The organism is Rhizobium sp. P2_G9 (assembly GCF_056403475.1).
The window spans coordinates 57,203-114,550 of the sequence record NZ_JBFUFK010000034.1 but is presented as its reverse complement, the minus strand read 5'-3'; the positions used below and the strand labels follow the sequence as shown (position 1 = coordinate 114,550).

The 57,348-nt window shown below is 59.9% G+C and carries 51 protein-coding genes (1 of these 51 running past the window's edge); 30 read left to right on the top strand and 21 right to left on the bottom strand.

The genetic code is table 11. The features are described 5' to 3' along the window. Positions 1-577: the 5' portion of a M10 family metallopeptidase C-terminal domain-containing protein gene (locus AC1DYF_RS25710; RefSeq protein WP_477879775.1), read on the bottom strand. Its footprint begins 251 nt before the window's first position; 577 of the gene's 828 nt are visible here — the first part of the coding sequence; its start codon is at positions 575-577; the stop codon falls past the left edge of the window. 370 nt (positions 578-947) lie between these two features. On the opposite strand from AC1DYF_RS25710, the gene AC1DYF_RS25705 reads away from it, so the two are divergent. Continuing rightward, positions 948-1,550 carry a hypothetical protein gene (locus AC1DYF_RS25705; protein ID WP_477879773.1) on the top strand — a complete coding sequence of 201 codons (603 nt, stop codon included), beginning with the start codon at positions 948-950 and terminating at the stop codon, positions 1,548-1,550. Positions 1,551-1,896: 346 nt separating this feature from the next. On the opposite strand, the gene AC1DYF_RS25700 is transcribed toward AC1DYF_RS25705, so the two are convergent. Beyond that, positions 1,897-2,340, bottom strand: coding sequence for a type II toxin-antitoxin system HicB family antitoxin (locus AC1DYF_RS25700; RefSeq protein WP_477879772.1), 444 nt, complete (start codon positions 2,338-2,340; stop codon positions 1,897-1,899). Positions 2,341-2,414: 74 nt separating this feature from the next. Further along, positions 2,415-2,603 carry a type II toxin-antitoxin system HicA family toxin gene (locus AC1DYF_RS25695; RefSeq protein ID WP_477879770.1) on the bottom strand — a complete coding sequence of 63 codons (189 nt, stop codon included), beginning with the start codon at positions 2,601-2,603 and terminating at the stop codon, positions 2,415-2,417. A 236-nt stretch (positions 2,604-2,839) separates the two neighbouring features. Here AC1DYF_RS25695 and AC1DYF_RS25690 point away from each other — a divergent pair, with 236 nt between their 5' ends. The 8 genes from AC1DYF_RS25690 (at position 2,840) to AC1DYF_RS25655 (ending at position 11,061) form a co-directional block, all read left to right on the top strand. Then, positions 2,840-3,436, top strand: a complete 597-nt coding sequence (locus AC1DYF_RS25690) for a TetR/AcrR family transcriptional regulator (RefSeq protein WP_477879769.1) — start codon at positions 2,840-2,842, stop codon at positions 3,434-3,436. A 120-nt stretch (positions 3,437-3,556) separates the two neighbouring features. After that, complete coding sequence (locus AC1DYF_RS25685; RefSeq protein WP_477879767.1) at positions 3,557-4,303, top strand: ABC transporter ATP-binding protein; 747 nt, start codon at positions 3,557-3,559, stop codon at positions 4,301-4,303. Then, positions 4,300-6,711, top strand: coding sequence for an ABC transporter permease (locus tag AC1DYF_RS25680; protein WP_477879765.1), 2,412 nt, complete (start codon positions 4,300-4,302; stop codon positions 6,709-6,711). The genes AC1DYF_RS25685 and AC1DYF_RS25680 overlap by 4 nt, the downstream gene beginning before the upstream one ends. Positions 6,712-7,124: 413 nt before the next feature. Further along, positions 7,125-7,793 carry an amino acid ABC transporter permease gene (locus AC1DYF_RS25675; RefSeq protein WP_477879764.1) on the top strand — a complete coding sequence of 223 codons (669 nt, stop codon included), beginning with the start codon at positions 7,125-7,127 and terminating at the stop codon, positions 7,791-7,793. A 10-nt stretch (positions 7,794-7,803) separates the two neighbouring features. Further along, the gene (locus AC1DYF_RS25670; RefSeq protein WP_477879762.1) at positions 7,804-8,454 is read left to right on the top strand and encodes an amino acid ABC transporter permease; all 651 of its coding nucleotides are present in this window, start codon (positions 7,804-7,806) and stop codon (positions 8,452-8,454) included. A 98-nt stretch (positions 8,455-8,552) separates the two neighbouring features. Then, positions 8,553-9,332, top strand: coding sequence for a transporter substrate-binding domain-containing protein (locus tag AC1DYF_RS25665; protein WP_477879806.1), 780 nt, complete (start codon positions 8,553-8,555; stop codon positions 9,330-9,332). A 24-nt stretch (positions 9,333-9,356) separates the two neighbouring features. Further along, on the top strand, positions 9,357-10,121 hold the full coding sequence (locus AC1DYF_RS25660) for an amino acid ABC transporter ATP-binding protein (protein ID WP_477879760.1): 765 nt from the start codon (positions 9,357-9,359) through the stop codon (positions 10,119-10,121). 73 nt (positions 10,122-10,194) lie between these two features. Next, on the top strand, positions 10,195-11,061 hold the full coding sequence (locus tag AC1DYF_RS25655; RefSeq protein ID WP_477879758.1) for a shikimate dehydrogenase: 867 nt from the start codon (positions 10,195-10,197) through the stop codon (positions 11,059-11,061). A 235-nt stretch (positions 11,062-11,296) separates the two neighbouring features. On the opposite strand, the gene AC1DYF_RS25650 is transcribed toward AC1DYF_RS25655, so the two are convergent. Further along, on the bottom strand, positions 11,297-11,965 hold the full coding sequence (locus AC1DYF_RS25650) for a TetR/AcrR family transcriptional regulator (protein WP_477879757.1): 669 nt from the start codon (positions 11,963-11,965) through the stop codon (positions 11,297-11,299). 159 nt (positions 11,966-12,124) lie between these two features. On the opposite strand from AC1DYF_RS25650, the gene AC1DYF_RS25645 reads away from it, so the two are divergent. Beyond that, positions 12,125-14,017 (top strand): bifunctional sugar phosphate isomerase/epimerase/4-hydroxyphenylpyruvate dioxygenase family protein, encoded by a 1,893-nt coding sequence (locus AC1DYF_RS25645; RefSeq protein WP_477879805.1) that lies wholly within the window; start codon positions 12,125-12,127, stop codon positions 14,015-14,017. A gap of 822 nt (positions 14,018-14,839) precedes the next feature. Here AC1DYF_RS25645 and AC1DYF_RS25640 read toward each other — a convergent pair. Then, complete coding sequence (locus AC1DYF_RS25640; RefSeq protein ID WP_477879756.1) at positions 14,840-15,730, bottom strand: LysR family transcriptional regulator; 891 nt, start codon at positions 15,728-15,730, stop codon at positions 14,840-14,842. Positions 15,731-15,833: 103 nt separating this feature from the next. Here AC1DYF_RS25640 and AC1DYF_RS25635 point away from each other — a divergent pair, with 103 nt between their 5' ends. Further along, on the top strand, positions 15,834-16,703 hold the full coding sequence (locus AC1DYF_RS25635; protein ID WP_477879754.1) for an SDR family oxidoreductase: 870 nt from the start codon (positions 15,834-15,836) through the stop codon (positions 16,701-16,703). A 33-nt stretch (positions 16,704-16,736) separates the two neighbouring features. On the opposite strand, the gene AC1DYF_RS25630 is transcribed toward AC1DYF_RS25635, so the two are convergent. Beyond that, positions 16,737-17,825 carry a hypothetical protein gene (locus AC1DYF_RS25630; protein ID WP_477879752.1) on the bottom strand — a complete coding sequence of 363 codons (1,089 nt, stop codon included), beginning with the start codon at positions 17,823-17,825 and terminating at the stop codon, positions 16,737-16,739. A gap of 387 nt (positions 17,826-18,212) precedes the next feature. Here AC1DYF_RS25630 and AC1DYF_RS25625 point away from each other — a divergent pair, with 387 nt between their 5' ends. The 7 genes from AC1DYF_RS25625 (at position 18,213) to AC1DYF_RS25595 (ending at position 23,645) form a co-directional block, all read left to right on the top strand. Then, on the top strand, positions 18,213-18,575 hold the full coding sequence (locus tag AC1DYF_RS25625) for a YciI family protein (RefSeq protein WP_477879751.1): 363 nt from the start codon (positions 18,213-18,215) through the stop codon (positions 18,573-18,575). Beyond that, the gene (locus AC1DYF_RS25620) at positions 18,572-19,810 is read left to right on the top strand and encodes an RNA polymerase sigma factor (RefSeq protein ID WP_477879749.1); all 1,239 of its coding nucleotides are present in this window, start codon (positions 18,572-18,574) and stop codon (positions 19,808-19,810) included. Before AC1DYF_RS25625 ends, AC1DYF_RS25620 begins: the two co-directional genes overlap by 4 nt. Positions 19,811-19,889: 79 nt before the next feature. Continuing rightward, entirely contained in the window at positions 19,890-20,261 is a 372-nt protein-coding gene (locus tag AC1DYF_RS25615; RefSeq protein WP_477879748.1) for a VOC family protein, read from the top strand. A gap of 391 nt (positions 20,262-20,652) precedes the next feature. Continuing rightward, positions 20,653-20,910 carry a hypothetical protein gene (locus AC1DYF_RS25610; RefSeq protein ID WP_477879747.1) on the top strand — a complete coding sequence of 86 codons (258 nt, stop codon included), beginning with the start codon at positions 20,653-20,655 and terminating at the stop codon, positions 20,908-20,910. 73 nt (positions 20,911-20,983) lie between these two features. After that, positions 20,984-21,736: a hypothetical protein gene (locus AC1DYF_RS25605; protein WP_477879746.1), complete on the top strand. Its 753-nt coding sequence runs from the start codon at positions 20,984-20,986 to the stop codon at positions 21,734-21,736. Positions 21,737-22,157: 421 nt separating this feature from the next. Further along, positions 22,158-22,946 (top strand): class I SAM-dependent methyltransferase, encoded by a 789-nt coding sequence (locus AC1DYF_RS25600; protein ID WP_477879744.1) that lies wholly within the window; start codon positions 22,158-22,160, stop codon positions 22,944-22,946. Positions 22,947-23,153: 207 nt separating this feature from the next. After that, on the top strand, positions 23,154-23,645 hold the full coding sequence (locus AC1DYF_RS25595; protein WP_477879742.1) for a GNAT family N-acetyltransferase: 492 nt from the start codon (positions 23,154-23,156) through the stop codon (positions 23,643-23,645). 273 nt (positions 23,646-23,918) lie between these two features. On the opposite strand, the gene AC1DYF_RS25590 is transcribed toward AC1DYF_RS25595, so the two are convergent. Next, a complete protein-coding gene (locus AC1DYF_RS25590) occupies positions 23,919-24,941 on the bottom strand; it encodes an ISAs1 family transposase (RefSeq protein WP_477879740.1) in 1,023 nt (340 codons plus the stop codon). On the opposite strand from AC1DYF_RS25590, the gene AC1DYF_RS25585 reads away from it, so the two are divergent. After that, a complete protein-coding gene (locus AC1DYF_RS25585; RefSeq protein WP_477879739.1) occupies positions 24,923-25,663 on the top strand; it encodes a TetR/AcrR family transcriptional regulator in 741 nt (246 codons plus the stop codon). The two genes, AC1DYF_RS25590 and AC1DYF_RS25585, sit on opposite strands and share 19 nt — an antisense overlap. A gap of 739 nt (positions 25,664-26,402) precedes the next feature. On the opposite strand, the gene AC1DYF_RS25580 is transcribed toward AC1DYF_RS25585, so the two are convergent. From AC1DYF_RS25580 to AC1DYF_RS25545, 8 genes are all read right to left on the bottom strand, one after another. Continuing rightward, positions 26,403-26,729, bottom strand: coding sequence for a helix-turn-helix domain-containing protein (locus tag AC1DYF_RS25580; RefSeq protein ID WP_477879738.1), 327 nt, complete (start codon positions 26,727-26,729; stop codon positions 26,403-26,405). Beyond that, the gene (locus tag AC1DYF_RS25575; RefSeq protein WP_477879736.1) at positions 26,726-27,019 is read right to left on the bottom strand and encodes a type II toxin-antitoxin system RelE/ParE family toxin; all 294 of its coding nucleotides are present in this window, start codon (positions 27,017-27,019) and stop codon (positions 26,726-26,728) included. Before AC1DYF_RS25575 ends, AC1DYF_RS25580 begins: the two co-directional genes overlap by 4 nt. A 569-nt stretch (positions 27,020-27,588) precedes the next feature. After that, entirely contained in the window at positions 27,589-29,415 is a 1,827-nt protein-coding gene (locus tag AC1DYF_RS25570) for a WG repeat-containing protein (protein WP_477879735.1), read from the bottom strand. Between the two features lie 337 nt (positions 29,416-29,752). Beyond that, positions 29,753-30,262, bottom strand: a complete 510-nt coding sequence (locus AC1DYF_RS25565) for a PIN domain-containing protein (protein ID WP_477879733.1) — start codon at positions 30,260-30,262, stop codon at positions 29,753-29,755. After that, the gene (locus AC1DYF_RS25560) at positions 30,262-31,014 is read right to left on the bottom strand and encodes a hypothetical protein (protein ID WP_477879731.1); all 753 of its coding nucleotides are present in this window, start codon (positions 31,012-31,014) and stop codon (positions 30,262-30,264) included. The genes AC1DYF_RS25565 and AC1DYF_RS25560 overlap by 1 nt, the downstream gene beginning before the upstream one ends. A gap of 556 nt (positions 31,015-31,570) precedes the next feature. Beyond that, positions 31,571-34,012 carry a calcium-binding protein gene (locus AC1DYF_RS25555; protein WP_477879729.1) on the bottom strand — a complete coding sequence of 814 codons (2,442 nt, stop codon included), beginning with the start codon at positions 34,010-34,012 and terminating at the stop codon, positions 31,571-31,573. Positions 34,013-34,590: 578 nt separating this feature from the next. After that, positions 34,591-34,932, bottom strand: coding sequence for an NIPSNAP family protein (locus AC1DYF_RS25550; protein ID WP_477879727.1), 342 nt, complete (start codon positions 34,930-34,932; stop codon positions 34,591-34,593). Between the two features lie 307 nt (positions 34,933-35,239). Continuing rightward, positions 35,240-36,190, bottom strand: coding sequence for an SGNH/GDSL hydrolase family protein (locus AC1DYF_RS25545; protein ID WP_477879725.1), 951 nt, complete (start codon positions 36,188-36,190; stop codon positions 35,240-35,242). 247 nt (positions 36,191-36,437) lie between these two features. Here AC1DYF_RS25545 and AC1DYF_RS25540 point away from each other — a divergent pair, with 247 nt between their 5' ends. From AC1DYF_RS25540 to AC1DYF_RS25520, 5 genes are all read left to right on the top strand, one after another. Beyond that, positions 36,438-37,694 carry a hypothetical protein gene (locus tag AC1DYF_RS25540; protein ID WP_477879723.1) on the top strand — a complete coding sequence of 419 codons (1,257 nt, stop codon included), beginning with the start codon at positions 36,438-36,440 and terminating at the stop codon, positions 37,692-37,694. 298 nt (positions 37,695-37,992) lie between these two features. Beyond that, complete coding sequence (locus tag AC1DYF_RS25535) at positions 37,993-39,198, top strand: calcium-binding protein (protein WP_477879722.1); 1,206 nt, start codon at positions 37,993-37,995, stop codon at positions 39,196-39,198. Between the two features lie 294 nt (positions 39,199-39,492). After that, positions 39,493-40,062 (top strand): transcription termination/antitermination protein NusG, encoded by a 570-nt coding sequence (nusG, locus tag AC1DYF_RS25530; RefSeq protein WP_477879720.1) that lies wholly within the window; start codon positions 39,493-39,495, stop codon positions 40,060-40,062. Positions 40,063-40,140: 78 nt separating this feature from the next. Continuing rightward, entirely contained in the window at positions 40,141-40,707 is a 567-nt protein-coding gene (locus AC1DYF_RS25525) for a hypothetical protein (protein WP_477879718.1), read from the top strand. 101 nt (positions 40,708-40,808) lie between these two features. Continuing rightward, positions 40,809-41,555, top strand: a complete 747-nt coding sequence (locus tag AC1DYF_RS25520; protein ID WP_477879717.1) for a hypothetical protein — start codon at positions 40,809-40,811, stop codon at positions 41,553-41,555. Between the two features lie 245 nt (positions 41,556-41,800). Here AC1DYF_RS25520 and AC1DYF_RS25515 read toward each other — a convergent pair whose 3' ends face one another. Together AC1DYF_RS25515 and AC1DYF_RS25510 are read right to left on the bottom strand one after the other, a co-directional pair. Further along, positions 41,801-42,124: a type II toxin-antitoxin system HicB family antitoxin gene (locus tag AC1DYF_RS25515; RefSeq protein ID WP_477879715.1), complete on the bottom strand. Its 324-nt coding sequence runs from the start codon at positions 42,122-42,124 to the stop codon at positions 41,801-41,803. Beyond that, complete coding sequence (locus AC1DYF_RS25510; protein ID WP_477879713.1) at positions 42,117-42,374, bottom strand: toxin HicA; 258 nt, start codon at positions 42,372-42,374, stop codon at positions 42,117-42,119. The genes AC1DYF_RS25515 and AC1DYF_RS25510 overlap by 8 nt, the downstream gene beginning before the upstream one ends. A 368-nt stretch (positions 42,375-42,742) precedes the next feature. Here AC1DYF_RS25510 and AC1DYF_RS25505 point away from each other — a divergent pair, with 368 nt between their 5' ends. Beyond that, positions 42,743-43,531, top strand: a complete 789-nt coding sequence (locus AC1DYF_RS25505; protein ID WP_477879712.1) for a YdcF family protein — start codon at positions 42,743-42,745, stop codon at positions 43,529-43,531. Positions 43,532-43,719: 188 nt separating this feature from the next. Next, positions 43,720-44,214 carry a hypothetical protein gene (locus AC1DYF_RS25500; RefSeq protein WP_477879710.1) on the top strand — a complete coding sequence of 165 codons (495 nt, stop codon included), beginning with the start codon at positions 43,720-43,722 and terminating at the stop codon, positions 44,212-44,214. Between the two features lie 55 nt (positions 44,215-44,269). On the opposite strand, the gene AC1DYF_RS25495 is transcribed toward AC1DYF_RS25500, so the two are convergent. The 3 genes from AC1DYF_RS25495 to AC1DYF_RS25485 all read right to left on the bottom strand — a co-directional run bounded on the left by AC1DYF_RS25495 (position 44,270) and on the right by AC1DYF_RS25485 (position 46,241). Continuing rightward, positions 44,270-44,728: a hypothetical protein gene (locus AC1DYF_RS25495; RefSeq protein ID WP_477879708.1), complete on the bottom strand. Its 459-nt coding sequence runs from the start codon at positions 44,726-44,728 to the stop codon at positions 44,270-44,272. 173 nt (positions 44,729-44,901) lie between these two features. Continuing rightward, positions 44,902-45,399, bottom strand: coding sequence for a hypothetical protein (locus tag AC1DYF_RS25490; RefSeq protein WP_477879706.1), 498 nt, complete (start codon positions 45,397-45,399; stop codon positions 44,902-44,904). Positions 45,400-45,737: 338 nt separating this feature from the next. Then, positions 45,738-46,241, bottom strand: coding sequence for a hypothetical protein (locus AC1DYF_RS25485; protein WP_477879704.1), 504 nt, complete (start codon positions 46,239-46,241; stop codon positions 45,738-45,740). A gap of 426 nt (positions 46,242-46,667) precedes the next feature. On the opposite strand from AC1DYF_RS25485, the gene AC1DYF_RS25480 reads away from it, so the two are divergent. The 3 genes from AC1DYF_RS25480 to AC1DYF_RS25470 all read left to right on the top strand — a co-directional run bounded on the left by AC1DYF_RS25480 (position 46,668) and on the right by AC1DYF_RS25470 (position 54,014). Beyond that, entirely contained in the window at positions 46,668-47,306 is a 639-nt protein-coding gene (locus tag AC1DYF_RS25480; protein ID WP_477879703.1) for a response regulator transcription factor, read from the top strand. Positions 47,307-47,491: 185 nt separating this feature from the next. After that, positions 47,492-47,737, top strand: a complete 246-nt coding sequence (locus AC1DYF_RS25475) for a helix-turn-helix domain-containing protein (RefSeq protein ID WP_477879701.1) — start codon at positions 47,492-47,494, stop codon at positions 47,735-47,737. Positions 47,738-48,548: 811 nt separating this feature from the next. Beyond that, positions 48,549-54,014, top strand: a complete 5,466-nt coding sequence (locus tag AC1DYF_RS25470) for a trifunctional serine/threonine-protein kinase/ATP-binding protein/sensor histidine kinase (RefSeq protein ID WP_477879699.1) — start codon at positions 48,549-48,551, stop codon at positions 54,012-54,014. Positions 54,015-54,436: 422 nt separating this feature from the next. Here the strand turns inward: AC1DYF_RS25470 and AC1DYF_RS25465 are convergent, their stop codons facing one another. Beyond that, positions 54,437-56,146, bottom strand: coding sequence for a phospholipase D-like domain-containing protein (locus AC1DYF_RS25465; protein ID WP_477879698.1), 1,710 nt, complete (start codon positions 56,144-56,146; stop codon positions 54,437-54,439). 510 nt (positions 56,147-56,656) lie between these two features. Between AC1DYF_RS25465 and AC1DYF_RS25460 the strand changes: the two genes are divergently transcribed. Further along, positions 56,657-57,175, top strand: a complete 519-nt coding sequence (locus tag AC1DYF_RS25460) for a hypothetical protein (protein ID WP_477879696.1) — start codon at positions 56,657-56,659, stop codon at positions 57,173-57,175. Positions 57,176-57,348: the final 173 nt, after the last annotated feature.

Genomic DNA, 57,348 nt, shown 5'->3' with positions numbered 1-57,348 from the left:
GGCCATGCGTGAAGTCGGTTATATGGTCGGCATTGTCCTTGCCAGTCGCCTCGAAAACGAACTGGTCTTTACCCGCATAACCCGTCAATACGTCGTTGCCGGAACCGCCGTTGAAAATATTTCCGGAGGTGTTTCCGTAGAGTTTGTCATTGCCCGTTCTCCCGTAAAGGTCCAACTGAGCTGCTCCCAACTTCTCAACCTGCGCAAAGAGGCTGTCTGGGGTCAGCGAAGCCAGTGATGGGATATGGACATAGACACTTCCTGGAGCTTCGCTATTGCCCACATACATATCGCCGATGGTCACCAGCTTGCCGTTGACCATCTCCTGGACTTCGGCGTAGCGGACATCGCCGGTGATGTCATTGTGGCCCGTCTTGGTCAGGTTTCCCCAGACCTCGATATGATATTCCCGGCCATTTTCATTATAGCTGATATATCCAGAACCATAGGTTTGCGTTGCTTTGTCGTAGCTGCCAAGGGAAGAGCCGGAGGGCTTGCGGCTCAGGGTTTCCGGAAAAAGAAGTCGCGCGTTGAAGTCAGTCGTATATTCGGCTTCGATAATAACAGAATACGTCATGGTGCCCCCTCGGCAGAACGCGACAAGGTTGCATAGTTTGTTTTTAAAACCCGGTCCACCGGAGTTGCGTGCTGCATTTTGTCGCAGATTGCGGCGATCGCTATTAAGGTTAAACTGGTTGTAGACTAGACAATAGCCTCGCGTTGTGATTTGCTCTCAAGCATTACAAGGAGGAAATTTCCTCGAACTCAAGAATTTTTGCCGGATTTTCGGCCGGTTACTTGTATCTTCTTTCCGGACTGCCAATCATGGTTAAGAAGAAGCCGGGCTGACGACAAGAGGTGCAGATATCGGAGGGGATCGGCATCGTCTGACGGTTTGACGGCAATCGCTCTTGTCGATCGTGTCGCGCAGGCAGGAGGGGGACGCAATGAGTATTCTCGAATGGCTGATTTCGGGGCGGAGGCAGCCCAGTGTTGCGACCAAGGATGATCATTTTGGCGAGGCTTCAGGCTCTGAATCCCATGATCTCTATCCCGTGGCCGACGATTTTGCTTTCCAGCTTCGACGGTATGGCCTGATCCGGGAAGATCAGGTCGAGGCGCTGTCCGAGCGTCTTGCAACAATGGCGACCGGCGGCAAGGGCTATCTGAGCATGGTCGAGTCGATCGTGTCGACCGGCCATCTGCTTCCGTCCGCTCGCCTGAAAGACCTTGGTCTGCCTGCCCGGCTCAAGATCAGCGAGCAGTATCTTGGTTACGTGGCGCCGAACGATGTGGGAAAATCGATCGAGGGGCTCGAATTTGCCATCGCCGTCGCCATGAGCCGGGCCAATCACCTGCATAATCTTCAGCGCATGACAGCGGCCGGAATCACGCATTGCCGTTTCTCCGGCCCGCATGACAAACGCCGAACCGCGTTCGAAGACAGGATGGACGGCAAGCGCATCACAATTCGGCAAGCACGGAAAATCGCAATCGAGCACGATGCGGAGATCAGCCGTAGCGTCTTTCTCGAGGAAGCGAAGTCCTGATCGCACTTTGTTCGGAAACGACGTCAATGTCGGCTGATCGGCACGGACTCGACGTGGTTGTTTGCCAACGGTGCCTTCGTGCCTCCCATCTCGCTGGCGGTATCCCCGACCAACCTGATGGGGATTTGGGTAAACCGAATGCACGATGGGGACATGTCGATCGGCTCGCCTGAGAGGGCGCCGCCAGGCTGCCGCTTGTCCGTAGCGGATCGCGTGGCGTAGCCACTCAGCCATTTGATCGCGTACCATCCCCCGCCGTAAACTCCGATATGCGCGAAATAGGATCTGGCTAAAGAGGCAGCGGCCAATCAGGCTTTTTCGCCACCTTGCCCCATCGTTATTTGAATCAAGCCGCGTCCTTGGAAAACGGAACGTGCAGGCGTAGCGGACTTCCAAGCGCTTTGAACACGTCTTCGATCGATTCCAGGCGTGTCTGGTGGTCCAGCCTGAATATGCGGTCGATCTGTTCGCGATGCGGCCATCCCAGGCGCCGCTGCAGGTCGGCGCGGGTCATGCCTTGAACGCGCATCAGCATATAGGCCCCCGACTTCAGCAGCACCATTGCCGGAACTTCAACGGCCCATTTGCCCAGGTTTTTGTTCTCGTCATGCGGGACTGGAATATCCTCGCCAGCGGCGATACGTGCGGCAATCGCCTCTTCGATCGCACTGCGGCCATTTCTACAGGCCTCTTCAGATGTTTCGCCGAATGATGTCACTTCGGGGAAATCGGGGGAGGTCACAAGCCAAACGCCATCGTCCGACTGCAAAGTCAGCGGATACCATGCCATGTTGCTTAGTCCTTTGTCTTATCGCAGGGTCTTGTCGGAAAACCGTGGGACACTTTTCCACAACCTGCTTGGTGCTATTTCAAGCCAAGGTCTTTTTTGATCTTGTTGACCAAGGCCGTTCCCAGCTCCTTGTTCCCTCCATGGATCGGGAGCTGTGTTTTCTTTCCATTCAAAAGAACCGTCAAATGGCCGCTTCCCCCTCGATGATTTTCGAAGGAGCATCCCTGCTTGGCGAGCCATCGCTTCAGTTCCTGTGCGTTCATAATATATGGCATATTCAACACTTGTGTGGAAGTCAACACAAGTGTGAACTTCTTGTAAGCATTTGTTTTGAGTTGTAAAATAGGAAAAGCAGCTTGTTTTGTTCACGTGGCGTTTGTCGCAGCGGTTCCCAGCCAAGAACATGACGTCGATGTCTATCTTCCCGTTCACCCACCCCCCATTGACATCCAAAAATAAGTGAGTAATCACTTATCTATCGAAGAAACAGGATCACCCCATGGGCCGTAAAAAGATCATCGACGAGCCAACCCTGCTGGAGGCCGCGCGCGGCGTGTTTCTCGAGCAGGGCAATGCCGGCACCACTAAGGAGGTGGCGCGGCGGGCGGGGATTTCGGAGGCGGCGATTTTCAAGCGGTATCCGACCAAGACGGCGCTGTTCGTGGCGGCGTTGATGTCGACCGATATCGATACCGAGGGCCTTGTCGCCAGCGAGATCGACAATCCGCGCGACGCGCTGGTCGAGACGGGCCGGCGGCTGCTCAGGCATTTTCGCACGGTCATTCCGATGGGGCTCAGGCTGATGGAGAATTCGGCCGTGACCATGGACGATCTCGGCAATCATTTCGGCAATGCGCGGGTGGGCGCGGTGGCCGATCGCCTGGCCGATTTTCTCCGGCAGAAGGATGCGGAAGGCGTGCTTACGGTAAAGAATCCGATTGCCGCCGCCCATCTGCTGATTGCCGCGATCCACAGCGTGCCGCTTTACGAACTGATGAAGTTCCATGGCGGCGCCAATCTCGATCATGTCATCGAGGTGTTTGTCGATGCCCTCTGCGCAGGCCTGCCGCCTGGGAAAGGCAGGCCGGATGGGTAGTCACTAAGCCACGTCGCATCCTTTCTCTCAGCCTGTCCTATCCCGAAAGCGTGACCCGCGTTCGGGAGACGGGCGGGGCATGCCCGAATTCCGTCAACAACCAGATCAGGGAAGACTCCGATGCATAGGCATTCCGGACTTGAGCAGTCGCGTCCTCACTTCAGCCCATCTGTCGAAAAGCCGCTTCTGTCGCTGCGCGGCGCCGGCAAGATTTATCAGACGGCGGCGGGGTCGTTTGCCGCGCTTGCAGGCGTGGATCTCGATATCCATCCCGGCGATTTCCTCGCCGTGGTCGGCAAGTCCGGCAGCGGGAAATCGACGCTGGTCAATATCATGACCGGCATCGACACGCCGAGCGGCGGCACCATCGATGCTGGCGGCCGCCACATCCACAGCCTGACGCAGGAACAGCTCGCCATCTGGCGCGGCACGACGGTCGGCGTGGTCTTCCAGTTCTTTCAATTGCTGCCGACGCTGACCATTGCCGAGAACATCATGCTGCCGATGGATTTCTGCAACACGTTTGCGCCGGCCGCGCGCCGGGGCCGTGCCCAAATGCTGCTGGAAAAGCTGGGCATCGGTTCAGAGATCGACAAGCTGCCGGCGGACCTTTCCGGCGGCCAGCAGCAGCGCGCCGCCATTGCCCGGGCGCTTGCCAACGATCCGCCGATCCTGGTGGCGGATGAGCCGACGGGAAATCTCGATTCCAGAACCTCCGACGAGGTGATGGGGCTGTTTGCCGGGCTTGCCGGCGAAGGCCGGGCGGTGGTGATGGTGACGCATGAGCGGGATCTCGGCCGCTATTTCACCCGCGTGATCGAACTTGCCGATGGCAGGATCGTCGGACAGCCGGGAGAGCGGCCATGATCATCCGCACCCGCTGGCTAAAGCTGATCCGCGATTTCGACGCCATCCAGGGTCGGGTGGCGATGGCCGTGGCGGCCATTGCGCTCGGCATCTTCGCCGTCTCGCTGATCGGCACCGCCTATACGATCCTGACGCGGGAAATCGCGCGCAACTATCTCGCCACCAATCCGGCATCGGCGATCGTGGATTTCGGCACGGTCGACGCCAAGGTGATCGCTGACGTCCGCAAGCTCGCCGCGATTTCCGATGTCGAGGCCACGTCGATCGTCACCGCGCGGATCGCCTTGCGCCGGGACGAATGGGTGCCGCTCTTGCTGTTCGTCATCCCGGATTTCAAGGCGATGCGGATCAGCAAGGTCGCGCCCCAGGCCGGCGCCTGGCCGCCGCCGGCCGGCACGATGCTTCTGGAGCGCGAAGCGCTGAAATTCCTTGGCCGCCGGCTGGGCGACAGCGTCGCGGTCGAGATGCCGTCGGGAGAGGCGACATCCCTGGTGATATCCGGGTCGGTGCATGACCCGGCTTTGGCGCCCGCCCGGCAGGAGCAGACGGCCTATGGCTATGTGACGCCGGAGACCTTTGCCGCCATGGGCGGCCAGCCGGCGCCCGAACGGCTGAAGATCACAGTCAAGGACGCCGTTTTTGACCAGGCGAAAGTCGATGCCGCCGTCACCAGCCTGGCAGCGGTCCTGGTCAGCACGGGCGACAAGATCCATGCGATCCAGGTGCCGCCGACCGGCCGGCATCCGCACCAGGGCCAGATGACCGCCGTGCTCAGCCTGTTCCTGATCTTTGCCTTGCTGGCGCTCCTTCTCGCCTCCGTGCTGGTGGCCTCGATCATCGATGAGCTTCTGGCGCAGCAGGTGCGGCAGATCGCCGTGATGAAGGCCATCGGCGCGCGCCGGCGGCAGATTGCCGTTCTTTACCTCACTGGTGTCTCCGTCCTTGCCGGTGTGGCGCTGGCGCTCGGCGTGCCGCTCGGCATCTGGGGCGGGCGCGGCTTTGCCGATGTGATTGCCAAGCTGCTCAATTTCGACATCCAGTCGCATGCCGTTCCGCTCGCCTTCGTTGTGGCCCTGGTCGCCGGCGGCCTGGCCATTCCGCTCGCCTTTGCCGCCATTCCGATCAACCGGGCGGCGCGTCTCACGGTGCGCGAGGCGATATCGGATTTCCGCGTCTCGTCCTTTGCCGGTCGCGACCGGATCGATGGCCTGCTTGCCAGGATCGGCGGCATCGACCGGACGCTGCTTCTGTCGATCCGCAACGCCTTTCGCCAGCGCGGGCGGTTGATGCTGACGCTGGTTCTGCTCGCCTCCGCCGGCGGCATGTTCATGGCCAGCGCCAACGTCCAGGCGGCCTGGACCTATTTCGTCGCGGCGTCCGCGCAGGACCGGCGCTATGATCTCGAACTGCAGTTCAGCCGCTATGCCGGGACTGGCGAGGTCATGCGTCTCGTTGCGGCGCTGCCCGATGTGGCGAAGGCCGAGGCCTGGAACGTGACGGCGGCGGCGATCGCCCGGCCGGACGGGCTGATGGTGGTGCGCACCTATCCCGATGGCGGGCATGCCAGCCTCGATTTTCGCGCCCTGCCCAGCCCGGCGGCACTCGGCCATCTGGTTCTCCTCGCGGGCGCCTTGCCGCGGGTCGATGCGGACGACGCGCTGGTCGTCAACCAGGGCGCCTGGACCCTGCTGGGACGGCCGGCGATCGGCGCGCGCGTGGCGCTGACCGTGGACGGTCGAACGGCGGCCTATCGTATGAGTGCTGTGGTGCGGCAGATCGTGACGCTGCCATCGGCCTATGTTTCGGCTGCGGCCTATGCCCACGTGACGGCTACGGAAAACCGGACCAATGCCATCCGCATCACCGCCCGCGACCATGATGCGGCGTCGGTCAACCGCCTGTCGAAAGCGATCGAGACGGCGCTGGCGGGCGCCGCCATTCCCATCGCCAAATCGATCTCCGCAGCGCGCATGGACAGCGCCGTCGGCGGGCATGTGAAGATCCTGGTCGTGTCGCTGATGTCGATGTCGCTGCTGATGGCGATCGTCGGCCTGCTCGGCCTCGCCTCGGCGCAGGGCATCAGCGTTGCCGAGCGGACGCGCGAATTCGGCATCATGCGCACGATCGGCGGCAGCCATGGCGTGATCATCCGCAATGTCGTGTCGGAAGGCCTGTTCATCGGGCTCTTGAGCCTGGTGATGGCGATCCTCATTGCGCTGCCGCTGACGCTCGGCATCGGCCGCCTCATAGGCAGCATGTCCTTCGGCCTGCCGCTGCCGCTGATCCTGTCGCATGCTGGCCTCATGACCTGGCTTGCCATCCTCGTCATCGGCTCCGCCGCCGCCAGCCTCGTGCCGGCGCTCCGCGCCGCCCGCCTGACCATCCGCGAAACACTCGCCCATATCTGAAACGCCAAAGGAACCAGAGCCATGAGAAAGCGACTGCCCGTCATCCTCACCGCCATCGTCGTCATCGGCCTGCTCATGTTTGCCGCGCACACATTCGATCTCCTCGGCCTGGCGCGGGCGGTGCATGGGGGGTGAGCGGAAGAGGCGCCGGGGGGAACGCTCGGCGCTGTCGCTGGAAGGGAGCAACCCGCTGCAATTTCGGCCGCCGACGACCGGAGGCGGCCGAAACCTTATGGCAGGTCCGCGCCAAACCTCCCCCCATGGCACGGACGGGCAGAGCGTCACATTTAACTATCTGGTACAAAGTGCTTGACAGGTATTAACCAGATGGTACAAAGTTGCGCTTGTGAGAGCCTGGCTCGTCACTCTGGGTTTGACTATGTGCCGCTTGAGGAGGCGGCGGGGAGGAAACGATGGGCTATGTGCTCGACTTCAGCGTCGTTTATGAACGGCTGCCGGAATTGCTGCTGGCGGCGTTGTCGACCATCGGCCTTGCCGTTGCCGGCATGTCGCTGGCGACCGTGATCGGTATCTTCGGCGTGCTGACGCGGACGTCGCAATCGCCGCTTCTGCGCGTTCCGACCATTGCCTTCGTCGAGGTCATCCGCAACACGCCCTTCCTGGTGCAGATCTTCTTCATCTTCTTTGCCCTGCCGCAATTCGGCATCCGCCTGAACCCGACCGCGACGGCGATCATCGCGCTTGCCGTCAATGGTGGTGCCTATGCGATCGAGATCATCCGCGGCGGGGTGGAAAGCATCGGCAAGGGGCAGGTCGAGGCCGGCCTGGCGCTCGGCCTGCACAAGGGGCAGGTGTTCCGCCATATCGTGCTGAAACCGGCCTTCCGGGCGATCTATCCGTCGCTGACCAGCCAGTTCGTCATGCTGACGCTCACGACATCGGTTTGCACGTCGATTGCGGCTTACGAGCTCACCTCGGTCGCCCAAAGGATCGAGTCCGACACATTCCGCTCCTTCGAGGTCTATTTCAGCATCACGCTGATCTATCTCGCCATTTCCGGGCTGATGATGGCGCTGTTTTCGGCGATTTCGAAGCTCCTGTTCAGCTATCCGGTCCGGTGAGGCGCGCTCCATGGCACATATCGGCGTAAACGAGCTTCTCTTCCTGCTTCAGGGGCTGAAATGGACCATTGCGCTGGCGGCGATCGGCTTCGTCGGCGGCGGGGTGTTCGGCCTTGGGGTCGCGCTGATGCGGGTTTCGGGGCACGCCATCGTGTGGCGTGGCGGCGCTGCCTATATCGCGGTGTTCCAGGGAACGCCGCTCCTGATGCAGCTTTTCGTCGTCTATTACGGCGTCGGCCTTGTCGGTCTGAACGTCGATGCGTGGATTGCGGTCGCCATCGCCTTTACGCTGCATGCCAGCGCCTTCCTCGGCGAAATCTGGCGCGGCGGCATTCAGTCGATCCCCAAGGGGCAGACGGAAGCGGCCAACGCGCTCGGCCTGCATTACGTCTCGCGCATGAAGGACGTGATCCTGCCGCAAGCGTTCAAGATATCGCTGCCGGCAACGATCGGTTTTCTGGTGCAGCTGGTCAAGGGAACCTCGCTGGCGGCCATCGTCGGCTTCGTCGAGCTCTCCCGCGCCGGCCAGATCGTATCGAACCAGACGTTCCGGCCGTTGATGGTCTTCGCCATCGTCGGCGCCATCTATTTCGCACTCTGCTGGCCGCTCTCGCTGTGGGGTGCGCGCATGGAACGCCGGCTGGCCAAGGCCGCGCGGTGAGCAATTTCAAGAGCTTTGTTGAAGAGGAGGAAATGATGATCAACAAATTGAGACATGCATTGGGCCGCAGAAGTACCCTTCTGGCAGTCGCCAGCGCCATGCTCCTGCCCCTGCTTGCGGCGCTGCCGGCCAATGCCGGAACGCTGGCCGACGCCAAGGCAAGCGGCAAGGTCGTGATCGGCATTCAGGGCGACAATGCGCCCTGGGGCTTTGTCAATTCGAGCGGCGTGCAGGACGGCCTGGATGCCGATATCGGCAAGGCCTTCGCCAAGCAATTGGGCGTCGAGGTCGAGTTCGTTCCGCTGGCCGTCGCCAACCGTATTCCGTCCCTGGTGACCGGCAAGGTCGATGTGCTGTTCGCCACCATGGGCATGACGGCGGAGCGGGCGAAGTCGATCCAGTACAGCAAGCCCTATGCCGGCAACGTGCTCTCCATCTATGGACCGAAGACGATGAAGATCGCCGACTATAAGGGCCTTGCCGGGCTGACGATCGGCGTGCCGAAGTCGAGCGCCATGGATACGGCGATTACCGCCGGCGTCGGCGATAGCGCGACCATCCTGCGCTTCGACGATGATGCGGCAACGATCCAGGCGCTGCTGGCCGGCCAGGTCCAGGTGGTCGGCGGCAACCAGTTCTATGGCGATCGCCTGAACGCCGCCAGCGCCGGCACCTATGACAGCAAATTCGACCTCAAGACGCTCTTCAACGGCGCCGGCACGCGTCTCGGCGAGAAGGACTGGAACGAAGCGGTCAACACCTTCCTCGACAAGATCATGGCCGATGGCGAGCACGCCAAGATCTACGCCAAGTGGATGAAGCGCGACGTGCCCAAATTCCCGGACGCCATGCCGGACATTCCCTACACCGTGAAGTGATCGCAGACCGAGGAGGTAGTCGCCATGCAGACTATCGAGCAGGGTGCCGAACAGGCTCTCATCGCGCTGGAAGGCGTCGAGAAATGGTATGGCGCCTTCCATGCGCTCAAGAACATCAACCTTTCGGTCCGCAAGGGCGAGAAAATCGTGCTTTGCGGGCCGTCGGGCTCGGGTAAATCCACCCTGATCCGTTGCATCAACCGGCTGGAGGAAATCCAGAAGGGCAGGATCGTCGTCGAAGGGCTGGCGCTCGATGGCACCGGCAAGACCGTCGACGCGGTCAGGCGCGAGGTCGGCATGGTGTTCCAGAGCTTCAACCTCTTCCCGCACATGACCATCATCGAAAACTGCATGCTGGCCCCGATGCGGGTGCGGGGCATGTCGAAGACCGACGCCCGGGCGCTTGCCGGCAAATATCTCGGCAAGGTGCGGATCGGCGACCAGGCCGACAAATATCCGGCGCAACTGTCGGGCGGGCAGCAGCAGCGGGCGGCAATCGCCCGGGCGCTGTGCATGGAGCCCAAGGTCATGCTGTTCGACGAGCCGACATCGGCGCTCGATCCGGAAATGGTGAAAGAAGTGCTCGATACGATGATCGGCTTGGCGCGCGACGGCATGACGATGATCTGCGTGACGCATGAAATGGGATTTGCGCGGCAGGTCGCCGACCGCGTGATCTTCATGGCCTCCGGTGCGGTGATCGAAGAAGGGCCGCCCGACGAATTCTTTCGTAGCCCGCGGCACGAGCGCACGCGGGCCTTTCTCGGCGAAATTCTCGCGCATCACTGACCGGCCCGCAATTCGGTCCGCCTTTTGACAACCGGTTCCCCGGAACGGAACGTCTTTGCCATTGGATATTGAAATGACGGACAAACGCGCTGTGCTTGTCGGGCTGATAGGCTCCGATCTCAAACTTTCCAAAACGCCGGCATTGCACGAGCGGGAAGGCGCCTGCCACGGGCTCGACTATCGCTATGAGCGGGTCGATATTCACGAGCGTGGTCTGTCTGCGGATGCCCTGCCGGATCTGCTCGGCGAACTGGAAGAGCGCGGCTTTTCCGGCACCAACATCACCCATCCGTTCAAGCAGGCGGTGTTGCCGCTGCTCGACGAACTGTCGGAGGATGCCCGCATGCTGGGCGCGGTCAACACGGTGGTGTTCCGCGACGGCAGGCGGATGGGGCACAATACGGATTGGTACGGTTTTTATGAGAGTTTCCGCCAGGGCCTACCGGACGCGCGGCGTGACCATGCACTGCTTCTCGGCGCCGGCGGCGCTGGTGTTGCCGTCGCGCATGCCGCGCTCAAACTCGGCGTCGGCAGGCTCGACATCTTCGATCGCGATGGCGCACGCGCCGTACAGTTGGCCGAGGATCTCAATCGCCGCTTCGACGGAAAACACGCTTTCCCGACCGACGACCTTGCCAGATCCATCGCCGCCGCAGACGGGCTGATTCACGCCACGCCGACGGGCATGAACAGCCATCCCGGCATGCCGCTCGACGAGGCGCTGCTGCAAAGCCGCCATTGGGTGGCCGACATCGTCTACATGCCGCTGGTCACCGAACTCTTGGCCGCGGCGTCCCGACAGGGCTGCCGCATCCTGCCCGGCGGCGGCATGACCGTGTTCCAGGCCGTGGGGGCGTTTCGCCTGTTCACCGGGCTGGAGCCCGACGCGGAACGCATGCAGCGGCATTTTGGCGAATTGTTCGAGGCGGGCGCTTTGTAAGCCCCAGGGCAATCGCATGGGAGAGATTGCTGAGCGCCGAGGCCTGGCTCCCTCTTCTCCCCTCGGGGAGAAGATGCCCGAAGGGCAGATGAGGGGGCTTCACGGGTGGGGCGGCCCCCTCATCGCCTCACTACGTTCGGCACTTCTCCCCGAGGGGAGAAGAGGGAGCAAGCGGCAGACGCCCGTTTCCATCATCGAACGCTCAAATGCGCTCTCCCTGCCGTCCCCACCAACTTCACCCGCCTCGCGCCGCAAGCGCCTCGGGCTTTGCCACATAGCGCAGAACCATCGACGCGACGTGGCGCGCCAGTTCCTCCTGCGTCTCATCGGCCCATAGAGACCGGCCGAAAATCTGGGAAAAGGTCGCCCGGTTGGAGACGTTGAAGAACGACAGCGCGCTGATCTGCCAATGCAGTTCGAGCGCGTCGATATCGCTGCGGAAGACGCCGTCCTTCTGCCCGCGGGCGAGAAGTGACTGCAATTTCTCGATCGCCGGCCGGTTGAGGTCGTGGATGATCTCCGAGCGTTTCAGATATTGCCCGTGATGGATGTTCTCGATCATCACCATGCGGATGAAGGCCGGGTTCTGCCGATGATGGTGAAAGGTGAAATGCGCCAGCCGCTCGAGCGCTTCGACCGGATCGAGCCCATCCAATCCGAGATCGCCCTCATTGCCGCGGACATGCCGGTAGGCCTCTTCCAGCGCGCGGGTGTAGAGGCCTTCCTTGTCGCCGAAATAATAGTAGATCATCCGCTTGGACGTCCTGGTCCTGGCGGCGATTTCATCGATTCTGGCGCCGGACAGGCCGTTCTCGGAAAATTCCTCCATGGCGACGCGCAGGATGTCCTCGCGCACGCCCTGGGGGTCCCGTTTGCCCTGCTGCTTGCTCACTGCGCTTTCCATTGCCTTCCCCCGGACGATCGCTGCGATCCCGCTTCGTTTGAGGCGCGGGATATGTTTTAACTTGTTAGTACAAAGTCATTGACATTCTTAACCAGTTGGTACAGAAGAACCATGAGGAAGGCAAGCCGGCTGCCTGTGCGTGAGGAGAGGGGAGTGTCTATGAAGACTTCCATCGCGACCGTGTCGATCAGCGGCGAGCTTCCCGACAAGCTGGCGGCCATTGCAAAGGCGGGTTTCTCAGGCGTCGAGATTTTCGAGAATGATTTCCTGGCGCATGATGCCTCGCCGAAAGAGGTGGGGCGGATGGTCCGCGACCATGGCCTGGACATTACCTTGTTTCAGCCTTTCCGGGATTTCGAGGGCATGCCTGAGCCTCATCGGTCGCGCGTCTTCGATCGCGCCGAGCGCAAATTCGACCTGATGGCCGAACTCGGCGCCGAGCTGATGCTGGTCTGCTCCAATGTCTCGCCGGTCGCGCTCGGCGGCATCGACCGCGCGGCGGCCGATTTCCACGAACTGGGCGAACGGGCGGGCAAGCGCGGCTTGCGTGTCGGCTATGAGGCGCTGGCCTGGGGCCGGCATATCAGCGATCATCGCGATGCCTGGGAGATCGTGCGCCGGGCGGATCATCCCAATATCGGCATCATTCTCGATTCATTTCATACGCTGGCGCGCCGGATCGACGTCAACAGCATAGGCTCGATCCCGAGCGACAAGATCTTCATCGTCCAGCTCGCCGACGCGCCGCTGATCGACATGGACCTGCTGTACTGGAGCCGTCACTTCCGCAACATGCCCGGCGAGGGCGATCTGCCGGTGGTGGATTTCATGCAAGCCGTCGCTGCAACCGGTTATGACGGTGTTCTGTCGCTGGAAATCTTCAATGACCAGTTCCGCGGCGGCTCTCCCCGATCGATCGCCGGCGATGGGTATCGATCGCTGCTCTATCTGATGGATCAGGTTCGGCGCAGGCAAGCCGATATCCGTATCCCCGTTCCGGCCATGCCGCAACGCGTGGCCGCACGGGGGATCGAATTCGTCGAATTCACCGCCGGCGAAAGCGAAAAGCAGGATCTCGAAGCGCTGCTTGCGACGCTCGGCTTTGCCCGAACCGGCCGCCACAAGAACCGCAAGGTGGACCTCTACCAGCAAGGCGACATTCGCCTGCTCATCAATATCGATGAACGCGGCTTTGCCAATTCCTCCTATTCGGTCCATGGCGCCAATGCCTATGCCTATGGGCTCAGCGTTGCCGATGCCAGGGGCACCGTGGAGCGCGCATCGGCGCTGGGCGCCGATATCTTTGCCGAGCCGCGCCTGCCGGGCGAGGCGGCAGTGCCGGCGATCCAGGGCGTCGGCAACAGCGTCATCTATTTCCTCGACAAGTCCGCCGCGCTGGCAAATATCTGGGACAGCGAATTCGATGCAGCCGAGGGTGCGGCTTCGATGGCGGGGGCAGGTCTCACCCATATCGACCATATCGCCCAGACGACCCGCTACGATGAAATGCCGACATGGCTGTTGTTTTATACGTCGATCTTCGACACCCGGCGCACGCCGATGGTCGATGTCGTCGATCCCGGCGGCCTCGTTCGCAGCCAGGCCGTCGAAGGCAGCGATGGCGGCTTCCGCCTGACATTGAACGGGGCGGAAAATCGCAAGACCTTTGCCGGCAATTTCCTTGCCGAAGGTTTTGGCTCAAGCATCCAGCATCTCGCCTTCGCCGCGCGCGACATTTTCGCGACGGTGCGCGCGCTCGAGGCGCTCGGCCTGGATGTGCTGCCGATCTCGCGGAATTATTATGACGACCTTGAAGCGCGCTTCGGACTGGATCCGGACTTTGCCGACCGGCTGCGCGCCCACAGCATCCTCTATGACCGGGATGGCAGCGGCGAATATTTCCAGATCTACAGCCGGACCTATGGCGAAGGCTTTTTCTTCGAGATCGTGGAGCGGCGCGGCGGCTATCAGGGCTACGGCGCCATCAATGCGCCCTTCCGCATCGCCGCACAACGGCGACTGTCTCAGCCAGCCGGTCTGCCGAGGCTGTGAGCGACGCCTTTCTGCTCGTCTGATGGGCTGGCGGACGCGCTGCTCCGCTGTTGCAACGCGCCTGCCAGCCGTATCAGGGGTTGGCGACATGATAGAGGATCGGGGAACGCCCCGGCGCCCGAAGGCGCCGAGGCCGAAACCGCGGTCAAAGCCAGGTCTTCCAAGGACGGACGAAGCGTTCGACAGGGTCTTCTTTTCTTTCCGGAAGCCCGAGATCACGGAGCATGCGATCGGAAAGATGGGAGATCCGGTTCGTTGTCTGGCTCTGTTTCCGGATGGCCCGGAAGAGCGCCATGGCGATATTCCAGGCACCAAAGGCCTGGTGTAGTTCCTCAATCGACGCACTCAGTCGATCGACAACCAAGGATTGTCTTTTGTGCATGACTTTTGTCCTGGCGCAGCGACGCAGCCAGGTCCTCTTGCTGGGAAGGACGCGCCGATGCGGAGACGCGAGAAATCGCTCCGACAGCCGGTCACATCACGCTAAGTTAGGAAATGCCTATTGGCGGAACAGCCGAGATTACGAGGCTCGGGTGTAGATTTGGCTATGTTGGGACACCGGGCATGGCCAAGCCACAATAGCCGTTCCGCAAAGAGGTGCGTATGCATTTGAAATGGATGTCATCTGCCGCCTCCTCTGTTTGAATTGCGGATGCTGCTGATTAACATACGATCTGACAAACAGCAAGACTGCAAGTGCGAATTGCAGACGTTGCCACTGTTGCGTTGCAGGACTGCAACAGTGGTAGTGGGTTGCATAATTGTCGTGCGGGATGTCGGAATATGCTGGCGGCAGGAAAGCCTCGTCTCTTGCGACACGTTCTAAGCCAGATAAGCCGCCAGTTCCTCGGCCGTCCCCAGGGGAAACGCCTCCTTCAGATAATCGAGGAAGGCGGATACGCGGGCGCTCAGCAGCCGTCGCGACGGATAGAGCGCCCAGAGCCGGGTTTCAGGCCCATCGACGTCCCCCCAGCGGACCAGCGTGCCGGCTGCGAGATCACGGCTGACCAGGGACAGCGGCAGGCGCGCCGCGCCGACGCCCATCAGCACGGCATCGCGGACCATGTTGAAGGATGAGAGGCCGAGAATGGGATCGATGGCCATGCTGGACGGCCCGGCCGGCGTCGTCATGGTCCAGGCCCTGGCCTGGTCCGGTGTGCCGCGGACGACGACCGGCACCGCCGCTCCGTCCGCCGGGCGGGCAATGCCGGGGCACGCCGCGATGACCAATGCGTCGCGCAGGAAAATCCGTCCGACAAGGCTCTCATCCGGGTCGGGATTGACGCGGATCACCAGGTCATAGCCTTCCTCGACCATGTCCACGACGCGATCCTCCGTGGTGATCTCGAGGCGGACCTGCGGATATCTCAGCGCGAAACCGGCCGCCAGTTTGCCCATCGCCGTCTGGGAAAACAGCAAGGGCGCGCTGATCCGCAGCCGCCCGCGCGGCCTGTCGCCGCCCGAGGCGATGGCCGCCGCCGTCTCGTCGAGTTCGGTCAGCAGCGCGCCTGCCCGCTCATGCAGCGCCCGCCCTTCCTCCGTCAGCTTCAGCATCCGCGCGCCGCGCTCGAAGAGCCGCAGGCCAAGGCTCGCCTCAAGCTCCGCCACCCGGCGCGACAGCGTGGCCTTCGGGCGCCCCGCGGCGCGGGCGGCGCGTCCAAACCCGCCATTGCGGGCGACGATGACGAAATCGGCGAGGGCGAGCAGATCCATTGTTCCACCTGTGAGACAGCCAGTCCAAATTAAGCGTCTATCGGTTCGCTTGTGATCCACTCATATTGATCATGTCTTCAACGCGCAACCACGGAAAAATCACATGACCATTCTCGTTACAGGCGCAACCGGCCGCGTCGGCCGCCATGTCGTCCAGCAGCTCCTCAATCGTGGCGCCGACATTCGTGTCCTCGTGCGCGATCCCGCAAAGGCCGACTTTCCGGCCGGCGTCCAGGTCGCGCAGGGCGACCTGCTCGATATCGACGCCCTGCGTGCCGCATTTGCCGGCGTCAGCACGCTGTTTCTCCTGAATGCGGTGGCGGGAGACGAATTCACCCAGGCATTGATCACGCTCAACATCGCCCGCGAGGCCGGTGTCGAGCGGGTCGTCTACCTGTCGGTCCTGCACAGCGAGCGGTTCGTCAACGTGCCGCACTTTGCGGTGAAGGCGGGTGCCGAGCGGATGCTCGAGCAGATGGGCTTCAGCGCCACTATCCTGCGTCCCGCCTATTTCATCGACAATGACCTGATGATCAAGGATGTCATCTTCAACCACGGCGTCTATCCGATGCCGATCGGCGGCAAGGGCATCGCCATGGTCGATGCGCGCGACATTGCCGAAGTCGCCGCCATAGAGCTGATGCGCCGCGACCAGGCGCCGGGCAAACTGCCGATCGAAACCATCAATCTGGTCGGCCCGGACACGCTGACAGGCACGGACCTGGCCGCGATCTGGTCGGAGACTTTGGGCCGCCCGATCGTCTATGGCGGCGACGATGCCTCCGCCTTCGAGCAGAACCTTGCGCGTTTCATGCCGAAATGGATGGCCTATGAGATGCGGCTGATGGCCGAGCGTTATGTCCGCGAAGGCATGATCCCCGAAGCGGGCGATGTCGAGCGCCTGACCAGGATCCTCGGCCGTCCGCTGCATCGCTATCGCGACTTCGCATCGGCGCTCGCCGCCTCGGCCTGAGGCACGGCTGATTGCCGCGATGATGCCCAGCCTCTACCCTGAAAATGTGAAATAGGTTCGGAAGGCCATGTCGAGGGCCTGTCTGGCCATGGCATCGGCCTCGCCGGCGCTCTTGCGATATTCGACGCGGTAGAATTTGGCCAGGGCGTGCTCAGCCCTGGGATATTGCGCCATGATTTCCCGATAGAGCTTGCCAAAACTCTTGGCCTGGTGCGACCAGGCCTTCAGTCCGGCGTCAACCTCTTGACGGCTGTTGTGGGGCTCGGATTTCACCGCCGCCCATGGCCGCATGGCGACATTGCCCCATATATGCATGACGTCGATCCGAAGCCCGGCGGTTGGCGCGAGCGTCCCTTCGTTTTCGCCCTTTCCCAAGGTTCCGTCGAGCAGTGTCGCCAATTTTCGCACCGGTGATGGAAGGAGATCGAGCTCGCTCTTGGCTTGTGGGTGAAAATGAATGCTGCAGCGTCGGGCTGCCCCGTCCGAGCCGATGGAGTAGATGTTCCAATCGCTCAGGAAAATATAGGGCGCGCCGACATCGATCGACCAGAGATCGCCCGTTGCCTTTTCCTGCAACACCAGCGGCGGTCGCCAGCCTTCCCCGGCCAGGGGCTTGAAGACATCGGTCTTCGGCTCCCGCTTGTAACCGGCCAGGAACTTGTCCGCCGCGACATCGCTCGTCAGTGCAAACAGGGCGTACTGCTCGCCGCGCCAGCCAAAGGGCTCCTCATAGGTGACGAAGCGCATGCCGTGATCAGGCTTGACCTGCCAATAGAGGCTGGGCGACGCGTCGCCATCCGTGTCGGTCTGCGGATTTTTCCGGAAGGCGCCGGGATCGGCAATCAGGGCATCCCCCTCAGAAATATCCACGGCCTTCGGCTGAAGCACGAGCATGCTGCCGATGTCCTTGGGGACCGCGGGCGGCGCGTAGAGATAAGTGCTGTCGGAGGCATAGGTGGCGCGGGCGATCGCCAGGGCATCCGTGCAGATCCTGTCCTTGGACCCACCATCAAGCTTCGGCCACGCGGCTTCGTCCGCCCGGAGAAAATGCGGCGCGCAGAGGGAAAATATCAACGCGATGGCGGCCGAGAGGCCGTGCAGCCGAACCTTGGTGTGCGTCATCTTGGCAACCCCAGCCCTCGGAAAGGAATTCGCTTGGAAAATCCGTGTGATGACGGGGAGATGCGGAGTTTTATTCGAGCCGGTGTCTGGGCGTTCCATGCATCAACGGTGACGTGACGGTTGGAAACGGTTTGGGCAAAGCGTCTCGCATTGGCCGAGAAGGCTGTTTGTGAAAAACTGCTCTCCCCTACGGAAATGTCCGTCAGGAAGGGCATTTTGCAATCCCACCCCCAGACGACAAAGTCTGGGCCAAATGCGGAAATCACTCCTGCTTCGCACCACGAGCCGACCCGGCAACCGTCAAAGGCCGTTCCCTTCCGCCACCCGGATTGTTATTCTCGACGCTCGTTGCCGCAGCAATTCGGCTTTCAGTGAGGACAGAACACCATGCGCTACATGCTGATGCTGCATGCCGACGAAGCCGCGGGCAAGGCCGTGACGCCGGAGGACATGGCGCGTTTCATGGGCCAGATGTATGCCTATAAGCAGGCGCTGGAGAAAGCGGCGGCATTCGTCGCCACCGGCGCGCTTGTCGGCTCCTCCGAGGCGAGCGTGGTTCGCGTTCGGGGAAATGAGGTCAGTGTTCTGGACGGACCCTATGCCGATGTCCGCGAACAGCTCGGCGGTTACTATGTCATCGACGTCGCCGACATAGACGAAGCCAACAAATGGGCGGCGCGCTGTCCTGCCGCAACCTGGGGAGTGATCGAGGTTCGCCGTATCAGGGATCCATCGGAATATGCCGGATGACGGTTTCGGGTTCCATCCTTGCCCGGTCCGTGGCGGAGCGGGTGGCGCGCGAGAGCTATGGCCGCCTTGTCGCCTATCTTGGCGGACGCTCGGGCGATCTCGCCTCCGCCGAGGATGCACTCGCGGCGGCCTTCCTCACGGCGCTCGAGAAGTGGCCTGTCGAGGGCGTGCCTGACAACCCCGATGCCTGGCTGTTGACCATCGCGCGCAGGCGCAAGCTCGACGACTGGCGCAAGGACAAGGTCAGGGCCGGCAATGCCGATCATCTCGATCTGATCGCCAGGGAAATTGCGGCAGCGGCGGAGCACAATGAAGAGATCGCCGACAGGCGGCTGGCGCTGATGTTTGCCTGCGCCCATCCCGACATCGATGCTGCGGCGCGAACGCCGCTGATGCTGCAGACCGTGCTCGGCCTGACGGCGGCAGATATCGCGGCGCGGTTTCTCGTTTCTCCAAAGGCCATGAGCCAGAGGCTTGTCAGAGCCAAGGCGCGGATCAAGGATGAGAAAATTCCGTTTCTCGTGCCTGAAAAGGAGGATCTGGCGCACCGCCTGCCGCCGGTGCTCGCCTGCATCTACGCTGCCTATACGAGCGGGTGGATGGAGATTGACGGGGCGGAAACGCTTGGACCAGAGGCAATCTGGCTTGCCAGCGTGGTCGTATCGCTGCTTCCGCAAGAGCCGGAGCCGAAAGGTCTGTTCGCGCTGATGCTTTACGCGGAGGCGCGCCGGTCGTCGCGCAGGGGGCCCGATGGTGCGTTCGTGCCGCTCGACAGCCAGGAGGTCGGGCTCTGGGATCTCGAGCAATTGCGCGTCGCCGAAAGTCTGTTGCGCGAGGCCAGTGCGGACGGACCGACCGGCCGTTACCAGATCGAGGCGGCGATCCAGTCCGCCCATGTTGCGCGCCGCATGAGCGGCCTGTCGAACTGGCAGGCCGTGGTTTCTCTCTATGATGTGCTGGGCGAGATTGCGCCGTCGCCGGTCGTGACCCTCAACCGGTGCGCGGCTCTGGTGCAGACCGGCCAGGCAGAGGCGGCTTTCGGCGATATAGATGCGCTTGCCGGCGACCCGCGGATGGCCGATTACCTGCCCTACTGGACGGCGCGGGCGCGGATTTGCGCCGATCTCGGCAAGCTTGCCGACGCGGCGGAAGCCTTCACGATCGCCATCGGCCTCAGCTGGTCGGAGGCGGAACGGCGCCATCTCGAAGAGCAGCGCGCAAAAATCTTGCCCTGACCGCGCGCTTTTTTCATGGCGCCTGTCGAAATCGGGAACTCCTGCGCGACATCCCTTTGTCCAACCAAGGAGAACCAACATGACGACCACGACAATGACTGTACAGGGCATCTACGCGTCCGCCATCGTTTCCAACTTCGACGCGGCACTCGCCTGGTATGAAAAGCTCATGGGACGCCCTGCCGATGACCAGCCGATACCGGGCATGGCCCAGTGGCGTAAAATGGGAGGCGCCGGCCTGCAGATCTGGAAGGATGACGAACGCGCCGGCAAGGGGATCATGACGATCGTCGTTCCGGTGCTCGAGGTTGAGGGCGAAAGGCTTTCGCGCCTTGGCCTGCAACTGATCAACAGGGTGCAGGGTGATTTCGGCGGCGTGGCACAGATATTCGATGCCGAGGGCAACCGCATCAACCTGGTCGAGCCTCCCAAGGGGTTTGTCAACAGCTGACGGCTTCGTCGTCGGCTTCAGGCGATCACGTCTCGGGCCCAGAGCAATGGCTGCTTTGGGCCAAGGCGGCCAAGGCTTCGCGTCTCCGATGTGCCACAAGCGGACGTAGATCGACGGGCGAATGCCCGAGAAACGGCGTTCGGCCGAGAAGGCAGTCGACCACTGCTTTCTGCATCGCTTCAGTCGAGCCATAGGCATTCACGACGCAAGGCGCGCGCGGGATGTCGTCGATAATAGGCAAAACCGAGCGACACCACGACAGTGGGTGTGTCGTGCCAAGTCTCGTGTGTGGCTCAATACTGGCGGCGTGTTCGGTCCCAGCCGCCTAGCGCGGTATCGGCCACTTGCGAGATCATGTCTCGTGGCATATTTTGATGTCAAGGAGTTCGACATGATACCTTTCACGCGAAAGGAACTCTTGCAGTTAGGAGCCGAAGCCTTGCACAGAGAAGCAGGCTCTTCGGCCGCAGCGCTTTATCACAAGGCATTCTCCGAATTTGGTGCCCTCTGCTTCTGGTCAACCAACGAAATGCCGTCGCCTCGTCTCTCGGATGTCCTCGATGCGGTTTCTCGGCTCAAGCGAGAGGGCAACATGTCGTCCAGACGGTTGGCGGTGCAACTGGAAGAAGCTTGTCTTGCCGATATCTAGGACGCAGCGCGAAGCGTTACATGCGATCGCGCAGAACCGTCATCCGGGGAGACATATCGCCGGAGGCATAATGATGAACCGGAATAGCCTTCGACTCTCCAAAGATATTGACGTTTTCAACGATCTCGCGGGCAACGATAACCGCGTGCGTCTGCTGGCCGAGGTGGTCGCCAAAGATCGCGCTTCACTGGAAGAAGCTGGCTTCGGATTTCTGTTCGATGCCGAGCGAGCCGAGTTTTTCCGAGCCATCATTAGCAAGGCCGGCGAGCAGACCATACTCGAATGGACTGTCGACAGTGACTATCGGTTCTTCGAGGCCGTCGCTGACGATGAATTCGGCTATCGCCTGGATATCTTCGACCTCGCGACAAACAAGGTCTTGGCTGCGGCATCACGCAAGGAGCCTCGAGACTTGATCGATCTTCTGCACCTGCATGCGAGCGGCATTAGCCTTCCGTCGGCAATCTGGGCGGCTCCTGCAAAAGACCCGGGGTTCACGCCTGAAAGCCTCATCGAGGACCTCAGGCGGAACTGCGTGTATGTTCAGGATGATTTCGACCGTGTCATCACCAGAGAGCCTGTTGATGCACGTATGGCGCTGCGCTTATTCAAGCAACTTCTCAAAGAGGCGGAAGAATTCGTCGCCGCGATACCGTCGAAGTTTGAAGGTGCGGTGTTCCTTCAAGACGGACGGCCCGTCCAGCCGGACTTGAGCAGGCTGCATGACTATGAGGTCCTTCGCGCGAGCAGGCAAGGCCATTGGCCTTCCTCTGCTGAAATTGGCAGCGAAATGATCGGGTCGGCGCGCTCCGACCCAAAGCCGTGACGGCCAGGTCGACGATTGAGTGTCGCCAGTCGAGCTTTTGGCCGCGTCGGGTCTCGACAGCGGTGCCTCTGATCGTTCCTCTAGTCGACCGTGCGAAACGCGGCGCTTAACCGCACACGTAAGGGTCCATTGATAACGCATAGGTCTGGTTTGTTGATGTCCGCTTCGGGCCAACGGCCGCCGAACGCACTCGGTGGCTTGGCGCCATTAGCGCAAGTGACAGGGCTATATTCACGCACTTCCGTCGGGCCGGTCAACGCCACAGAAACGATAGACATCGGCCCAGCAGTCAGGCAGAAGGACCGCTTGAGGGAAGTCGCCGGGTCGTTATTGGTGCAAAGGTGGTGCTCATCGGCACGCGCTGTTTTTCCCGATCAAACCCGGACGATGCTGCACTTGTGTCATGTATCGGAGGATGTCGATGAGCCAAGCGCCCATACGTTTTGATGATGGTTCAGCCTATGAGCGCGGAATGGGTGTCTGGAGCCGGCTTGCAGGACAAGTGTTCCTCGACTGGCTGGCGCCCTCGTTGGGACTTAAGTGGATCGACGTGGGTTGCGGCAACGGCGCATTCACAGAACTGCTTGTCGAGCGGTTAGCGCCAAGTGAAGTGCAGGGAATTGATCCGTCCGAAGCGCAACTGATGTTTGCGCGCGCGCGGAAGGGAATATCTGGCGTAGAGTTTCGGCAGGGTGATGCCATGGCGTTGCCGTTCGATAAAGCACGTTTCGATGCCGCAGTTATGGCCTTGGTGATTTTCTTCGTTCCCGATCCAGCCAAAGGCGTTGCGGAGATGGTACGCGTGGTTCGACCAAGCGGCATGGTTGCGACATACGCTTGGGACATGTTGGGCGGCGGCTTCCCGTTCGATCCGATCCAGGTTGAGTTTCTCGCTCTGGGCATCACGCCGCCGCTTCCACCGAGCGTCAACGCCTCACGCATGAACGTCATGCGCGATCTATGGAGCAACGCGGGCCTTCAGGCCATCGAGACCCGCGAAATCACAGTGGAACGGACCTTCGCCGATTTCGACGATTTCTGGCATTCAAGCACAATTACCGGCAGTATACGGCCAATCGTTGCGGCAATGTCAGCCAGCGACGTGGAGGGGCTGAAGTCGAGGCTGCGTGCACGTTTGCCGACGGATGCAGCCGGCCGCATAACGTATAGTGCGCGAGCCAACGCGATACGGGGTGCGGTGCCGGAATAATTGAACGGCGTTGTGTGCCTCGCAAACTTCGGTGAATGTCGGCATTGGGCCACAGGCGGCCAACGAGCCAGGGCAGCTTTGAGCCACAAGCGGACGAACCATAAGGTGACACGGCGCGCCGAAACGATCGGACCAGGAAACAGGAGTGACACGCCTTGCCTGCCGTTATAATGCTGCGCAAGCAAACCGGCGGATAAAGGGGCCTTTATGTCTCGGCAGATCAGGATCAACGCGCGCGACGACGCCTTTGCGGTGCGGCGCGCTGTCTTCATGGACGAGCAAGGCTACTCGAATGACTTCGACGGCATCGACGACAACCCTTCCTGCGTGCACCTGACGCTCTATATCGATGGCGAGCTGGCCGGGTGCTCACGCCTGTTCCCGGAACCATTGGAGCGCACCCTTGCGCCAGAAAGCCCGCAATCGCCCACATGCGCGCTCGACGCGGGCGTGACGGCAGCGGAGACGTATCTGCTGGGCCGCGTCGCTGTGATGCCGGCATTTCGCCGCCGGGGTTTGGCGAGCGTGATCATCGCCGCGAGCGACGAGGCAGCGCGCCAGGCCGGCGCCAGACTGGTAAAACTGCATGCCCAGGAATACGCGCAGGATCTGTACGCCAAGCAGGGCTATGCTGAGATCAGCGATGTCGATTACGAGGACGAGGGCCAGCCGCACCTCTGGATGGCCAAGCGGCTGTGATCGCCGGCGGGTCCCTCAGCCCAGATCAGAGATTGCGTGCCCCCTGCCGCTCCGTGTTCACCGCGGGGGAAACGTCAACAGGGGCGAGCCAGCGCACGGTGGCCGCTTTGAGGCCGGAAACCGCCAGGCGATGTCCAGTTTGGGCCAAAGCCGGCCAGCAAGCAAAGGCAGCTTCGCGCCATTCGCGGTCATTCTTGCATGCGTTCGTGAACGTCGAGCCTCGACCTCATTCAAGACATTGGGGCGGGCTCAACCCCAGGGCAATCGGGTGAGTTAATTTTTGCGGATGATGGTCTCGAGGTATTTGTCATCCCAGTTTGCGGTTTTGCGCTTGAGGTTGATGGAATCCTTTCCGGGGGCGAGCCTGAGCAGGTTTGCGGTTATGTGTCTCATGATGGCGAAGATAGCGGGGGCGTTGTCGGTGCGGACACGGCTTTCGTCGTCGCGGAAGCTCATGTCGAGAACCCAATGAAGGCTGTTTTCGACGGCCCAATGATCGCGCACATAGGCTGCGATATCGGCAGCACTTGCCGTCAGCGAGGTGATGTAGAACCTGGTTTCGGATTGGCTTTTGCCCTGGATTTCCCGCAGGCTGTCGACCACGACAATGGATGTGAGGCCCGGCCAGTCGTGCCGGTCGGCCAGCCAGCCGATGTCGCTGAGCACATGGACGCTGCGCGTCTCGATCCGACCGTGTTCGCCATCGACGGTTCGGTGCATGTCATGCCGGCAATCGGCGAAACGGCGCTCGATCTGTTCGGCTGCAAACAGTTTGACATCCTCATGCAGCGTCCCCTGATTGCCCTTTAGCGCCAAAATGTAGTCGGCTTGTTTGTCGATGATTTTGCGGGCGACCTCTTTCTGGCAGCCCATGGCATCAATCGTCACCACTGCGCCGTCGATCGAGAGCATGTCGAGAAGCTTGGGGATGGCTGTGATTTCATTGGATTTCTCCGAGACTTTGACCTGCCCCAGGACCAGTTTCTGCCGTGCTGAGAAGGCGCTGAGCGTATGCAGGGCGTCCTTGTTGCCTTTCGTGCCGGAGCGGCGCGAGGTCTTGCCATCTATGGCGATGACCTCAGCCGGACGGTTGGTCATCGCCGCCACCCATCGGGCAAAACAGGTTTGGAACGCCTCAACGTCAAGGCTTGCGACAATGACGCCCAGTTGATCCTCACWTGGTGTTCCGTAGGTATACGGGCTAAACCGACGCAGCCGGAAGCTCAGAGAAATACGAAAGAAAAACAATCCCTTCCGATATAGCCGGCTGCAATTCCATGCTCGAACCTCCCTCACGAATCAGAGGCTTCACACAGATTCACAGATTTCAGACGTTGTCTGCCGTTAACTCACCCGATTGCCCTGATGTTCTCCCCATCGCCCTTTACCTGCCCCCGCAGCCTCGGTATCATCGCCCGATGATGAGTGACGCCAACATTCCAGCCCGCCGCATCCCCAGGCAGCAGCGCTCGCGGCAAACGGTGGAGGATGTGCTGGCTGCCGTCCCCCTGGTCGTGAAACGGCACGGGGCCGCGTCGGTCACGACCAACCGTATCGCCGAGGTCGCAGGCGTCAGTATCGGCTCGCTGTATCAATATTTCCCGGACAAGAGCTCGGTTTTCAGGGCTTTGCATGAGCGGCATGTCGGGGACGTTCGAGAGATGCTGGAGCGCAATATCGCCGCCCACGCGTCATCGTCCTTCAGCGAATTTGTGGTCGATCTTGTCGAGGAGCTTGTCGATCTGCATTCCGTCGCGACAGAATTGCACCAGCTCGTTTCCGCCTCGGTCAATGAAGGCCCGGAGCATTTTCGCTACGCGCTGCGGGCGGCATTCGAGCAGGCCATCGCCGAAACCGGCTCTGAAAACATCAACCGCATCCTGTTCGTGCTCCCGAGCCTGGTCGAAGGCGTCGTCCATGGGGTGACATCGTCGCCATTCACGCTCCGCGAGGCCAAGGGCGAAGCGGTGAAGGCAACGCTGGCGTATCTGTCGGCCCATCCTGAGCTGGGTGGGTGATTTGCGGCTGGACTGAGCACGATACCAGGGGCGAGCCCCCTGGCCCCTCCGAGCCGCTGCACCCCCCGTGCCTCACACCGACGCCGCGGGCAACGTACCCTGTGGGGGCTGTCTGCCACCACACCCCCGAGAGGATATTTGAAAACGGTTGGAACCGCTGTCTAGGTGGCCGTTTCACGCGGTTTCGCCGGCATAGCGAGCCGGTCCTGTCCGACGTGCGGCACGCAACCTGACGGCTTGTCCATGCCGCCCACTTTTTGTTTTTGGCTATCAATTCCGAATGCTATTGCAACCGACAAGCAATTTTTCGTCTGCGATGAAGCGCTGACCAGTGCCGCGCTGGAAGATGGGCTGAAGCCAAAAGCTATGCGTGTCGCTAATCTTGTCATTCGGGATTAAGATGAACGGGGGAGGCTCAAACGAACCATAAGTTTCGGCAAATTGTCTCGCGTCCCTCAAGCTGGGAAGTATCAGCGCGGCTTGCTCGGAACCGTCATACTCCAGGTCGAACCTATCCCCCTCGATTCGTGTCAGCTTAAACCGCATTGGAAGGGCATATAGAGCGACACAAGTGTCCGTAGCGCTGCATGCTGCGGCCACAGAGCACGACCATGGGGGCGGCCCAGCTGGCCCTATAGCCATTGCTGCTGATGCCATGACAAGAAACAAAAGCGATGCGATAAATCTCATAGGCCCATTCCTCAACGACACTGCTAGAAGCTAGCGCGCCAGCGCTCGCTTATGCCGCGGCTGGTGCGCTCCGTGCCGCTTTCGCACGGCTCTTCGGCCGCGTGGTAATGGTGATTTCCCGGTCGAGGCTGCGAATGCAGCGCAGGAGCCGGTCAATGGAAAATTTCTCGGTGCGGCCGTTGACGATCGCCGACACGTCCGGCTGTTTCAGGCCGAGCAGATCAGCGGCCTTGGCCTGCGTAATGCGGCGGCCTTTGAGGATGTCGCGGATTTCCCGCACGAGTTGGGCTTTCAGTTGCTCTTCCTCGGGGTTGTCCAAACCAAGGTCGGCAAACACATTGCCGCTACCACGGGTCACGGTGATGTCGTCGCTCATGTCCTGGCTCCTTTCGTATAGTTCTCCCTGTAGTGTTCCTCGGCCCGCTTGAGACGGGCCTGGATCAGCTCCAGTTCGTGTTTCGGGGTGGCTATCCCCTTCTTCGCCTTCTTTTGGAAGGCATGCAGCACGTAGACGGCACCCGCGAAGCGCACGGTGTAGACGGCGCGGTAGGTGTCGCCGTCGAAGTCGTCGACAACCTCCAGCACGCTCCGGCCGCCGAACCCCTTTAGGGCCTTGACACTGGAATGCTCCTTGCCCTGCTCCGCGTCGTCGATGGCTTGGCCCATGGCGCGCCGCACAGGCGGGGGAAAGCTCCGCAGGTCGTCCAGGGACGAACCTATCCATTCAACGGGCTTTCGCGTGTCCATATGCGGCCTGTTCTTATAGCTCTAGTGCTATAATCCTGACAACAAAAAACTGACATTTTCTTAATCGCCCCTCTCTTCTTGGCAAAACAGTCAGGCCGTAATTCAATTTTCGGGCGGTACAGGCTTGAGAGCCGATGAGCGCAACGGAGTAGGACGACACACCCGTGAAAAGGTGTGGCGGACTGCCTTCGCCCAAATCACAGGGAAGGCCATAGTGTGTTTTGGCCCGGCGTTTGACCCCACCACAGGCGTTGAACGTTGATTCCAGCCAAACCGAAGAAATCGCAGACTGAACAGCATTTTTATCTGCACAGACCGGGGGGATTCTTCCGCGCCGAAAGGGAGATGTGAGTGAACGCGTTTTGTGAACCGACCCTCGACTGAGGACCAATTTGCCGGAGCGCTTCCCAGGCACTGGACCATGGCGGATCCCGCTTGAATACCATGGCGGCCCCGAACCAACTCAGTTCGTGCTCAAGACAGCTTCGCTAGAACGACGTTGAAACACCGTGCCCAACTATTCGCGGGGGGCTTTTCCTCAATCCCAGCCCATATTCGAGGTTGGCCCGCATCCACAGAACCCCACTCTCATAATAGTCATCGGACATCTTCTCAGGACCGGCATCAAACACACGGTTAGCTATCCAGTTGGTTACGCACTGCACGTTTTCGCGAATTCTTTGATAGCGGTCTATCGCGCACCAGGCTTTCTTCTCGTCGACTGGAACCCAGGCCAGACCATTCTCAAAACAGCTCATTGCCCGGTAGCGAGGTTCGACTATCGTTTTTCCTTCAGCGTCCGCGAGGCCCCACACAGTTTGGCCATTCACTTCTTTGCCGATGATCGTGCCACCTCCATCTCCGCATTGAAGTGTCTTGTGTCGGTCTTGTGCCCGGTGCGGCTCGGATTGCCTGTTGCCGTGTGCGTCAATCCAGAACTCCTGGTTATCGCGTTTCACCACATACAGGCCTGCGTCGGGCCGCAGTTCGTCAAATTGAGGTGTGACGGTGAAATTACCTTTCTCGTCCACGATCCCCCACTTGCCATCATTTTTCACTCCCGCGAACCCGTTGTCGAAGGAGTAGCCGTTCTCAACGAAAGGCGGGTCCAAGAGCAGTTTTCCTTCGGAACTCAGAAATCCGTATTTGCCGTTGTGCCCGACAGTCATCGGGAATGCGCAGGAACTTCCGAGGAAAGTGTCGCTGAAAACATATGGTTCCGTCGCCACTCCGTTAGGCCCAATGACCTCCATGCCGTGCGATTTGGAGATGAACTTCACACCCGACGGGCAAGCCAACAGGACTTTTCCGTCATTGGGATTGGCGACGATTTCCCCTGACTGGGTGAGACCGACCCATTTTCCGTCTTTTTGGACCTCAATGATGTCCCCGGTTTCCTTGGGTGAAATATCATCGAACACTTGCCCGCCGAGCAGGACGCCAGCTTCCGTTAGCAGACCTGGCTTTTGATTTCTGAAGATGCGGTACAGACCATTCCAATATCCATTGATGTAGGTTGGCTGCAGTGGCAGCGCGACCTCACCGTTCTCGTCGACTGACCCACAGTGCGCATATTTGGGATCGCCGCGTCGGTCCTCGGGCGCGTACATGCAGACGATTGAGCGGCCCTGAAACAGCCGCCACACTTCCATGTATGTCGGCTTGATTTTCCACGATCCGTCTGGGGCGAGCAAACCGACGCCCGGGCCACCCAACTGGGAGGCCCATACATAGGTCTTGTAATCGAACTCCGTGATGAACAGGCCGTCCTTGAGCGTCTTGCCCGAAGCCAAATCGACAAGAGCGAAACGTTCACTCGTCGAGGGGAAAGCGTCTGTATCAAGCCGCTCGGCACCCATCATATAAGGAGATACCCATTTCCCGGGCAGTACAATCGCGGCCGCTCTGCCAAATGGGATCGCTCGGGCATACTGCGGCTGCAGAAGGAAGTTGCCAGCGGTGTCGATTATTCCGGTTTTATCGCCAACGAGCACCTCAGCGTGCCCATCCCTGAACTCGCCCACAAGATCGAACTTTGGCTGGATGGTCATCTTGCCTGAGGTGGTGATGTAGCCATATCGGCCATCCACGCGCACGCCTGCCAGTCCCTCTGAGAAATTGAAGGCCCGCTCGAACTTTTGTGGAATCCGTTGTTCGTGGCTCTCGCTATCAAGATATCCGCAGAGATTGTATGTCCCTCCGCACTTCGCGATCAAGTCTGGGCTGTGACGCTCAGCTGCGGCCGTTGCCGTGAACGGATGCAGGCTGGCGAACGCTGCCACGAGGATTGCTGAAATCTCTGCGCAATGCTTCACGATTGTCCCTCCATGAAAGCACTACCAGAAATGTGCGGCAATATGTTCGAAGTGTGACTTGTCGAACCTGGGGTCTCGCAGAGACATCATCGGTGTGTTTCGGCCCGGCGTTTGACCCCACCATAGGCGTTGAACGTTGACCCCGGCCAAACCGAAGAAATCGCAAACTGAACAGCATTTTGATCTGCACAGACCGGGGGCATTCTTCCGCGCTGCAAGGGGTCAAACTTCAATGCTGAATCACAGAAGGTGCAAGGGATTAAACGCCGAATCCCTCCCCGGCCGGGTCGGCCCATCTTCCAAACGCAATCGGCTCCGGGGATGACTTAACCAGGCGCTATTTGCCAGTGTCCTCGAAGGGAAGCGACGTTTGAGGGTCTTCCGGTGGCAGCGGCAAATCATCCAGGGTTGAAACCTCAATCCCTGCTTTCCGCCCGAGCCTCACCACGTCGCTATCATTCGTATAAATGTGCTCTACCCCTTCAACTTTGGAGACGGCCACGATTTGCCTATCAAACTTCACTTTCGCCCAGTTCGGCGTACCTTCCTTCTTGTCCCCGGCGTCAATCGCTTCACGATGCGCGGCGGCGGCTTCTACCGCAGCCCTTTCGCCAAAAGGGACAACCTTGAAGCGCGAAGATTTGTTGATGATTTCAAGGTACTTCGGAGCTGCATCTCCCGCCCCTATCAGCACCTCGCTTAGCGCCGGGGTTGGGATGATGATTTTCGCCTTCGCCTTTTCCAGGCTTTTCAGCAGATATTCAACCCGAGGATCAGGGCTTTGGCCGGTTTTTATGGTGGGGTCGAGCAAGGCCACGAGGAATGAGGCATCAAAGGAGACGAGCATTAATGCTGGTCTCCCTTATCGCGCCGCAAGTCTAAGATGTTATCCAGGGCATCACGACGTTTGCCCCATGTCGAACCCTCGACACTGCGCAGGCGCTCAACCACGTGCGTAAGCGGGCTGTCGTCCAAAACCTCGAATTCTTCGATATAGAAGTCGAGGAGCTGCCAACTTCCGTCTTCCTCACGCACCCACTTGCCGTCACCGTAAACGCGCAGCGTCGCTCCGAGATAGTGGCTTGCCAGGCGCTTCGAGATTTCCCGGCTCGTTTGGCACGTCACCGTCATTTCCCCATCCTGCAATAGCACAGGGATGGTTTCATCCCTGCCACCGATGCGAATAACGACGCCATCCACGGAGCCCCTTTCTTTGAATGGGCCATAACGCATGGGCTTCGGCCGCGTGCGGCCAGGGAATGGAATGATTTCCGCGCCGCCGGGGTCCGTAAGGACTGCAACCGCGTTGTCTTTCGCAAGCATGGTGTCGATAGCCGCGAAGGCTTTCATAACCTCTTTTGGTGCTGTTCCTTCACGGACTTGCGTAAGCCGCTCCGCCACCTTCGGCATGGCGGGCTCCTCAACCGCCGTTACAAGAACGGCGCTCCCTTCTTCCAAGCGTGAAAAATGCACGCGCTCGGCTTCGCCGAGTAGGCGGGCCAGTTCGCCCATGTACTCAGCCAAGCGCGCCATAGGCAGGCTGTCGACGCTGAAAGCATCGATTCTCAGCCTATATTCTGGTCTATCTGACTGTTTCATGGCCTTAATTTCTACCTGTGTTGCTCAACTCTATCACCGAATACAACGAGCCGCGAGAGGCTCCGGTGTCTTCCTAATTATGGGGTGGCGTGAAAATCACGCCACCGTTCCCGGTCAGATTATTGTAAAAGGCTTACTTTCCGCTCACCAAGGGAATTCCCACAGACCCGCGAGACGGCCTTTCTGGCATGGTCCGCCGGGACAACAAGCCCCGCACGTCATGCGCCTTCGGTAAAGGGCTTGCAGTCCGGGCTTGGCGCCATGCCGTACCGCCTCACGCGGCTCCGTGGGAATGCTTCACCATTAGGGCGCTACCCTGCCAAAACCTCCCAAAACGCATTTGACTCCTCGCGCTTTTGAGGATGTGAAGCGGGCCGAGATGAAATGTGTTTCGGCGTTTGACCCCACCGTAGGCGTTGACCGTCGACCCCGGCCAAACCGAAGAAATCGCAAACTGAACAGCATTTTGATCTGCACAGACCGGGATCGTTCTTCCGCCGCGACAGGGTCAAGCTTCAATGCTGAATCACAGTACGCTCAGCCGCAAAATGCATTTTCAGAAGACGAAGAACTCCGCCTTCAAATCGGCCGTCGTCGTCTGGTGCAGAGTCAGCGAGCTGGTCGACGCACCGTCAGTAAACGTGATCACGGCATTGCCATCCCTCTCGCTGACGTGGTCGCGAATGAAGTCCGCAAAGGATTCAGTGACGTGGAACGCCCGGACATCAATGACGTCGTTGCCGGACATCGAATGATCGAAGTCATTGACTGTGTCGGCGCCGCTGAGCGGCTTCATCACGAATGTGTCCCGGCCCGCGCCGCCTATGAACGTGTCGTTCAGCGCGCCGGTATTGAAGACATCGTTGCCGTCTAGACCGTAAATCTTGAAGGTCCCCTTTGACTGACGGAAGACGTCGTCGCTGGCGGTTCCCACCACTTTGTCGGTCACTTCCTCGACATCGATGACGCCATGGTAGGTGCGCGATGTGCCTCCCTCTTTGTCGGCGAGGTAGAAGCTGAAAGCCTTGAGGTGCGGATTGAATGCATCCTTGTTGGTAACAAATTGCAGCTTATCCAGGTCGGCGACTGTCAGCCATCCGCCGGTCGTGCCCATCGGTTTGCCGTTGTAGTAAAAGGTTCCAAGTTTATGCAGCCGGTTCTTCAGGCCGGGGCTGAAATCGACGCTGATGGTGCCGATATCCCCTTCCACGTCGTGAATGCCAAGCGTCTTGGCGGAAAACGTGAAGGTGCTGTCCTCCCTCATGGCGATCGTGACGCCATGCCCTGTCGGATTGTTGTTGATGTGGACGACCTTGATGAATTCGTTGGCGGTGTCGTCGCTCACTGCCCCGTCCGCCGTCTCCACCTTGTAGCCAAAGTGGGTATAGTGATCGCCATACTCATTCTTCACCGCGGTGAAGGCCAGTTTTCCAAGCTCGGACCAATCGATCTCTTCGCCGACAGTCACCGTCTGGCCGTTGAGGGTCAGCCTTCCACGGTCCGGCAGCGATTCAATGATCAGCTTCGATGCCTGGTCGCCATCAGCGTCGTAATAGGCGAAATCGAACGCTGCGCCGAACGGGCGGGTCATGTTCTCGAAATCCTTGATATAGTTGTCATGCACCACCGGCGCGTTGTTGACGTCCGACAGGTGGAATGTCTTGACGGTCCCATCGGAAAAGAAATAGCGCCAACCGCCGTCTGAAAGGGAATCAATGTTCAAGATGGATACCAAGGACCTGCCATATGGGTCCAGAGGCGGAGCGCCATCCAATACACTTGCCGCATTGCTTGCCGCATCGCCATTGGCGTCGTATACGCGCTGCATAAAGCCGTTCGCATTATAGTCATAGCTATACTGATACCAGCTCAGCAGAAATCCGCCGTTCGCCAGCGGTGTGACTATTCCTGACGTTCCGCCCGCATCACCGAATATATAGACGGATTGCACTGCGCCTTCAGCTTTTCCCGTGGAGGAAAACAGCTGAAAAAAAATCCCATGGTTCCCGACCGCATAGCTTTGTTCGGTCCAACTGAGAAGCAGTTCTCCATTCGCAAGCTTCGTGATGCTGTCGCCCACAATCGTGTCGCCGCCGACGGTCTCAAAGGGAATGGCAAATTTTAGAAGTGCATTCCCCGAAACATCAAACTCTGCAAATTGATGCGTTGACAAGCTCTGCGGATAGTGTGTGCCCGGTGCGGTGGCCGCGAGCAGGGCGAACCGGGTTCCACCGTCAAAGCTGCTTGACCCAATGACGGACACCGGATTTTTGAGCGCCAATGTTTGAACGCCGCCCTGTGCCACGCCATCCGTGCCGTAGAGCTGGTACTCTATTCTCCTCGGCTTTTGCCAATCGGATGTGTCGAAAGATGACCAAATCAACCCAAATTGAGACGCGGAGAGAGATACAGCACTCGCGCTTGGCGCTGATTCAGGAGAAGCTTCTGAAAACCCGATGTTTTCCGCAACCAGAGATCCACTGCTGTCATATAGATTGAAAAATTCGCCATATATATCGTTAGATTTATTGGCTGGATAACTAACGACGCCTAGTGTTTCTCCACCTACAAGTTTGTAAACCTTGTCTGTATCGTAAAAATAGCTTTTATTTTCAAACGCGCTGTCGTCTATAATATTCCCATCCAATGAAAAAACATCGAAATAATTAACCGTATGGTTCTCATCGTTAACTGCTTCATACGTGAATAGGACCTCATTGTCGGCGATCTGATAACCGAGCGGGTAACGCAAAAGAAAGCCGGCATCACCACTTGGAAAGGTTATTTCATATTTTGCGGTCTTGCTGAAATCCGCATCGAATGTGTACATGTAATTCGTGTGATATGCGCCTTCTGCGGTCGCGTCGAAGAACACGAATGATCCGTTGGACAGAGTGACTTCCGCGCCAAAAGAAGCCGCGTTCCCTAAGCTAAGTTCCGTGGAAGACAGCGACATTGCTAAACTCTTGAGACCGGTTGCGGTGATGAAGTCACGCAACTCTGTGATCGTGTAAAAGTCAATTGTCGCCCTATGCGACGTTTAGCCGCTAGTTTTCCCAGGTCAATTCAGACGTGCCATCCTGCGATGGCGCGATGGCCAGGATGCTATTAGACGGCAAGTGGCGGAGCTTCCGGCTCCACGGGAGAGGGCAGGGGCATCACAATGTCGGCCACCGGCCGCCAGACGTCCCGCAAGCCCATCCAACGCCGCTCACGATAATACCTGACCTTGCGAGCCATTAATGGATAGCGGAGTGCGCTGTTGAGAGCAGCAGAGCCTTGTGGCACGGCAGGCGCATGATTTCGGCGGAATCCATCAGGAACGTGCCCGTCTCGCTGGCGCCGTGGTTGCAGTGGCGAAGAGGTCCTCGGCGCGGCGGGACTGTCCGGCAGAGTGGCCCAGCACGGTTTTGTGGCCAAGGCTGTGTTTCGGCGTGGCGTTTGACTCCACCACAGGTATTGAACGTCGACCCCCGCCAGGCCGGAGACACGGCAAACTGGACAGCGTTTTACTCTGCACAGACCGGGGTCACTCTTCCGCGCCGAAAGGGGTCAAAGTTCTGTGCTTAATTACAGTTATTCCGACGGTTTGGAGAAGCCGCGGTAGAAGCGTGTCGGCTGCAGCAGCGAACTGGCGATGTTGGCGACGATCGGCCCATCCGCCTCGCTCTTCACCCTCGCTTCCTGCCACTCGCGATCGGCCACGAACTCGGCCCATTTCTGCTCGCGCTCCGCCAGCGACCGCCATTCGAGCAGGTAGGTCAGATCGTTGCTGGAAGAACCGATCATTGTCGTCCAGAAGCCGAGTGAGCGGATGCCGAGTCGTTCCCAGATCGCCAGCGTCGCGGTCTCGAAACGCTGCTGCAGTGCCGGCAGCCTCCCCGGCAGACATGTATAGATGCGCAATTCGTGGATCATCGGATGCTTCCTATGTTGGATCAGGCAAGATCGAGCATATCGTTCAGCGCCGGAAAAAGGCGAGAGACCGCCTGCCAGGGCCAGCCCGCCGCAAGCAAGCAAGTGTGTTTCGGCGCGGTTTGACCCCACCATAGACGTCGAACGGTGGAGGTCGGGCGCGAGCGGGTCGGCAGGGTATCTGAAAAAATCCTCTGGCGACAATAAGATGTTCGGGGGACATTCTTCCACGCCGAAAGGGGTCAAACTTCAATGCTGAATCACGACCACAGAGCCTATGTTCCCGTCTACCCCGTGACAAGGCATTTCATCAGAGCTGGCACCAGGACCTGATAATCTCGAGCGCTACTCTCTGCTGCCCCACTTGCGTGAAGTGAAGCCCGTCCTCCATCAACAGGTCATTGCAGGATAATGCGTCGAGGCGCTGAAACAAATCGACGACCGGATCGCCGAGGACGCGCATGGCCGCCGCGACTTGTGCGATATCCTGATTGCGGAAGCGCACGCCGAAGTGAGACAGTGCCCAATGTGCGGACACCCGGCTTTCATTCACCGCGACCGGCGTGATCCACAAGCACCGCGCTCCCGTCTCGCTTTTGATACGGGACCGAAGTTCGCCAAGATTTCGAGCCGTCTCGTCGTGATGAACAATCGTCTTGGTGGGTTCTGGACCCTGGGTTCTTGCGTCGTTCATTCCGAGGAAGAACAAGACCCAATCCGGGCCGCCGGCGAGCACTTCATTGATCCGGACCAGCCCGTGGGTGGTCGTATCACCGCTGACGGCACTTGCCACGACCGAGATGTTGTCGTCAGGCCGCCGTGCAGAAATCAGCTCTTGCAGAATGACCGCCCAGGACTGGGGGTCTGACGTCCGGCTGTCGCCAACAGCGACGATCCGAGCATCCTTGCGCAGCGGGAGCCGGTCGATCATGGGTCCGACATCGGGCTCAGCCAGCAGCATTCCTGCCGAAGCTTTCGCGCCGGCAACGAGTTTTGCAAGCTCTGTTGAATAATAGCCTGGGTCGAGCCCAAGCAGGGCGGCGCGGCTTTGCTCGGTGAGCGATGCCGCACCCGGAAGCGACGCCACCGTCCTTTCCGGTTGAAAGACTTTCAGCATCCAGTGCATTTGCTCTTCCGACATGTTCATCAGGGTATCCTTCAGGCTTTGATGAGATGCCGGAAATTTATCGATCAGGGGACGGATCGTCAGCTCGCGTTTGGACGCCGGCAAACCGTTGAAACAGAGGGCGATGAGAAACATTGCTCAGGTTTCTTGAGCTGAGCGTCCCGGATCTTTGGGCGGTGGAACCGGAGACGGATGATCCCGGCGAAATCCCCATCACTCATGTTAAGAAATCAATTGGTAACCACGACCACCACTGATCATGCGTTGTTCTTGTCCTCTTTACTAGCTTTAGTTTAGTTTCAGCCCATATACCCTGGGTAGAAACACAGCAATTTTGGAGATGCAGGTGACGGTCTATTTGCCCGTAGTCATATCGGATACGATGTTTGATCAAATCGATATCGATGCATCAGGCACATATCTCTGGAGCGCGGTCCAATCCAGCGGCCTGTTTTCGACGATCACCAACAATGCGACGATCGTGACCGAACAAGGCAAGGGCATCGTCGTCTCCGGTCAATATTCAACCGTCCAGAATATCGGTGAAATCGATGCCGGGAGCTTTGGCGTCAAGCTTGAAAGTGAGCACGACCGGCTGTTCAATTCCGGCAAGATTACCGGAGCGATCGGCGGCGTAAACCTTGCCGGCAATCGCGAGACGGTGGACAATGTCGGCAACATCACAGCAGACATCGGCATCCGGATTGCGGGCAACGGTTGCGTCGTAAACAACTCCAGCATCATCAGTGCGCCACATCTGGGTATCCTGTCGACCGGCGATCAAACAACGATCGTGAATTTAGGCAGCATCGGCGCCGATGGCACCGCCGATTCCGTCGGCACGGCGGCGGTCCTGCGAGGCGATGACGCCATATTCGTCAACAAGGGCACGATCGGGGCTGCCGTGGCTCTCGTCGCTTCCGGACATGATGCAGACATCACCAATGAAGGGTACATCTGGGGCGTTTCGCCGACGGAGGCGCTCTTCAAGCTGAACGGCACCGGCACCACCAACTTCGTCAACAAGGGACAGCTGGACGGCTCCAAGATTATCAGCGGCGGCGCCGGCGACGAGGTGGTCAGCAACCATGGCAGAATGAACGGTGACGTCCGCCTTGGCGGCGGCAACGACGTCTTCGACAATCGCGGCGGAACTGTCGGCGTGGTCGATGGCGGCAGGGGCAACGACATCTACTATACCGGCGATTTTCAGACTTTCACCGAAAAGTCCGGTCACGGCGTCGATACGCTCGTCAGCGGTTCCAATGCATCCTTGGGTGCAAACTTTGAGAACCTGATCCTCACAGGCAGCGACAATGTCGACGCCGCCGGCAATGACGTCTCCAATATGATCACCGGCAATTCAGGCGACAATCGCCTGTACGGCGGCGGTGGAGATGATGTTTTCGTGTTTTCCGCCAAGGGAGGATCCGACACCATCGCCGATTTCGAGGATGGCGCGGACCGCATCCACTTCACCGAAGTGCCGGCGGCAGCAACCTATGACGAACTCCGCAGCGTCATGACCGAGGCGGATGGCAATGTCGTGATCGACCTCTCGGGCTATAAATGGGGCTTCAAGGTCACCATCGAGCACACGACCCTCGACCAGATGGATCGTTCGGACTTCATTCTCTGATCGGCGCCAATAGAGAGGCACCTGAAGGCCAGGCCGATCCTGTGCCCGGCCGGGATTTGAGGCGCGTTGCATAGTCCTGGATGCGGAAGACCGGTGGGAGGCTCCACCCGCCGGGCTGTTTCGCGTCCTTTGTTTTGCGCATGTCTTTGTCCCGAAACCGGCGACCGCTTCCGGGAGACATGCGCTCGCGCAAGCTATCGAAACAATTGAAACAAAGATCTCGGCTTGCAAAGATATCCCTGAAACAGTCGCACGCGAAAAAGGGCCTCATCGAAACAGCGGCTATCGAGGCTCTTCCATGACGACCGTGACAATCGGAAACCAGGATGCAACTTACCTCGCCAATCAGGCAGGCACGACCTATCTGCTCGAAGCGGGTACGACGATCGAGACCCAGTCCGGTGACGGCATCCAGGCCAATTCGAATGCCGCCAACAGGACGTTCCTGATCAATGGCGAGATCAACGCGCATGCAGAAGGCATCGAGCTTGGCGATTATATCAATCCGGGTTCTTACGCAGAGGCTGCGCGGTTGGAGATCGGCCAGACGGGGTATTTGCATAGCTCGGGAAACGGCTTGTTCCTTCTGGCCAACAATAGCGCATATAACATCGAGGGGGTCGTCGATGCCAGGTACCACGGGATTTTCATGCAGGGCGACAATAACCGTGTCACCAATTCCGGCCAGATACACGCCGGCGGCGATGCGATAGAGCTTTTCCACGACGGCAACGTCATCAACAATTCCGGCGCAATAACAGGCACGGACAATGGCGTGGTGATCGAGGCGTTCGCGAGCGATACGCGCATCGTCAACAGCGGCTGGATCTCCGGCAGCCGATGGGCGGTTTTCAGCTATTCGGGCACTGACACCCTGATCAATTCAGGCAGGATTTTCGGCTCTGTCTACCTCGGGGAAGGTGGTGATCACTTCGTCAGCAAAGGCGGTTTCGTGACCGGCCTGGTCAACGGCGGTGACGGCGACGACCGCTATATTGTCGGCGGCGGCAAGGTCAATCTGGTCGAAGATGCGGGATCTGGCAACGACACGGTGAAATCCTCGGTGTCCTGGACGCTCGGCGACAATTTCGAGCAAGCCTTTCTGACCGGCAGGAAGAACATCAATCTCACCGGCAACGATGATGGCTCGATCCTGACCGGCAATGCAGCCAGCAACAAGATCGCCGGCATGCTCGGCGATGACGTCATCACCGGCGGGCGCGGCAACGATGTCATGACCGGAGACAACGGCCAGGTGGCATTCGGCGGATCGGACACCTTCGTCTTCAAGCACCATTCCGGCCACGACGCGATCACCGATTTCCACAATGGCGAGGATGTGCTCGATCTCACGCACTATGACGGCCTGGACAGCTTCGCCGACCTCAAAGGCCATATCAAACAGGTGGGCGATAACGTCGTCGTCACGCTCCTCGATGGCGACCATTTCACGCTGCAAGCCACGCACAAAGCCGATCTTGACGCGTCCGACTTTGCCTTCTGATCTCCTCCCCATCGCAGAGCTGGCAAGGGGCTTCCGATGGGGAAAGTCGATGGAATAACCCTCCGCAGCCGCCCGGACGCGAGACAAAATCGCAGGGATTATCAAGCACATGCGGGTGGCCCTCTGTTTTTCGAGGGCGTTCCGGAATTGTTGCCAGAGGGTCCGAGGAGCAAGGCGCCCTTCTTCCCCGTCGAACCTGGCCGGCCTGGCCAGCCGGCTTGTTAATGTCGGTCCAGGCCCCTATCTCGAAACTACCCTGCCATGGCCTTTTCGCTTCACCCAAGGAGAAGGCCAATGAAGTCATCGCTGAAAGCTGCCGAGCGCAATGGACGCCTGCCGTCGCTGGTGCGGGATCTGTCGTGGTATGCGCTTTGCGTGCCGCCGCAGAAGGAATTTGCCGCACAGGAGATTCTCACGCGGCGCGGCATTGCCAGCTTCTGCCCGTTCGAGAGCGTCTGGCGGCAGAAGTCGCGCTATACCAAGGAAAAAATTCTCAGGCACTATCCCGTCATGCCGCGCTATGTGTTTGCAGGTTTCGACGCCGAGCCGTCCTGGTTCCACATCTTTTCCATTCCGCTGATCACCGCCGTCGTCGGCTTCAACAATCAGCCGGCGAAAATCCACGACATGCCCAGATTCGTCTCCCATTTCCGCAACGGCCTGAAACGCTCCGACGCGGAAAAGTTCATGCGCACGCATCGGGAATATGGGGTGGGCGATGTCGCCACCGTCATGCAAGGCGCGCTGACGGGGCGCTCGGTGGTGGTGGAGAGCATTGCGAGCGGGCATGCGTTTTTCAGGATGGAGATGTTTGGCGGGGAAAGGATGCTGAACCTGCCGATCGGGAATCTGGAGGCGGCGTGAGGGGGAATTTGGCGGCGGCGCCGGCTTCGGGCTTGCCTATAGCAGGCAAAAAGGCTTGCGTGCAGACATGAACTCATCATGACTGCAACGCGTCCGGTGTTTGCAACGTCCGTGCCAGGAGAAACGCATTTGTTGCCCCTCGATGATCCACGATGGAAAGACTTGCGGCATGCCTATGGGGATGCCGCCGATATCCCGGATTTGCTGCGAGCGCTCGCTTCGTCCACGGGACCGAAAGCGGGGTACGAGGCGGAGCCTTGGTTCAGCCTTTGGTCGAGCCTATGTCATCAGGAGGACGTGTATACTGCCTCCTACGCCGCCGTGCCTCATGTCGTGCAGATAGCAAGCGAGGCCAAAGGGCCGATCGACTTCTCATTTTTTCTTCTGCCAGCATCGATCGAGATCTCGCGCAAGGCTGGTCGAGGACCAAATATTCCGGACGCATATGCCGACGACTATCATCGCGCGATTGGACGGCTGGTCGATAATGCGAGCCTCCATCGCAATGGGGCTTGGGATCAGTCGATGCTCATGTCGGTTGCAGCGGCGCTCGCTGTTGCAAAAGGCCATATAGATGTGGCTGAGGCGTGGCTCTTACTGGACGATGATTGGATTGCCAGGATCAAGAAGGACGAGCGCGACTGAGCGTCCTGGCTCGGAAGCATATGCTGCGAAGCTCCTGAATTTCGCTACGGAAAGCAATCAGCCGAGCGAGAACATCCGCGTCTTGATCCCAATGGTGCCCCATGCCGAACGAAGAGCTGATCCTCTATATCGTCCCCAGTCTCGTCGCCACTTTGCTCAGTCGCGGGAGAGCCAAGGGAAGCGCGCTAACGGAGCAAGAGGTCTTCGAGATCCGCGACAATTGCCAGGCAATCGCAGTCCCGCGGGCTATTGCCCGGTCGATGGACGACAATCGTGGCTATCGGGATATCGATCCGGAAAATTGCTGGGCCGAGTGGCTGCGCGCCCGGGAGGAACTGGAGTTGCCGAACACGGTACAGGAACAGGAGGAGCTACAGAAAGCGCGCAAGCAACTGGCCGAGAGGGATGGAGCCAAAATGGCCGAGCCTCTGGCACAGTATCTGGGCAAGCCGGCATCGGATCTGCTCGCTTCCCCGCCCTTCAATGCATGGAGGTTCGAGAGACGGGATCACGACGACGAGCTGGACAGCGGACCAAGTTATAAATGTGCGGAGCGCGGGTTGGAGTTGAATTGTGCCGGCGATGGCACCATCGATACCATTTTTCTGAAGGTGAACCACGACAATCAGGCGATCACCAATATCCGGTTTTCTTCAAGCCGCAGCGAGGTGTCGACATTTTTCGGTGCCCCATCGCAAAGCGGTGCGGCTTACAAGCATGCTATCCTGGGCGAATATGGTCCCTGGGATCGGTTTGACGGGGCTATCTGCACTTTGCACGTCGAATATGAGCCTTACATCGACCAGATCAAGATGCTGACGTTCATGCGGCCCCATGTCGTGCCGTAGGCAGGCCCGAAATCCGTTTGAGGCCGTGTTGGCGGTTGGCTCGGCAGGTCGATGAAATTCGGTTTTGGTGTCGGCGGATCCCGACGACATGCTCGACGCGATCACCAGGGACCGCGCGGCCTTCCAGAGCCTCTACGACGAAAAGTTCTTCCGCTCGCCGCACGTGCTGCGGCTCTCCCCGACGCTGGTGATGAAGACGGTGCTGCAAAGGCCGGCGTCTTCCCGACCTCGTGCTTTAACATGCTCTACGCCAATTTGGCCGACACAAGCCGGTTGAGGCTCACGCCTTGCTCTGCCGCCTGAATGGCAAGATTGCGGTGTTGTTCTGGCGGGATACGCACCTGAAACTTGCCGCTATATTCCTTATCCGCAAGTGGCGTGGGAACATGCTCACCGTTGGCGGTCATGTCTTCGACCACCTGCTTAACCAGCTTAGTCAAGCCTTTCAGCGCGGTGGCTTGGTTGGCTGCGAGAAAGGACAGGCTGGGGAATTCCGCGCACAAGGCAACGAATTCCCCATCCTCTTCTGACCACGTAATGCGATAGGTGTAGTGTTGATGGTCAACCATTGTCATGGCCTTCTAGTTTTCTGATTGCTGTCAATACCTGCTTGACTTGGTAGGCTTTTGCCTTGCCGCTCTTGCCTTTTTGGATGTTCACACGGGGATCGCCCAGCCAAGGCGTTTTGTAAACGTGATGACTCGTCCCCTTCTGGCGAGGAGCACCAAAAAAGTGCTCGCACACCGCTACCAGGCTGGAAAAACAGACGTCCTGCGGCGCGTTTTTCCATTTCTCGAAGGTTTTTTCGATTTGTCTCACGCGGGCAATATAGTATCAATAATGATACTGTCACAAGCCTTTTTAGACAATTATTCTCGACGACCGTGACCTTCCGAGTGACATTGCATCCACTGTGATTGCGCGACTAGCGTCTGAAGACGTATGGCGAGATCGTTAGGCAGGCATTGGTACGGTTCCTGTCCTCAAAGTCCCGCGCTCCAAGAGCCCCGTGTCCTGATAGGAATTTACCGCTCCTTTATTACCGCTGTGCCATCATCCCTTGGCGCTGCACACGGCCTGCGCCGTTCGCCCGCTTGCCGGAAAAGTCGATCGACGGACAGGTTTTGGCGCCAGATCGACGCGTCCACACACCGCTTGTCCAAACGTGACAACAAACGGGATCGGCAATGTTTTTCATCGCCTCGAAATTTGTCGAAGCCGCGCTGCTGCCCTCCAACATCATCGCCCTCCTCGCAGCGCTCGGCCTGCTGGCTGGGTTGTTGCGGCGGCGACGGGCGCGCGCCTGGCTGCTCTCGCTCTCGGCGGTTCTGCTGTTCGTCTGCGGCTGGTCGCCGCTTGGGCCGGCCGCGACGATGGTTTTGGAAGATCGCTTTGCCATTCCGGCGCTGCCGGCCAAGGTCGACGGCATCATCATGCTGGGCGGCGCCGTCGATACGAATGTCACTGCGGATCGCAACAGCGTGGCCTTGACCGAGGGCGCCGAACGGCTGTTTGCGCTCGCAGCCCTGGCGCGGCGCTATCCTCAGGCGCGCCTCATCCTGTCGGGCGGGGGGCGTGAGCTCTTGCTCGGCAAAACGCTCAGTGAATCCGAAGATGCGCGCCAGGTGCTCGTCGATATCGGGGTTGCACCCGCGCGGATCGAGATGGAGGAGCGCTCGCAGACCACGTCGGAAAACGCCGTGGAAAGCTTTGCCGTCGCCAAGCCGAAACCCGGCGAAACATGGCTTCTGATCACCTCCGCCCACCACATGCCGCGCGCTGTCGCGTCCTTCCGGGCCGCCGATTTTCCGGTGCTCCCCTATCCCGTGGATTTTCGCACGCGTTTGGCCGACCTCCGCCGGCCCGTCAACTCGATCGCCGACGGCTTGGAATTGACCGACCTTGCAGCCCATGAATGGATAGGATTGCTGACCTATCGGCTGGCCGGCAAAACCAATCAGCTTCTGCCGGATTGAGTGTCGTGACTGGAGGCTCGCCCAGCAATATCTTCGTTTTCCTGGGCTTTGACGCCGTTACGAAAACGGTGTGTGCCGAGTGGCGTGTCCACATCGACGATCTCGAGCAGCTGCGATCGCTCCTGGCGCCGGCGAGCGATGGCGATCGTGACCTGGACGGCGAATATGACGAATTGTCAAAGCGCGACATGCGGCGGATCGGCAGGCTTTGTGTCCCGCCAATCGTGCCGCATGCGATCTTCAGCGGGATCAGCCGACCCTTCCACGCATTCGATGCCGTGCCCTATCTGATCCACACCAACTTCGAGCTTCCTCTGATGTTGGAAGGGCGCAAGCCTCTGGCGGTTTTTGGACACGGCTATCCGTCCGCATGGTTCGATGATTTCCTTGCGCCATTCGATCCTTTCGTGGCGTCGGGCCAGATCGTCCGGCGGATCATCGACACGCCGATGCCCGAGCTGCAGCGACGCCGTCCGGATCTCGAAGGAATGAGGGATGTGTTCTTCGCGCTGCCGGGAGAAGAATGGCGGATTGACGCCTACATCAAGAATATCAGGAACAGGGAACGCGCCTGGGATGAAGATCTTGAGCGCCTTCAGGGTTCACTGCTGGGTTATGAGGACTGGCAGAATGACTGGTGGATCGAAGAGCGCGTGAGACGCAGGAGGACGGCGGGGGGATAGCGGCTAACCCGGATTTATCCCGAAAGTCTTGAATTCTGCCACGCTTGGCAGCTGTTCAGTCCGTCCAACCCGGTGGGGGAAATGTGGGGGACGTCTTCAGGTCGAAGTTCGTCAGCAGCCATCCCGCTCCGCCCTTCATGAAGGTATATCTCAGGAACAGGAAGTCCTCGATCGGCTTCTCCTGATGAGGAAAGTGCAGGTAGTCCACGACGACACGGACGGATTGTCCATATGTCTTGTCTAGAACCCTGTCCTCGAAGTCGGCCTTCCCATGTGCGGTCACGGCTTTGAAAATGTTCTTCAGTTTTTGATAGGGATCTTGTGGCGATTGCACCGGAGCGAAATCTTTCGCAAGCGCAGCCCCGGCGTCGTCAGGTTTGGCGTCCGCCAGGAGTTTGGATACCACCGTGCCGACCGTGGGGGGATCGACGACCGGAGCCACGCTTTCGGCCGCGGAGGCCTGACTAACATTCAACAGCGCTAGAAGTGCAATAGAGTAACATGCTCTGTTCATTGGGCTTTCCCTGTGGCCATTGTTGCAGGACGCGCCAGCATAGGTAGCACAGCGGAAAATTGTCTACAGATAAATCTGGCGGATTGCGTGCCGTGAGCGCCGGCTATTTGAGCCTGCGGACGAAAGCTGTCGCAATGCGTGTTTGGTTGTCCCGAAAGTCAGGCAGCTTCCAATCAATCGAACCCTTTGAAAAACACGTAATTGACCGCGCCGCCAGAAACCATCCAGTCGCTGGCTTTGCTGATGCGTGGGTCTTTCAGCCGCAATGTCGAATGCCAATCGAAGACATATTCGCCATCGTCAGGGGTTCGCACCCATGTCGCCTCGTGCTCGACGCCCCAATGGACCCGATGGATGCCGGAACAGCTGGCGACGCCGGAGATCTGTTGTGCCCGCATGGCCTTGTGAATGGCCTTGATCGTGACCGCGGCGATGCCAAGGCATATGCGTTCGTCAAACACGGGATCGCCCGGCCCGAGGCCGCGCATGATCATGGCGAAATTCCGCACGCCGCCCGCCAAGCCGCCGAACTCCAGGACGAGCGAGGCCCCGGGCGACGTCCAGTCGGCGAGCGTTTCGAGGGTGGGATTGGGAACGATGGCTTTCTGGCAGGCGGTGTCGGCGGCGACCGCCGCGACGATCTGGTCTGCGGTATTCTTGCTCAACGTCATTTCGACATCCTTTCAGAAACCGGCACTCCTTAGATGTACACCGGTTTGGGGAAAAAATATCGCCGAATTCGTGGTTTTGATGGGCCATGCCGTCGCAGGCGACCACGACGTCGTTTTTCGGCGGCTAGGCGAAACGCCGCGATTTCGCGGCAAATGCGCTGCGGCGGCAGTTTTGAACGTCGAAACAGATCGTCTCGGGATCAATGGTCCTGCCGCGCGCCATGCGGCAATTCACCTTGCGCCAGTGCTTGCTGTTGGCGGGGAGGGTGGTGCATGTGGCACTCGGGCCGCAGCCGACATTTACGACCGGCTTCAAGCCTCGAATCTGCGCCCCGGACTTAGAAGCCGTGCACCGCGATGATGATTGCGAAAGCGATGACGACCAGAATGCCGACAAAGGTCATGGCGCTGACGATGAGGGCGGCCGCGATCGGATAGATGTTGCGCCATGCAAGCGTTGCCGCAGCGATTGCGAGGAGCGGCGATATGACGAAGATGGCGGGGGTCGCTTTGTCGGCGCCGTGAAAGTCGAGGCCGTGCTCGACGACGTATGGCACCGTCGAAAGCCAGCCCAGCATCACGCTCCCGGCGACTGCAAGGGTCGTGCCGCGAAGATCGCGCCGAGTGGCCAGCACGAAAGCGATGACGGCGGCAACGCACTGGAGCCCGCCCATCATGGCCGCTATCCATCCACCGAGCCCGGAGGCCTGGTTCGGCACCCCCATGAACATATAGGCCACGGACGACAGACCCGAATAGACCTGCAGCGCCGCCGTGAGAACCAGCAGCGGCCATGCTGCCTTTGCCGCCAGGGAATTGTTCTGCTGCTCTTCGCCCACCATGTTCCGCTCTCTGAAAACCGGACCAGCGCGGCTATGCACCGGCTGGTCCAAGGTTGCCTGTGAAAAACTGCTTCGGGTACGGAAATGTCCGCCTGGAAGAGGCATTTTGCAATCCCGCCACCCAAACGGCAAGTCTGGGCCAAATGCGAGCAGACAGGCGTCGTCACGCTCTCGTTTGCATCCGGTGGGCAGCGGAACGATGCAAGGCGATATTCACATTGATCAAAGTGCGTTAACACTTGCCGCCGATTCGATTCCGGCGCATTCTGGAGTTGGAGGAAGGGTCGTGCCGAACATTGAACGGGCTTGGATGAGGGTATTCTTGTTGCCAGATGGGCGAAGCTTCGCTTGTGAGATTTCCCGCGAGCCTCCGGTCGGTGGCCACACAGGCCTCTGTCGACGTCGTGCCTGTGCAGGACCAGGCCTATGAGCGAGGAGCCACCCATCATCATCGTTATTGATGATGATCCTGCGGTTCGCGAGGCGCTTGGCAGCCTGCTGCGATCCGTCGGCTTTAACGTAAAACTGCTTGCTTCGCTTGACGAATTCCCGATGCCAAGACGCCCGGCCGGCGCATGCTGCCTTGTGCTCGATGTTCGGTTTCCGGGGCGAAGCGGACTTGATTTCCAGCGTGAATTGTCGGCGGCGAATATTCAGCTCCCGATCATCTTCATCACCGGACATGGCGACATTCCAATGTCCGTCCAGGCGATGAAAGGGGGGGCGATCGAGTTCCTGCCGAAGCCGTTTCGGGATCAGGACCTGCTCGACGCCATTAACGTCGGCCTGGCGCGTGATCGCGCATGGCTCGAGAACGAAAAGGCACAGGCGTCCCTGCGTACTCGTTTCGAGAACCTGACGCCGCGAGAGCGTGAAGTGATGGCTCTGGTGGTGAGCGGGCGACTTAACAAACAAATCGCCTTCGAGTTGGGCGTGAGCGAGATCACTGTGAAGGTCCATCGCGGCCAGATCATGCAAAAGATGTCCGCTGCGTCCCTGCCTGAACTCGCTCTCATGGCGGATAAGCTCAAACTTGTCCCGCGAAAGCCGCAAACGCAGTCGTAAGTTTTTGCGGCGCGTATAGGTCACCCCTTCCTTTTTGATAATGCATCTTTCCCTGTGGCCAATAGCCCTGCAGGCGAACCCCTTCTATACTTGGGCTTCCTCCTCCCAAGGCGGTTTCGTTCCGATCGGCCCACCTGAGCCTCCCCCCTCGGGGGGGAGGTCCCTGCAAGCGATAGGGAAAAGCAATGAGTCAGAGCGGACTTAGGCAGACTGCTGATATCGAGGGCCTCCTCCTCACACGGATGGAACTGGTCGGCCTGACACTGGCGGCCAATGGCTACTGTGCTCAACACATCGCTGCGCGAATCGGCGTCAACGAAAGAGAGATCGAAACATTGCTCTTCTGCGCCGAGCGGAAGCTGCGTGCGAAGAACAGGCTACATGCGGTCGCCATCGCTGTCAGCCAGGGCTTGGTCGGAATCGGGGTATAGGGGTTTCCTCGTAGGGCCGATTCCGGTCCGGGTGCTGCAGGCGCTTTGTGGCGTTGACGTTGAGGTCGCTCCCGGCCATGACGTCGCGACTGTTCGATGGCGGCGGACCGTCTGCGGCACCCAACAAGACAAAGGCCCTCCGGCGCATCGCGCTCGGAGGGCTTGATTTTGTGAACATGTGGGACATGAGAGCATGTCGCACCTTTCGTCAGGATCGCGTGACTTTCGGACAAGACGGCCGCACATGGCCAATACACTTGGCAAGTATTCGACGGCCCCAGCGTTGCCGGCTCCTGGTTCAAAAAGTCAGAGAATGCGAGCCAGCATGGTTGGTCCGTGTGCATGTCATTGCCGGGCGGCAAGTTCGCGATTGTCACGGTGTCATTATACGAAGGTATCGCAATAGGAACCCAGCGTATGATTTTCTTTCATCTGTTCTGTGGTTAGTCTCTACTCCTTGCCACAGCGATGGCAAGGTAGCGGTTCTACCCCTACGCTACCGACAAGGCTTCGGCCCCCACGGCTATTCGAAGCTCCGCGGGTCCCGTATCCGCCTTGCCGTCCAGCCCTCGCCGGGCGGTCTTCTGTCAGCAGAAATACGCCCAAGAACCAGGTACTGCGGCCGCGCTGGGACGCTCGGCCGGGGTGTGGTAGAAGATCGGGGGAGCGGTTGAGGCTTATCGAACGCGCGTTCGCCACGTTTGATCGGACGGAACTCCGAAACAACGACGGCAGCTCCGCTGAGACAAGCGTGTAACTGGGCGGGCAAGTCAGATTTTCTTCTTTATTGAGTGTTGGTGGAGATATTAGCTTGGAGGTTCTTTGGCAGGATGGTGATCGCGTCCTCCACCGTGAACGGCGCCGCGGCGCCGACGGCAAATGGAGCCCGGCACTGGTCGTGCTTCCGGCCCAGGACCACCCCTCGCCTTCGAGCCTCGAGCGCCTCGACCATGAATATGGCCTGAAGAACGAGCTGGATAGCGCATGGGCGGTGCGGCCGTTGGAATTGGTGCGCGAGGGCGGCCGGACGATGCTGGTGCTTGAAGATCCGGGCGGCGAACCGCTGGCCCGGCATCTCGGACCCCCTATGGAAACGGGGCATTTTTTGCGTGTCGCGATCGGCATCGCTGCTGCCCTCGGCAAGACCCACCAGCGTGGCCTGATTCACAAGGACGTCAAGCCGGCCAACATCCTGGTAAAGGGCGCGAGCGACGTGCGGCTCACCGGCTTCGGCATAGCGTCGCGCCTCTCGCGCGAACGGCAGGCGCCCGAGCCGCCCGAAGTGATCGCCGGAACGCTGGCCTACATGGCCCCGGAGCAGACCGGGCGCATGAACCGCTCGATCGATTCCCGCAGCGATCTTTATGCACTGGGCGCAACCCTCTATGAAATGCTGACTGGGAACCTGCCCTTCAGCGCGGCCGACCCGATGGAACTGGTCCACTGCCACATCGCACGGCAGCCGATGCCGCCGCACGAGCGGGCGGCAGGCGTTTCACCGGCGGTCTCGGCGATCGTCATGAAGCTGCTCGCCAAGACGGCCGAGGACCGATACCAGACGGCCGGCGGCGTCGAGCGCGATCTTGGCCGGAGTCTCAGTCAATGGGAGGAGGAGCGCCGCATCGACGCATTCCCGCTCGGCCAACACGACAGTCCGGACCGCTTATTGATTCCCGAGACGCTCTACGGGCGGGAGCGCGAGGTTGAAACCCTGGTGACGTCCTTCGACCGTGTGGTGTCGGGCGGGGCGCCGGAGCTGGTGCTGGTCTCCGGCTATTCCGGCATCGGCAAGTCGACGGTGGTCAATGAGCTCCACAAGGTCCTAGTGCCGCCGCGCGGGCTGTTCTCGTCCGGCAAGTTCGACCAGTACAAGCGCGATATCCCTTATGCGACGCTAGCCCAGGCCCTCCAGGGTCTGCTCAAGGGGCTCCTGGCCAAGAGCGAGGCCGACCTGGCACCATGGCGCGAGGCGTTGAGCGAGACGCTCGGCCCCAACGGACAGCTCATGGTGGACCTGGTCCCGGAGCTGAAGCTCATCATCGGCGACCAGCCGCCAGTCGCTGAACTCTCGCCACAGGACGGGCAACGGCGGTTTCAGCTGGTATTTCGGCAGTTCATCAGCGTCTTTACACGGCCCGAACATCCACTGGCGCTGTTCCTCGACGATCTCCAATGGCTCGACACGGCGACGCTCGACCTGCTCGAGGATCTGATGACCCGTTCGGATGTCCAGCACCTCATGCTGATCGGTGCCTACCGCGACAACGAAGTCACCGCCGCCCATCCGCTCAGGCGCAGGCTCGACACGATCAGGGCAGCAGGCGGCAAGGTCGCGGAGATCAAGCTTGCCCCGCTCGGCCCAGAGCATCTCCGGGCGTTGGTCGCGGATGCGCTCCACTGCGAGCCCGAGCGCGCCACGCCGCTGGCGCAACTGATGCACGGCAAGACCGGCGGCAATCCCTTCTTCGCCATTCAGTTCATGTCTTCGCTCGCCGAAGACGGATTGCTGACCTTCGATCATCACGCGGCATGCTGGTCGTGGGATCTCGGTCGCATTCACGCAAAGGGATACACCGACAACGTCGTTGACCTGATGGTCCGCAAGCTCACACGCCTGCCGTTCGAAACCAGGCAGGCGCTGCAGCAGTTCGCCGGTCTCGGAAACATTGCGGATTACACCCTGCTTTCGCTCGTTCTCGATATCCCCCAGAACCGGATTCATGGCGCTCTTTGGCCTGCCGTCTCTCATGGACTGCTTGAGCGTCCGGTCGGCGCCTACCGGTTCGTCCACGACCGAGTCCAGGAAGCGGCCTATTCGTTGATCCCTGAGGAGAAGCGGGGCGAATTGCATCTTCGCATCGGTCGACTGCTTGCGGCGAATACGGCGCCGGAGCTGATTGACGATCACGTCTTCGACATTGTCAGCCAGCTCAATCGCGGCGCCGCCCTGATTGCCTCATCTGACGAACGTAAGCAGCTGGCCGAATTCAATCTGCTCGCGGGCAAGCGCGCAAAAGCCTCGACGGCCTACGCCTCGGCGCTCAACTATTTTGTGGCCGGCACGAAAATGCTGCCGGAAGACGGCTGGCAGCGCCATCACCAGCTGGCCTTCGCACTCGAGTTGAACCGGGCCGAATGCGAGTTCCTCATTGGTGCGCTGGCGGATGCGGAAAAGCGGTTGGCTGAGCTTTCCCATCGCGCGGTCTGCATCGACGACCAGGCTACCGTCGCCTGCCTGCGCATCGATCTCTATGCTGCGCTCGGCCAGACCAGCCGCTCTGGCGCCGTCGGTCTCGACTATCTGAGGCAGCATCTCGGCCTCGACTGGTCGCCCCATCCGCGCGACGAGGAGGTGCAACGGGAATACGACCGGATCTGGTCGCAGCTCGGCAGCCGCACGATCGAAGAGCTCATCGATCTGCCATTGAGAAGCGATGCTACCCTGGACATCCTCACCCGGCTCATTGGCGCGGTGTGGCATACCGACGGGAATCTGGCATGCATGGCAATCTGCCTGGCCGTGAATCTGAGCCTCGAGCGCGGCAACGGCGACGGGTCCTGCTACAATTATGTGTCGCTTGGCTATGTTGCGGGGCCGCGTTTCGGCGACTATGAGGCCGGATTCCGCTTCGGTCAGCTTGGCTGCCAACTGGTCGAAAAGCACGACCTGAAGCGCTTCCACGCCAGGATTTTGAAAGACTTCGGAGCCCATGTCATACCATGGACGCGACATATTCGAACCGGCCGCGACATGTTGCGGCGCGCGCTTGAAATTGCCAACCAGAGCGGCGATCTCGCCTTTGCCGGATATAGCTATGCCAGCTTGAATTCAAACCTGCTGGCGGCGGGAGATCCGCTTGTCGACGTGCAGCGCCAGGCGGAGACAGGCCTCGCATTTGCGCGGAATGTGCGGTTCCAGTTCGTCATGGATCTCGTCAGCGCGCAGCTCGGCCTCGTGCGGACGCTGCGCGGGTTGACCCGGACGTTCGGCTCCTTCGACGACGACGAATTTGAAGAGCTTGCGATGGAACGCCGCCTTTCGGAGGATCCGAACTTGATTCTGGCGGAGGGCGCCTACTGCGTCAGAAAACTCCAGGCACGGTTCTTCGCTGGCGACTATGAGGCGGCCGTCGAAGCGTCATTGCGGGCGCAGCGGCTGCCATGGACATCGGTGGCGCATTTCGAGGAAACGCCGGAGCACCATTTCTTCGGCGCCCTGGCGCGCGCCGCGTGCTGCGAGAAGGCCACGGCTGACCAGCGGGAGCGGCATATCGAGGCTCTCGCCGCCCACCACCGGCAGCTTCTGATCTATGCGGAGAATTGTCCTGATAACTTCGAGAACCGTGCCGCGCTGGTCGGCGCCGAGATAGCGCGCATTGAAGGCCGCGAAATCGACGCCGCGCGGCTTTACGAACAGGCTATCCGCTCGGCGCGCGCCAACGGCTTCATCCATCATGAAGCCCTCGCCTATGAACTCGCCGCCCGCTCTTATGCGCAGAGAGGCTTCGAAGACTTCAGCCGGCTCTATCTCGGCAACGCGCGCAATTGCTATCTGCGCTGGGGTGCTGACGGCAAGGCCCGGCAACTCGAGGAACTCTATCCCCATCTGCGAGCCGAAGAGCATGCTCCAGCGACAAAGAGCACGATCGGAGCACCTGTGGAGCAACTCGACCTCGCGACCGTGATAAGGATTTCCGAAGCCGTATCGGGCGAGATCGTACTCGAAAAACTGATCGACACGCTGATGCGCACCGCGCTCGAACATGCCGGCGCGGGGCGGGGTGTGCTGCTCGTTCCAAACAATGGGGAACTCAGGTTCGAGGCGGTGGCCGAGACCACCGCCAGGGATTTCACCATGCGTCTGCGCCCTCCTGCCGGAAGCATCCCTGTGCCCGAGGCGATCGTCAATTTCGTCGCGCGGACAAGTGAAGTCGTTATCCTGGACGACGCCTGCACCGAGAATATCTGGTTCGATGATTATATACGCGACTTCAGGCCCCGGTCGGTGCTCGGCCTGCCACTCGTCAAGCAGGGCAGGCTGATCGCGCTGCTTTATCTCGAGAACAATCTGGCGCCGCGCGTCTTCACCCCGGCCCGGATCGCGGTGCTGAAGCTGCTTGCCTCGCAAGCCGCCACTGCGCTGGAGAACACCCGGCTCTACGAAGATCTCGCCGGACGCGAAGCCAGAATTCGCCGCCTCGTCGATGCCAACATTATCGGGATCTTTATCTTTCGTCTCGACGGCCAGATTCTGGACGCCAACGACGCGTTCCTCCGCATGATCGGCTACGATCGCCAGGATCTCGTCTCGGGCCGTATCCGCTGGACCGATCTGACCCCAGCGGAATGGCTTGACCGGGACGTGAGGCTATGGGTGCCTGAGCTCAAGGAGACCGGCATCCTGCCGGCCTTCGAGAAAGAATTTATTCACAAGGACGGCAGCCGCGTGCCCGTGCTGATCGGCGGAGCGAGCTTCGAAGGCAACGAGGACGAGGGTGTCATCTTCGTGCTTGATTTGACCGAGCGCAAACGGGCTGAGGAGGCGTTGCAAAAGGCGCAGTCGGAGCTGGCGCATGTCACGCGCGTGACGACGATTGGGGCATTGACTTCGTCGGTCGCCCACGAAGTCAACCAGCCTCTGGCAGCCATCGTCACCAACGCCGATGCGGCTCTGCACTGGCTCGCCGGTAAGACGCCCGACCTCGACGAGGCACGCGCGGCGCTGGCACGCATCGTGCGGGATGGACACCGGGCCGGCGAGGTGATCGGCAAAGTGCGTGCGCTTCTCAAGAAAACGCCCGCTATCATGGGTCGTGTGGATCTGAATGGGCTGGTCAAAGATTCGACCACTCTTCTCCAAGGCGAGTTGCGCCGCGATCAGATCATCTTGAAGACCGAGCTGGCAGACGATCTGCCATTGGTGATTGGCGACCATGTGCAGTTGCAGCAGGTGATCCTCAACCTGATGATGAATGGCATCGACGCCATGGCTGATGTGACAGACCGACCGCGCGAACTGACGGTTTTGACCCGGCTTGAAGGATCCGAGGCGGTGTTCGCTGTCCGGGACGTCGGCATCGGCCTGGACTTGCAGGCCGCGGAAAAGGCGTTCGAGCCATTTTACACCACGAAAGCCGAGGGTCTCGGAATGGGCCTGGCCATCTGCCGGTCAATTATCGAGTCACACAGCGGTCGGCTTTGGGCCGGCATGAACGGGCCGCACGGAGCTGTATTTCAATTCACAGTGCCACTGCATGTCTGGATTCCAGCCATTTGAAGCACGCCGTCAGTATGAGTGCCACGCAAAATGAAAACATTTGGTGGTCCTGCATCCGCATACCGATAGGCCACTGAGGCTATCGTGATCTCCACGGGCCTCACCGAACCAGGGCGCTCCCGGGGCCGACGATGCCGTCGAAGGTACGCTTGATGGAGGTGTCGGCTTTCGGGAAAACGCCACTGCTGCTCCTGCGGCTGATACGAGGGCGCATAGCCGCCGCTAGCGCCAGCTTGACCTCACGCGCGATCCTACCGCACTTCGCGAACTCCTTGCTGCCCGAGCCGAAAATTTCGGTGTGACCCCGCTCGGCAATATTGGTCTAACTGGCCACATCGCGAAGGTCGATCGCAAGCGGGGCCTACCAAAAATAATCGCATGATTTGCGTATTGCCGAGGACCACGGGATCAACCCTCAAGTTTCAGCCGACGAAAAACCGGCGCCGCTTCGATTTGACCGCATCGTTGTATTGAGGATCTAACCAATCCGCAGTCACAGGTTTCAAAAAGCCTGCATTGGGGTCGTCTTGTCCCGATGCCTTCAGCCGTGCGATTATGTAGCGCGTATAGTGATGGTCGAAGATTCGCATGAACTCGCCGAAATAAATGTCCGCGACGCGGGTATCGCCGCGGATGGCGATCATGTTCTCGTCGTTCTTCTCCTGCGACGGTTCGCTGAAATTGGCGGTGCCGGTGATCACGATCGGGTCATTGGACAGCGGGTCGACCAGCAGGAATTTGTCGTGGATATAGCGGTTCTTGTTGAAACCGGTGAGATGTTCACCGAGGAACAGCTCCATGTCACCCTGCTCGAGCTTGCCGCCGACGGCGAGGATCGTGTTGCGGTTCTGCCGGACCTCGGTCTCCTGCTGGTCGTCGAGCGCCTTGTCGAACACCAGGTAGCTCAGTGCGTCGGTCTGGCCCTGGACCGCTTTCTGGAAAACCGGATCGAAGTTGAACGCGAAGGTCATGCACGCAATCTCCCTGGCGGAGGCGAGCAGGTCGGCATACCAGGCAAGCGTCGCAGTTGTGGCGTGTGGATCAGCCTTGTCACGCGGGCTGAAATAGGTCGGCACGCGATCTGCGGGTGGAAGATCGCCGATGGCGGGCGAGGGCTCGACCGCCATGTTTCGCGTCCGCAATTTAGCGGTTGTCACATCCTCGTCCGCCAGCGCTTCCCAATAGTCGAGATAGCGTTTGGCAATGGCGGCGTCGTGAATGACATGCCCGACATTGGAATGCCCGAAAATGCCGCCGGCCGAGATGTTTGTCGACCCCGTCCAAACCGCGACCGGCGCATTATGATGCAAAAGCACCATGAACTTGTTGTGGCGGATGCCGGCGCGCACCTTTTGCGGCTCGCAGATCGCCTGGATGCCGACCTGCGAGATGACCTGCTCGTTAACGTCCTTGTAAGACTGCGCCTCGTAGCGGATCGCGACGTCCGCGCCCGCATTCGCGGCTGTCTTCAGCGCCTCGGCCACGGGAGCGTAGTGGAACTCATAGAACATGCACCGCAACCCGTAATCGGCGGCGTCCGCGCCCGCCGCGCTGGCGATAAAGCCAGTCAGCGCCTCGAACAGGCCGCGCGATAGCCACCGCATCTGCGGCGAGTTCGGCTGATTCTCATCCGGCACCATGCCTGGAAACTCACGCGCATAGGCTTGCGATCCTGCGACGCCGCGATTGAAATGAACGTCGTGCTTGGCGCCTGCCGCATCGACGGGCGCGGTAGGGCGCTCGGTCTTGACGCGCACGCGCTGGGCTGCCGCCATGTCGGGCTGGCAATTTCCCGGCGTGCCGACGACGGGGGCGACGACATATTCGTAGGCCGTGTCCGGCTTCGCAGTATAGTCGCCCCATTGAAACGACTGGATCGGATGCGTCGCGGACGGGACCAGCGTGCCCGGCGGGAGTGCGTCGTCGACACCGCGGAAGCGCTTGATGCCGGGGATCCACGACGGGTTGATGGCCGCGCCGTTCGCGTCCACCTCGGCTCGGCCGAGCGCGAAGCCGAGAAAATCGGCGCGATTGCGCCACGTCAAGTCTACCAGGTCCCAGGCGATCGTGGTCACGTGCAGGCCAGCAATGGCCCGCACCGCCAGGACGTTACCGCTGTTGCGTTGCCGCATTCAAGCCTCCTCATTTTATTCGGGTCACCGCCCGTTCCCAATCCCGAAGGTTAGTCGATCASGATCATATGACATGTTTATTGCAATCGAAAGTAATCGCGCCTGTTTTTTTCACCAAGTGGCTACAACACTTATGGGTGTACCACACTCTGATCATCTTCGATGAGCGCAACGCGTCTCGCGTCTCGCGTCGAACGGCGGCCGCATGCCGGCGCGTCGCTTGAAGGAAGCCAACAGCTTCGCATAATGCCGGAAGTTCCCCCCGACCCTCGCAGGCCGATGAAGGATGGTCCGCTTTGGGAAAAATCAGTTGGATCGATCAGCGACCGAATTGAGGACGCAGAGCCGCTTGGTAGATGCACAGCTCCAGATGGCCGCTTCCGCCAACAGCAGTCGTGCACCGAGGACGTCGATCTTCGACGCGCCGACCCCATTGACGGCGTCAGGCAAAAATGAAACCTCCCTGTCGGAAAAGGTGAGGCCGAAAGCCTCTGTGCAAGGGAAGGTTGAATGAGAGTCCTGGTCGGCTTCGTCTGCTTCCTCGGCGCCTATTGGATATCCGCCCTGCTGCTCTGCGGCGACTTCATGGCGCCCTTCTATGATGCGCTGATGGCACCGGCGGGAGCGAACAGAGTCTGGCACATATTCTTCGTCGGGGGCTTCTTTGCCGCGTTCTTGATTGCGTCACCCCTGGTGACGCCGCGTCCTCCGGGCACGTTTCGCCCCGCATTGTTCATCGCGGCGTGGATGTGGCTGGCAGCGCTGTCGGCAGGCTTTTATGGCGACTGGGTGCGCAGGCAAGCGATTGCTGACTTTCATGCCGACAGGCAGATCCAGGATTCGTTTTTTATCTCTCTGCACCAAGTGCCCAACGAATTCCAATTCTACATCCATGCCGCAGTCCTCAAGCACTGCGTGCCCTATATCTGGAGCTACAGGAGGCTGGCCTTCTTTCCGCTGGGCGCGAACACAGCGGTCAATGTCCTGCCGCAGGAATGGCTGACGGAGTGCGGCATCAAACGCAGTTAGGCGAGTGGGTAGATCGGGACGCCTGAGCGTACGGCGCCGGGATCGCGAGCCCGTCGCCGATCAGTCTCTGCTGATGGCGGTCATCGAGCGATCGCCCGGCCTTCATCCGCTGCATCTACGGCAGAGGTTGACAGTTCCCGTGCCTTGTTCGATCCTCGCCGTCATATCTGGGC

Coding starts and splice junctions, on each gene's coding strand:
- AC1DYF_RS25665 (WP_477879806.1), top strand. CDS start 8,553: ATGCTCCTGCCCCTGCTTGCGGCGCTGCCGGCCAATGCCGGAACGCTG.
- AC1DYF_RS25595 (WP_477879742.1), top strand. CDS start 23,154: ATGTCTCGGCAGATCAGGATCAACGCGCGCGACGACGCCTTTGCGGTG.
- AC1DYF_RS25535 (WP_477879722.1), top strand. CDS start 37,993: ATGACGACCGTGACAATCGGAAACCAGGATGCAACTTACCTCGCCAAT.
- AC1DYF_RS25605 (WP_477879746.1), top strand. CDS start 20,984: ATGAACCGGAATAGCCTTCGACTCTCCAAAGATATTGACGTTTTCAAC.
- AC1DYF_RS25560 (WP_477879731.1), bottom strand. CDS start 31,014: ATGAAACAGTCAGATAGACCAGAATATAGGCTGAGAATCGATGCTTTC.
- AC1DYF_RS25550 (WP_477879727.1), bottom strand. CDS start 34,932: ATGATCCACGAATTGCGCATCTATACATGTCTGCCGGGGAGGCTGCCG.
- AC1DYF_RS25675 (WP_477879764.1), top strand. CDS start 7,125: ATGGGCTATGTGCTCGACTTCAGCGTCGTTTATGAACGGCTGCCGGAA.
- AC1DYF_RS25695 (WP_477879770.1), bottom strand. CDS start 2,603: ATGAACGCACAGGAACTGAAGCGATGGCTCGCCAAGCAGGGATGCTCC.
- AC1DYF_RS25495 (WP_477879708.1), bottom strand. CDS start 44,728: ATGAACAGAGCATGTTACTCTATTGCACTTCTAGCGCTGTTGAATGTT.
- AC1DYF_RS25575 (WP_477879736.1), bottom strand. CDS start 27,019: ATGGGCCAAGCCATCGACGACGCGGAGCAGGGCAAGGAGCATTCCAGT.
- AC1DYF_RS25655 (WP_477879758.1), top strand. CDS start 10,195: ATGACGGACAAACGCGCTGTGCTTGTCGGGCTGATAGGCTCCGATCTC.
- AC1DYF_RS25650 (WP_477879757.1), bottom strand. CDS start 11,965: ATGGAAAGCGCAGTGAGCAAGCAGCAGGGCAAACGGGACCCCCAGGGC.
- AC1DYF_RS25615 (WP_477879748.1), top strand. CDS start 19,890: ATGACGACCACGACAATGACTGTACAGGGCATCTACGCGTCCGCCATC.
- AC1DYF_RS25475 (WP_477879701.1), top strand. CDS start 47,492: ATGAGTCAGAGCGGACTTAGGCAGACTGCTGATATCGAGGGCCTCCTC.
- AC1DYF_RS25705 (WP_477879773.1), top strand. CDS start 948: ATGAGTATTCTCGAATGGCTGATTTCGGGGCGGAGGCAGCCCAGTGTT.
- AC1DYF_RS25460 (WP_477879696.1), top strand. CDS start 56,657: ATGAGAGTCCTGGTCGGCTTCGTCTGCTTCCTCGGCGCCTATTGGATA.
- AC1DYF_RS25640 (WP_477879756.1), bottom strand. CDS start 15,730: ATGGATCTGCTCGCCCTCGCCGATTTCGTCATCGTCGCCCGCAATGGC.
- AC1DYF_RS25625 (WP_477879751.1), top strand. CDS start 18,213: ATGCGCTACATGCTGATGCTGCATGCCGACGAAGCCGCGGGCAAGGCC.
- AC1DYF_RS25580 (WP_477879738.1), bottom strand. CDS start 26,729: ATGAGCGACGACATCACCGTGACCCGTGGTAGCGGCAATGTGTTTGCC.
- AC1DYF_RS25660 (WP_477879760.1), top strand. CDS start 9,357: ATGCAGACTATCGAGCAGGGTGCCGAACAGGCTCTCATCGCGCTGGAA.
- AC1DYF_RS25505 (WP_477879712.1), top strand. CDS start 42,743: ATGTTTTTCATCGCCTCGAAATTTGTCGAAGCCGCGCTGCTGCCCTCC.
- AC1DYF_RS25540 (WP_477879723.1), top strand. CDS start 36,438: ATGTTTGATCAAATCGATATCGATGCATCAGGCACATATCTCTGGAGC.
- AC1DYF_RS25520 (WP_477879717.1), top strand. CDS start 40,809: ATGCCGAACGAAGAGCTGATCCTCTATATCGTCCCCAGTCTCGTCGCC.
- AC1DYF_RS25490 (WP_477879706.1), bottom strand. CDS start 45,399: ATGACGTTGAGCAAGAATACCGCAGACCAGATCGTCGCGGCGGTCGCC.
- AC1DYF_RS25480 (WP_477879703.1), top strand. CDS start 46,668: ATGAGCGAGGAGCCACCCATCATCATCGTTATTGATGATGATCCTGCG.
- nusG (WP_477879720.1), top strand. CDS start 39,493: ATGAAGTCATCGCTGAAAGCTGCCGAGCGCAATGGACGCCTGCCGTCG.
- AC1DYF_RS25565 (WP_477879733.1), bottom strand. CDS start 30,262: ATGCTCGTCTCCTTTGATGCCTCATTCCTCGTGGCCTTGCTCGACCCC.
- AC1DYF_RS25645 (WP_477879805.1), top strand. CDS start 12,125: ATGAAGACTTCCATCGCGACCGTGTCGATCAGCGGCGAGCTTCCCGAC.
- AC1DYF_RS25700 (WP_477879772.1), bottom strand. CDS start 2,340: ATGGCATGGTATCCGCTGACTTTGCAGTCGGACGATGGCGTTTGGCTT.
- AC1DYF_RS25620 (WP_477879749.1), top strand. CDS start 18,572: ATGACGGTTTCGGGTTCCATCCTTGCCCGGTCCGTGGCGGAGCGGGTG.
- AC1DYF_RS25500 (WP_477879710.1), top strand. CDS start 43,720: ATGCGGCGGATCGGCAGGCTTTGTGTCCCGCCAATCGTGCCGCATGCG.
- AC1DYF_RS25670 (WP_477879762.1), top strand. CDS start 7,804: ATGGCACATATCGGCGTAAACGAGCTTCTCTTCCTGCTTCAGGGGCTG.
- AC1DYF_RS25680 (WP_477879765.1), top strand. CDS start 4,300: ATGATCATCCGCACCCGCTGGCTAAAGCTGATCCGCGATTTCGACGCC.
- AC1DYF_RS25610 (WP_477879747.1), top strand. CDS start 20,653: ATGATACCTTTCACGCGAAAGGAACTCTTGCAGTTAGGAGCCGAAGCC.
- AC1DYF_RS25545 (WP_477879725.1), bottom strand. CDS start 36,190: ATGTTTCTCATCGCCCTCTGTTTCAACGGTTTGCCGGCGTCCAAACGC.
- AC1DYF_RS25630 (WP_477879752.1), bottom strand. CDS start 17,825: ATGACGCACACCAAGGTTCGGCTGCACGGCCTCTCGGCCGCCATCGCG.
- AC1DYF_RS25635 (WP_477879754.1), top strand. CDS start 15,834: ATGACCATTCTCGTTACAGGCGCAACCGGCCGCGTCGGCCGCCATGTC.
- AC1DYF_RS25690 (WP_477879769.1), top strand. CDS start 2,840: ATGGGCCGTAAAAAGATCATCGACGAGCCAACCCTGCTGGAGGCCGCG.
- AC1DYF_RS25525 (WP_477879718.1), top strand. CDS start 40,141: ATGACTGCAACGCGTCCGGTGTTTGCAACGTCCGTGCCAGGAGAAACG.
- AC1DYF_RS25600 (WP_477879744.1), top strand. CDS start 22,158: ATGAGCCAAGCGCCCATACGTTTTGATGATGGTTCAGCCTATGAGCGC.
- AC1DYF_RS25465 (WP_477879698.1), bottom strand. CDS start 56,146: ATGCGGCAACGCAACAGCGGTAACGTCCTGGCGGTGCGGGCCATTGCT.
- AC1DYF_RS25515 (WP_477879715.1), bottom strand. CDS start 42,124: ATGGTTGACCATCAACACTACACCTATCGCATTACGTGGTCAGAAGAG.
- AC1DYF_RS25585 (WP_477879739.1), top strand. CDS start 24,923: ATGCTCGAACCTCCCTCACGAATCAGAGGCTTCACACAGATTCACAGA.
- AC1DYF_RS25485 (WP_477879704.1), bottom strand. CDS start 46,241: ATGGTGGGCGAAGAGCAGCAGAACAATTCCCTGGCGGCAAAGGCAGCA.
- AC1DYF_RS25685 (WP_477879767.1), top strand. CDS start 3,557: ATGCATAGGCATTCCGGACTTGAGCAGTCGCGTCCTCACTTCAGCCCA.